Consider the following 55170-nt stretch of genomic DNA (forward strand, 5'->3'; position numbering starts at 1 on the left):
TGCAGGCAATCTTAGCCTTCTCCGTTCACTTCTTCATTGTTCGGTTTTGAAGGTGCAAACCTTCAATTGAATAGTTGGTGCTGATTAGGGCGAGGGTCCACCCGTTCCCATCCCGAACACGGAAGTTAAGCTCGCTTCTGCTGACAATACTTGGCTGGAGACGGCCCGGAAAGATAGGTAGCGCCAACACAAAGAACCACGACATCTGTCGTGGTTCTTTGCTTTTCTTCGACGAGGTCCCGCCGGTGGGAATGCTGCTGGCGGGGGCTTTTCTTGTGTGGGGGCGTTCGGCGTTTTGGATATTCAACGAAGTGAGCAATATCTATTTCTTTACAGTGCATATTTGGGTGTAGTATACTCTTTGTGGGCAATTCGTCCCTACACTTCACCTACGAAAGGGCGGGCATGTATACTATTTATTCCCGTGATTGATCTTATGAATATAATCCTTGCGTTTGATCATTCCTCCACTACTATTTTTGTCCCGGATGGATACGTCTCAGATGTTGAGCATCTTCGCGCATGTTTTTTTGATTGGCTATATGATAATCCTCAATACATGACATGCGATGAAAAGGGGCACGCTGTATGCGCCTATGACGCAATGGCATTTTTAGCTTATATCAATCAGGTCATCCTTCGCTCAAGTAATGAAAAGGCGTATGTGATTCCAGCGACACAAACGCGCGGTAAACTCTATCGTCTGGAATTCTGACATCGAAAATCCGAGCTATAGTCTTGTCCAGCATCCCTCCGCCAGCGCGCCGTATATCACCGGGCAGGGGAGGGTATACACAAGGGGCTGCAGCGCTGCGGTGGGATCCTCCAGCACATCCGCTTGGTTGATGAACAGTATGTCGAAGTTACCCTCCTTCGCCAGCACCCGGGCGGCAATGGCCGGGGTGATGACCGCCTCCGGGGAGACCTCCGCCAATGATGCGTACAGCTCCGGGCGGTGGGCGGCGTCCTGTATGGGCTGTCTCAGCGCGGAGGCACCGAATACGCAGACGGTGCGGTTTCGTTCCGGTGGCAGTACTGGTTCCCAGGCGGCGTGGGCCTTGGCGGGCAGGCGCTTGGAGCCGTCGGCCTCCACCAGCACAAAGTCCGCGGCGTACTGCCAGCCGGGGAAGTCCGGGGCGGTCAGTTTGCCCTCCGGGTTATAGGACCCGGCGCAGACGATGGGGCTGTGGGCAAAGCCATCACACAGCTCCGCTGCGGTGGCGGCGAAGGGACACCAGTCCGGGCGCATGATGTGGGTGGTGGTGGCCAGCAGCACCGTGCCGCGGTGGGATAGCTCCTGCGCCAGCACGCGCAGCAGGGAGGTCTTGCCGCCGCTGCCGATCACCGCGGTCAGGCCGGGACGAATCCCCAGCAGTTCCCATAATTCCATGCCTGTCACCACCTTTCATACCCATTGTACCACAGAAATTTCCCGCCGTAAACCTCTTGACAAGGGTTGCTTGTGGTGTTAAACTGTGAAAAGTAAGAAAAGTTATACCAATCCAACTGAAAGGAGCGAGAATGTGAGCAGAGATGAGCGCTACTTTATGAGCAGCGTCAAGATCGGCCCTAAGGGACAGATCGTTATCCCCAAGGAGGCGCGGGATATGTTCGGCCTGCAGCCGGGAGATACGCTGGTGCTGATGGCGGACAAGAAAAAGGGCCTGGCACTGCAGACCGTGGATAAGCTGAACCCGCTGATGAAGACGGTATTTAACAGTCTGCCCAGCGGGGAAGAGGAGGCGGAGGACGAATGAACGTACTGGAGGTACAGGGCCTGACCAAGCGCTACCCGGCGTTTACGCTGAATGGGGTGTCCTTTGACGTGCCGCAGGGCGCGGTGATGGGGTTTATCGGCCGCAACGGCGCAGGCAAGAGCACCACGCTGAAGTCCATTCTGGGTATGGTACACCCGGACGCGGGTGCGGTCAGGGTATTCGGCATGGACTACGCGGAGAATGAGCGCGCTATCCGGCGTGAGCTGGGCGTGGTGCTGGGGGGGATCGATTTTTACCCCAAAAAGAAGATAAAGACCATCACCGATGTGACCCGCCGATTTTACGATAATTGGGACGAGGAAAAATACCGCCACTATTTGGAGCTGTTCCATATTGATGAGAGCAAGCGGGTGGATCAGCTTTCCAGCGGTATGAAGGTCAAGTACATGATCGCCTTGGCGCTGAGCCACAATGCCCGGCTGCTGATACTGGACGAACCCACCAGCGGCCTTGACCCGGTGAGCCGCGACGAGCTGACGGAGCTGCTGCGCCGGGTGGTGGCGGATGGTACGCGCAGCGTGCTGTTCTCTACGCACATCACCTCCGATCTGGAGAAGTGTGCCAGCCATATCGCTTTTATCAAGGACGGCGAGCTGCAGTATACCGGATCGCTGGAGGATTTCCGCGGCCATTACAGGGACGTGGGCGCTACGCTGGAGGATATCATCGTGCACGTGGAAAGGAGGCCGCTGGATGAAGACGCTATTATATAAGCAGCTGCGGCTGGTGTGCCATCCCATGACGCCGGTATTCTGCCTGTTCGGCTTCATGGTCATCATTCCAAGCTACCCCTACACCGTCATCTTTTTCTATGTGATGCTGGGGCTGTTTTTCACCTTTCTGAATATGCGGGAGCAGAAGGATCTGTACTACACAGCGCTGCTGCCTGTTCCCAAACGGGACGCGGTGAAGGCCGGCTGTCTGTTCACGGCGCTGATCGAGCTGCTGTCGCTGGCGGTGCTGGTGCCCTGCGCCCTGCTGGCGGTCCGCTTGCAGCCGGGGAAGGACAACCTGGTAGGGCTGGATCCCAATCTGGCGCTGTTTGCCGCCGGGTTCCTGCTGTATGCGGTATTCAACGCTGTTTTTCTGCCGTCGTTTTACGCGAACGGCTACAAGGTGGGCGTGGCATTTGTCAAGGCGATCATCCCCACCACGCTGGCGATGATCGTATTTGAGGCGCTGCCCCACTTCCCGGGCCTGACATGGCTGGACGATCTGGACGCGGCCACCCAGGTGCGTCTGCTGCCCGTTCTGATCGGGAGTATCCTGATCTACGTGGGATGCATGGCGCTTACGTTCCGGAGGGCGGCGGCGCAGTATGAAAAAGTTGATCTGTGAAAGCAACGACCGGCTCACGCCGGTCGTTGCTTTATTAGATCATCCAGTAGGGAGGCTGAGGAGTTTGCCCCTCGGGTAGGGGAATGACCACGTCTGTCCGCACGTCGCCGTACAGCGTCTTGTGCTGCGCCATGATATTTTCCAACGGTTCGACAGTGCCACACAGCAGCGCCTGCCAGACCATGCCGCAGGTGGACATGATATAGGCGGGAGTGAACCCATTGCGAATATAAAACTGGATACGCCGCAGACGCAGTGCGTTTTCCGCGTCACTGCCTCCTGGCACAGGAAACTCCGCCTCCGCTACCAGAGGCCGTCCCTGCTGCTCCAGCCGCAAAAGCATATCACTGCCCAGCCCTTCGTTACGACGAGCGCGTGTGGTTCCCAGATAGTCCAGCAGTACCAGAGGTGTTGTCGCATTTTTCCACAGGGCGGCGTAACTCAGCAGCTCATCTTCGTCAAACAGTCCCCATACCTCGTAACGTCCTTCCTCCAGCAGACGGAGAATATCGGGCAGAGGCTTGCGTTCCTGCGGGACAAAAGCCTCGGATAGCTGGTCGTGATACCAGCGGGGGTATTCCTTTGCGGTTAACAGGCGAAAATCCATAGACGTTCCTCCTTCAGAAAATTCATAGACGTTCCTCCTTCAACAGCCGCTGCATATCCTCCGGCAGGGGCGCGGTCACATCGATGACCGCGCCGGTGAGGGGATGCGTCATCCGCAGGTGATAGCTGTGCAGCGCCGGGCGGGCGATCAGTGCCCGGTCCTCTGTGCCGTAGAGCCAATCGCCGGTCAGCGGATGGCCGATGGCGGCCATGTGGACCCGCAGCTGATGCGTGCGTCCGGTGGCAGGCGTCAGGCGCAGCAGCGCACGGCCCTGAGAGGCCGCCAGCACCTCATAGTGGGTGTGGGCGGGTTGACCCAGGGGGTCGGCCTGCCGCTTCAGCAGCGAGCTCTCAGCGCGTCCTATGGGCAGATCAATGTCGCCCTCTGCCGGGGAGGGGATGCCCTCGCACACGGCCCGGTACTCCCGCCGGAAATCGTCCGTGTGCAGCATGGCCATACATCGGGCATGGATGAAGCCGGTCTTTGCCACGGCCATAACGCCGGTAGTGCCGCGGTCCAGCCGGTTCACCGCATGGAAGCTCTCACTATGCAGATAGTGGGCCGCGGCGCCGGCAATGGTGGCTGTTTCCTCTGTCAGCGCCGCCGGATGCACGGCAATGCCGGCGGGCTTGTTGATAAGCAGCAGGTCCTCATCCTCGTACAGGATATCCAGAGGGAAGTCCACCGGCCGGATGTGTGGGTGTTCTCCCGGCAGATCGGATACGTCCGCCGCCAGCACATCTCCGGGGCACGGCACGAAGCGTACGGTAACGGGCGCGCCATTGACGGTGATGGCCTGCCGGAATTTCAACCGGCTGAGAAAGCTGCCGGAGATGCCCCACAGGCCATGCAGCAGCTGTTTTACAGGCTGACCAGCCTCCGCTTCAATGACGGTATGGGTCAGAACACGCATAGACGGCACCTCCTCTTGCTCTTGAATGAAATTAGTATAGCAGAATTTATGGGAATATGGTATACTAACTTCACAAAACGTGAAAGCGAGGGCTTTTTATGGCATCCAAGGTATACTTCGCCGACTTGCGGGCCGACGTGCATGAAAATCTCCAGCAGAAGCTGACCCGTCTGATGAAGACCGCCGGTATGGGCGATATCGACTTTCAGGATAAGTTCGTGGCCATCAAGCTGCACTTTGGCGAGCCGGGAAACCTGGCGTTCCTGCGTCCCAACTGGGCGCGGACCGTGGCGGATTTTGTGAAGATAAGGGGCGGTAAGCCATTCCTCACCGACTGCAACACCCTGTATGTGGGCGGGCGCAAGAACGCCCTGGATCACATGGACAGCGCCATGCTCAACGGCTTCAACCCCATGACCACAGGCTGCCAGATCATCATTGCCGACGGGCTGAAGGGCAGCGATGAGGTAGAGGTTCCCGTGGTCGGCGGCGAGTATGTGAAGAACGCCAAGATCGGCCGCGCCGTTATGGACGCCGATGTGTTTATCTCTCTGACTCATTTTAAGGGACATGAAGAGGCCGGCTTCGGCGGCTGCCTGAAAAATATCGGCATGGGCTGCGGCAGCCGTGCCGGCAAGATGGAACAGCACAATGCCGGCAAGCCCCATGTGGCGCAGAAGCACTGCATCGGCTGCGGCCAGTGCCGGAAGATATGCGCCCACGGCGCGCCCATCATCGAAAACGGCAAGGCCCATATCGACCACGACAAATGCGTGGGCTGCGGCCGCTGTATCGCAGTCTGTCCCAAGGACGCAGTGCGGATCGACTGGGACGAGACCACCACCAATCTGAACTGCAAGATCGCCGAATACACCAAGGCGGTGGTGGACGGACGACCCTGCTTCCACATCTCGCTGGTCATCGACGTGTCGCCCAACTGCGACTGCCATGCGGAGAACGATATGGCCATCGTGCCCAACGTGGGCATGTTTGCCTCCTTCGACCCGGTGGCGCTGGACATGGCCTGCGTGGACGCCGTCAACGCCCAGACACCCCTGCGGGGCTCCGCCGCCGATGACGCGCACGCCAAGGCCCATGTGCATGACCACTTTCAGCGGCTGCACCCGGACACCAACTGGCGCAGCTGTCTGGAGCACGGCGAGAAGATCGGCATCGGCACCCGGGAGTATGAGTTGATCAAGATATAAAAAGCGGAAAGCCACCCGTCAGGGTGGCTTTCCTTATGTATTTATTCCGCATCATCTGCGGACGTTTCCTCTGAGGCGTCCTCGTCCTCCGGGTCGTCGATGTGGGCGAACCACTCCCGGTAGCGGTGCATATCCTTGGCGAACAGCTGCCCGTTGCTGGGCGGTGTGTAGGTGATGGCGTTGGCCCCGGCGGCAATGGTGGACAGGATCGTCTCCTCCGTGGGACCGCCGGTGGCGATAACGGGCAGCTCCGGATAGCGGGCCCGTATCTCTGCCACGATGGCGGGCGTCCTGTCCGCACCAGAGACGTTCACAAAATCGATGCCCGCCGCCAGCTTGCTCTCCAGGTCCACTTTTTCCGACACCACCGTATAGACCACCGGGATCTCCACGGTGGCCTTGATGGCCCGGATGGTATCGTCGTCAATGAACGTGTTGCACACCACGCCGAAGGCGCCCTGGTGCTCAGCAAAAGCGGCGATGTGGGCCGAACGCTGGCCCTTGGTCAGACCGCCGCCTACGCCAACGAACACCGGCACATCGGACACGCCGATAATGGCCTGGGTAATGCCTGCCTGGGGCGTAAAGGGATATACGGCGATGACCGCATCGGCGTTGATGTTCTTAATGATGGCCACGTCGGTGCTGAATACAAGCGACTTGATACGCCGGCCGAATACGCGGATGCCGCTGCATTTGCTGATACAGTGGGGCACGGTCAACGCGTGCTTACGCAGGGTGCCCTCGTAAGTGGGGACATATTTCTTCACAGTTCCTTCCTTTCCAGCAATTAAGCATTTTCTCATTTGAGAACATTATAGCAGAAAAAGGACGCAGTGTAAAGGAAAACCATGCGGTTTTTAACAGATCGTTCACAATGACTATTGCGCGGGAAAGTGCAGAAGGCAGCGAGGGATCATGCCTTGGTGAGATAGGCGCGGCACTTGTCGTTGGCCGCCGCCGCTGTTTTTTCCTCGTCCACGGTGACGAGACGGCCCGCCCGGACAGTGACGCGGCCGTGTACCACCGTATAGTCCACGGCGCCCCGGACGCCCACGGTACCCAGCACAGAGCCGGCGTCCTGATCACAGCCTACCAGCTCCAGCCGGCGGCTGTCGATCATGAACAGATCGGCGCACTTGCCCACGGACAGCTGCCCGATGTCGTCCCGGCCCAGCAGCCGCGCACTGCCCCGGGTGGCCATTTTGAGGATGTCATAGCCGGTGGGAGCCTGACGGCTGGCGTGCAGCCGGTGCAGCAAGAAGGCTACCCGCAGTTCCTCCAGCAGGCTTGAGCCGTCGTTGCTGGCGCTGCCGTCCACCGCCAGTCCTACCGGCACACCCAGGGCCAGCATTTCCGGGATGCGGGCCACGCCGCTGGCGAGCTTCATGTTGCTGATGGGGCAGTGCGCCACGCCGGTGCCGGTCTGCGCCAGCAGCCGCAGCTCCTCGTCGTTGAAGTGGATGCCGTGGGCAAACCACACATCGTCACCCAGCCAGCCCAGCCGCGCCATGTATTCCAAAGGCCGGATGCCCTCACGCTGCAGCATGAAGTTCTCCTCGTCCTTCGTCTCGCACAGGTGGGTGTGCAGCCGAACGTGGTACTGTCGGGCCAGGATAGCGCTCTGACGCAGCAGCTCCGCCGACACGGAGAAAGGAGAGCAGGGGGCCAGTGCCACACGGCACATGGCGCCGTAGCTGTCATCGTGGTATTTCTCGATACAGCGGACGCTGTCTGCCATGATCTCGTCTACCGTCTGCACCACGCTATCCGGCGGCAGGCCGCCGTCCTTGACGCTCAGGTCCATGCTGCCGCGGCTCATGTAGAGGCGGATGCCCAGCTCCCGTGCGGCGCTGCGCTGTGCACCCAGCAGGTCGCCGCTGTGGGCGGGGAACACATAGTGGTGGTCAAAGCAGGTGGTGCAGCCGTGCTTCATCAGTTCGCCCATGCCGGTCAGGCTGGACAGGCGAATTACATCCTCATCCAGGTTTTTCCAGATCTCATACAGGGTCTTCAGCCAGTCAAACAGCTCCATATTCTGTACCTGTGGTAGATTGCGAGAGAATACCTGATAGAGGTGGTGATGGGTATTGACCAGGCCGGGGTAGCACAGCATATGGCTGCCGTCGATGACCTCGTCGGCGCTGATGTCCAGCGCCGTACCGATAGCCTTGATAAAGCCATCCTCACAGTAAAGGTCCGCGTTATGCAGTACGCGGTCTTCGTCGTCGCAGGTGACCAGCTGGTGAATGTTCTTAATGAGCAGGGTGGACACGGTAATTCCTCCTTATGGTGATAGATGGGTAGGAAAAAAGAGCAGGCCGCAAGCGGCCTACTCTTTTCATTATCAGGTCAGCGTTCCTCGCGGAAGTAGGAGAGACCGAGGGACGCAGGGGGCTGATCCTCCCGCTTTTTACGCAGGGACACGATGATCAGCACGATCAGAGTGATGACGTAGGGCAGCATCTTGTACAGCTCCTTGACAGCCATCTGTGCGCCGGTGGGCAGATAGATGTTCAGAATGTACAGACCACCAAACAGGATGGAGGCCAGAATACTGACATTGGGACGCCAGATGGTGAAGATGACCAGCGCGATGGCCAGCCAGCCGCGGTCACCGAAGGCGTTGTTGGACCACACGCCGTTGGCGTAGTCCATGACGTAGTACAGTCCGCCCAGGCCCGCGATCATGGAGCCGATGCAGGTGGCCAGATACTTGTACTTGGTGACGTTGATGCCGGCGGCGTCGGCGGTGGAGGCGCTCTCGCCCACGGCGCGCAGGTGCAGGCCGGGACGGGTGTGGTTCAGGAAGTAGGACGCGCCCAGAGCGATGATGATGGCCACATAGGCCAAAAAGCCGTAGGACAGGAACAGCTCTCCGAACCAGCCGGTGCTGTCGGCGCCGGGCAACGTGGTCTTGAAGTACAGACTGGTGTTGGCCAGGGCGATGGAGGGAACCTCGCTGTTGGTCAGCTTGATGAGGGAGCCGCCGAAGAAGTTGCCCACGCCCACGCCGAAGGTGGTCATGGCCAGACCGGTAACGTTCTGGTTGGCGCGGAGGGTGACGGTCAGGAAGCAGTAGAGCAGACCCATCAGCAGGGAGCCCAGCAGGGAGCACAGGATGGGGATCATGATGGCCAGAAAGCCGTTCAGCTGCCCGCCGGCGGCCTGCTCGTAGAAGAACGAGCCGATAACGCCGCTGATGCCGCCCACGTACATGATGCCGGGAATACCCAGGTTCAGGTTACCGGACTTCTCCGTGAGGATCTCGCCGGTGCTGCCGAACAGCAGGGGGATACCCTGCATGACCGCGCGGGGGAAGAAGGATACAAAGTCGAAGCCCATCCGTTACGCCTCCTTTTTGCTGCTCTTGCGCAGAGTGACCTTGTAGGTGATGAAGAACTCGGTAGCAATGATGAAGAACAGAATGATACCGGTCAGAATATCCGCGAAGGACTGGTTCAGGCTGAAGGCGGTGGAGATCTCGCCGGCACCGCGATCCATGGTCACCAGCAGCAGGGAGGCGGCGATCATGATGAAGGGGTTGAACTTGGACATCCAGGACACCATGACGGCGGTAAAGCCGCGGCTGTCCACGATGGTGGTGGTCAGGGTGTGGCTGATGCCGGCGGTCAGGATATATCCCATCAGGCCGCAGATAGCGCCGGAGAGTACCATGGTGCGGATGATCACGCGATCCACCTTGATACCGGCATAGCTGGCGGTGCGCTGGCTCTCGCCAACGACGGCGATCTCATAACCGTGCTTGCTGTATGTGAGATAGATATACATCATGCCGGTCAGCAGGGCGACCACCAGAATGGGGAGCAGCTGTGCCTGTCCGCCGATGCGGGGCAGCCAGCCGGCCTCGGAAGCCTGGTTGATAATGCCGATCTTACCGGCGCCCTTGGGCACCTCCCAGATAATGATAAAGTAGGAGGCCAGCTGCATGGCGATATAGTTCATCATCAGGGTGAACAGCGTCTCGTTGGTGTTCCATCTGGCCTTGAAGAAGGCGGGCAGGAAGCCCCATACGGCGCCGGCCAGCAGCGCAGCCGCCAGAGAGATGACGATCAGCAGGAAATTGGAGACCTTGCCGCCCAGCAGGATCATGCAGGTGGTGGTGGCCAGGCAGCCGATCAGGGTCTGCCCCTCGGCGCCGATGTTCCAGAAGCGCATCTTGAATGCGGGCGTTACCGCTAAGGAGATACCCAGCAAGACGGCAACATTCTGTCCGGTGACCCAGATTTTACGGGAGGTGCCGAAGGCACCCTTGAGGATCGTGCCATAGACGGCGATGGGATCCTGACCGGTCAGCAGGGTGGTGATCAGTCCGCAGAACACCAGTGCCAGCAGCAGGATACCGCCGCGGATCAGCAGTGCCTTGGGCAGAGGCAGCGCATCGCGCTTGGAAATATGAAAGAGCGAACCTTTTTTATTCATCTGCCTTGCCTCCTTCCACGCGGGTCATCAGCGCGCCCACTTCCAGCTTGTTGGTTTTGCGGCCGTCCACCACGCCGGAAACCTGACCGCCGCACAGCACCACGATCCGGTCGCACAGCTCCAGCAGCACGTCCAGGTCCTCGCCTACATACACAACGGCGACGCCCTTCATCTTCTGCTCGGTCAGCAGGTTGTAGATGGTGTAAGATGTATTGATGTCCAGACCACGGACAGCGTAGGCAGTCATCAGCACGGAGGGCTGCTGGGCGATCTCGCGGCCCACCAGCACCTTCTGCACGTTACCGCCGGACATACGGCGGACGGGGAAGTTGGTGCTGGGCGTGACCACCTCCAGCTCCTGCCAGATGCGCTGTGCCAGCGCCTCAGGATTTTTGCGGTCCAGGAAAATGCTGGCACCCTTGCGCCAGGAGCGGAGCATCATGTTGCCGGTCATGCCCATGGAGCCTACCAGACCCATACCCAGACGATCCTCGGGGACAAAGCTCATGGCCACGCCGCTCTTGCGGATGTCCATGGGATCCATGCCCACCAGATTTTTCTCCTCGTTGGTCTCCGGGGAGATATAGGTCACGGTGCCGGAGCTGACGGGATACAGGCCCGCGATGGACTCCAGCAGTTCACGTTGGCCGGAACCGGCGATACCCGCTACGCCCAGCACCTCGCCGGCGTTAACAGTAAAGCTCACGTTGTCCAAACGCTTGACGCCCAGCTCGTCGAACACGGTCAGCCCCTCGATCTTCAGCCGGGGCTCCACATTCACGGGGGTGGGGCGGTTGATATTCAACGACACGCTGTGGCCCACCATCATGTCGGTCAGGGACTGCTGGTCGGCGTCCTTGGTCAGCACGTCGCCTATGTACTCGCCCTTACGCAGCACGGCCACCCGGTCGGATACGTCCAGCACCTCGTGGAGCTTGTGGGTGATGATGATGAGGGACTTGCCGTCGGCCTTCATGTTGCGCATGACGGCGAACAGCTTGTCCGTCTCCTGCGGGGTCAGCACGGCGGTGGGCTCGTCCAGAATCAGAATATCGGCACCGCGGTACAGCACCTTGACGATCTCCACGGTCTGCTTCTGGGAAACAGACATATCATAGATCTTCATGTCCGGGTCGATATCAAAGCCGTATTTGTCACAGATGTCCTTGACCTTTTGACGTGCATTGTTCAGGTCAAGCTTGCCCTCCAGGCCGAGGATGATATTCTCGGTGGCGGTGAACAGGTCGACCAGCTTGAAGTGCTGGTGGATCATGCCGATACCCAGATCGAAGGCATCCTTGGGAGATGCGATGGTCACAGGCTTGTCGTGGACGTAGATCTGCCCCTCGTCGGGGAAGTAGATGCCGGAGAGCATGTTCATCAGCGTGGTCTTGCCGCTGCCGTTCTCGCCCAGCAGGGACAGGATCTCGCCTTCGTACAGTTCAAGGTTTACATCTTTGTTTGCGATGACCTTGCTGCCGAACCGCTTGGTGATGTTCTCCATTCTGATCGCGCATTTCTTTTCCAAGGCTGTCATCCTTTCTTTCGGCGCAGATGGCTGCAACACCTCGAATACGCCGGGGATAAATTCCATACGACTTATTCTACCATACATGGTGAGCGTTGTAAATCAAAATCAGCAAAAAATTTGTCAGGTATATACAAAGAATGTGAGGTTACACAAGAAAGAGTCATTCTCTTTGTGTAAATCGTCAAAGCCGCGTGCAGGAGGGAAAAAGCAAGAGGTGGGCTGCCTGTGCAGCCCACCTCGTTGTGGTGCAATATGCTGTTGGAAAACCTGGCTATTAGCCGCCGTAGTTGACATCCAGACGGTTGATGCCGTCGATCTCCAGATCGAAGTAAGGAGCGGAACGCTTCTCGGACTCAGCGAAGTAACCGTCATGCACGACCTCGGTGTCGGGGGTGTTATCGCTGTCGGCGTTGACGTCAGCCTGGTAGGAGGTCAGAGTCTCACCCTTCACAGTGAAGGTGGAGCAATCGAACACGTGGATCTCGCCCTTCTCCAGCTTCTCGGTAGCAGCGGCAATGGCCTCGGCAGTGCCTTCGGCGGCCACGGTGGTATTCAGGTCGGTCAGGACCACGGAGTTGGTGGCCAGAGTGCCGGTCCAGTCAGCAGCGATCTCGGTGCCGTCCATGACAGCCTTGATGGCATACTCATAGTAGGGCGCCCAGTTGATGCGGGAGGAGATGATGTAGGTGTTGGGGCAGGCAGCCTGAGTGGAACCGTTGTAGGAAACGTTGGGAACACCGGCGTTCTCGCAGGCGGTAGGAGCACCCAGAGAGTCGGCGTGCTGGCTGATCAGCTTGCAGCCGCCCTGGATCAGCTTCTCGGCGCCTTCCTTCTCCAGAGTCTCATCGTACCAGCTGCCGGTGAAGGTCACGTCCATGGTGACGGTGGGGCAGACGGACTTGGCACCCAGATAGAAGGAGGTGTAACCGGAAACCACTTCGGCGTAGGTGAAGGCACCCACATAGCCCATCTTGGCCTCTTCAGCCTTGATGTCGCCGGCATCGATCATCGCGTTCAGCTTCAGACCGGCAGCGATACCGGCCAGATAGCGGCCCTCATAGATGGAGGCGAAAGCGTTGTGGTAGTTGGCCAGACCCTCGGTGTGAGCGCGGGTACCGGTGCTGTGGCAGAACTGCACCTCGGGGTTCGCCTTGGCGACCTCGATCATGTAAGGCTCATGACCGAAGCTGTCGGCAAAGATGATGTTGCAGCCGGCATCCACCAGATCAGCGGCGACCTCGGCGCACTGCTCGGTCTCACCCACGTTGGTCTTGATGAAGTAATCCTCATTCTCGACCAGACCCAGGTTGGCGCAGGCTTCCTTGGCGGCATCGATGAAGTTCTTGTCATAGGTGGAGTTTTCATCATGCAGGGTGATGAAGCCGACCTTGACCTTGGCAGCGGTAGCATCACCGTCGCCGTTGCCCTGAGTGTCGTCCTTCTTCTCACCGCAGGCCACCAGGCTCAGAGCCATGACCAGGGCGAGGAGCATTGCAAGGAACTTTTTCATTCTTGTTTTCCTCCTTAAAATATGTGACGCACGCCTGAAAGTAAGGCAAATTTTGACGTGCGTCTGAACAACGGGCGTCCGCCCGGTATTCACGCGACTCATAAGAACGTGAGTATTATACAGGATTTCACCGCCGATTTCAACAGAAAATGTGAATTACGGCAAAATTTATTTCTGACGCACAAAAAATCTTTGTAAATCTTGTGCAGTATGCGGCATTTGATAGAAATTTCCCGTTCCGAAATACCCGTTCCATATGGCAGGGATAAGCGCGTTACTGATGAATACGGGTGCCGGTCTTGCCCTCGATACCGTCCTTGGCCTTTTCGAGCAGGGTGATAAGGGCGGTACGGCCGGCCTTGGACTCGGCGAACTTCACCGCGGCCTGGACCTTGGGCAGCATGGAGCCCTTGGCAAACTGGTTCTCCTCCATGTACCTGTAGGCTTCGGCGGGGGTCAGATCGTCCAGACCCTTCTGATCGGGCTTGTTGTAGTTGATGGCCACCTTCTCCACGGCGGTCAGGATGATGAGCATATCGGCGTCCAGCAGCTCGGCCAGCAGCTCGCTGCCGAAGTCCTTGTCAATGACGGCAGGGGTGCCGGAGAGCTTGCTGCCCTCGCGGATGACGGGGATTCCGCCGCCGCCCACGGCGATGACCACGTGACCGGCGTCTACCAGCGCCTTGATGCTGGCCTTTTCCACGATGTCAAAGGGCTTGGGGGAGGGAACGACCTGGCGATAGCCGCGGCCGGCGTCCTCTACCATGGTGTAACCCTTCTCGGCGGCGATGCGGTCCGCCGTCTCCTTGTCATAAAAAGCGCCCACGGGCTTGGTGGGGTTCTGGAAGGCTGGGTCGTCCTTGGACACCACGGTCTGGGTCACGATGGTAGCCACGGGCTTGTCCATGCCGCGGCTGGCCAGCTCATTGCCGATGGCCTGCTGCAGGTGATAGCCGATGTAGCCCTCGGACATGGCGCCGCACTCAGGGAAGGGCATATCGGCCTTGATGGCCTTGGCCTCGGCAGCGGTGGACAGGCCCAGATTGATCATACCCACCTGGGGGCCGTTGCCGTGGGCGACCACGACTTCATTGCCTGCAGCGATCAGGTCCACGATGGACTTGGCGGTCTCGGTGACCAGTTGGAGCTGCTCAGCGGCGGTATTGCCCAGTGCGTTGCCGCCCAGCGCGATAACGATTCTCTTAGACATAATGCTCTACCTCACTGTTTTCATTTTTCCATCTCCGCGTGCCCATTCTGAAGCGCAGGGGAAAGGGCGTTTTCGGGGCGAGGAGGAGACGGTGCTTAGATAGTATAACACAGATTGTATACAGTACACAATATCTATCACCCACAACATTTACACAAAAATGCGGCAGGGGACAGAAAATAGCGGGAGGGGGAGCCCCTCCCGCTATCGGGTCGATTATTTAGAACTTCTTGCGGGTGTCCTTGGTCTCGTCCAGCTCCATCAGGGCCTTGACGGGATCCTTCACCTGGGCCATGAAGATCATGGCGGCGATGATATAGGGCTTGTAGGAGGCCTGCTTGTACAGAGGCACGATGTAGCGGTCGAACACGGAGTTGTCTACCTCGCCCTCGGCGCAGCTCAGACCGGTGATGTCGGCGGGCAGGCAATGCAGGTACAGGGCCTTGCCGTCCTTGGTGAGCTTCATCATCTCTTCGGTGCAGGCCCAATCCTTGTGCTGGGCGTTCTGGGCCAGCAGGCGCTTCTCCAGTGCGTCAATGCCCTCCTTGTCGCCGGCGGCGTACAGCTTGGTGCGCTCTTCCATGGCGGCATAGGAAGCCCAGCTCTTAGGATACACGATATCGGCATCCTTGAAGGCCTCGGCCATGCTGTTGGTCTTGTGGAACTTGGAGCCGTACTTCTCGCAGTTCTTGCGGGCGACCTCTTCCACCTCGGGCATCACGTCATAGCCCTCGGGATGGGCCAGGGTCACGTCCATGCCGAAGCGGGTGAACAGGCCGATCACGCCCTGGGGCACGGACAGGGGCTTGCCGTAGGAGGGAGAATAGGCCCAGGTCATAGCGACCTTCTTGCCCTTCAGGTTCTCCACGCCGCCGAAGTAGTGGATGACGTGCAGCATATCGGCCATGCACTGGGTGGGATGGTCCACGTCGCACTGCAGGTTCACCAGGGTGGGCTGCTGCTCCAGGATACCGTCGCGGTAGCCTTCCTTCACGGCGTCCATAAAGGTCTTCTGATACTTGTGGCCCTCGCCGATGAACATATCATCGCGGATGCCGATGACGTCGGCCATGAAGGACACCATGTTCGCGGTCTCACGGACGGTCTCGCCGTGGGCGATCTGGGACTTCTTCTCATCCAGGTCCTGGACCTCCAGGCCCAGCAGGTTGCAGGCGGAGGCGAAGGAGAAGCGGGTACGGGTGGAGTTGTCGCGGAAGATGGAGATGCCCAGGCCGGAATCGAACACGCGGGTGCTCTTGTTGCGCTCGCGCAGGTCGCGCAGGGCGTCGGCCACGGTGAAGATGGCGTCGATCTCATCATCGGTCTTGTCCCAAGTCCAATAGAAATCAGTCTTGTACATATTGTTGATGTTCAGGGTAGACAGATGGCGTGCCAGTTCAACAGTCTTGCTCATTTTGATCGTTCTCCTTGTATGTTTAATATAGCGTATATGGCGTATGATCGATTACTTGATGTCGTTGCCGGTCAGCTCCTGGCGGAAGCTGGTGGCGGAGCCGTCCTTGTTCTCGGGCTTGTACAGGCCGGGAACGGCGGCGTACAGGGCGGCGCAGGTCACCAGGTCCTGCTTGAAGGTCACCTCGTTGGGAGCGTGCGCCTGGGACTCGGCACCGGGGCCGAAGCCCACGCAGGGGATGCCGTAGCGGCCCTGGATGGACACGCCGTTGGTGGAGAACGTCCACTTGTCGGTCAGGGGACGGCCCTCGCGCTTGGAGGCAGCCAGCTCGGTGGGCATCAAACGCTTGTCGCCCCACAGGTTGTGGTGGGCGTCCACCAGGGCCTGGACGTGAGGAGCAGTCTCCTTGTTGATCCAGGTGGGGAAGAAGCACTCAGTCTCATATACATGGCCGGTCCATGCGGGACGGTCATACATATACATGGACACCTTCACGTCCTTGGCATACTTCTTGCAGGCGGGCAGGTCCTCGATCTCCTTCAGGCAGGACTGATAGGTCTCGCCGGCGGTCATGCGGCGGTCGATGGAGATGGCGCAGCTGTCGGCCACAGCGCAGCGGGAGGGGGAGGTGTAGAAGATCTGGCTGGTGGTGCAGGTGCCGCGGCCCAGGAAGCGGGCGTCCTCATAGTGCTCGGGGTTGAACTTGGGATCCAGCATCTTCACCAGGCCGTTGATCTCGGTGGAGCCGTCGGCGGGGTTCTCGTTCAGGTCACGGACGTTCAGGATGACCTCGGCCATCTTGTGGATGGCGTTGTCGCCGCGCTCGGGGGCGGAACCGTGGCAGGACACGCCGTGCATATCCACGCGGATCTCCATACGGCCGCGGTGGCCGCGGTAGATGCCGCCGTCGGTAGGCTCGGTGGAGATAACGAATTCGATCTTGCTGCGGGCGTCCTCAGGACCGTTGAAGTACTCATTGACGATGGACTGCCAGCACATACCGTCGCAGTCCTCCTCCTGCACGGAGCCCACGACCATCATCTTGTAGCCCTTGGGCAGCAGGTCCAGATCCTTCATGATCTTCACGCCGTAGGCGGCGGCGGCCATGCCGCCCTCCTGGTCGGAACCGCCGCGGCCGTAGATGATGTCATCGGTCTCATAGCCCTTGTAGGGGTCGGCTTCCCAGTTTTCGATATTGCCGATGCCAACAGTATCGATGTGGCTGTCGATGGCGATGATCTTGTCGCCCTCGCCCATCCAGCCGATGACGTTGCCCAGCTTGTCGAACTCCACCTTGTCATAGCCCAGGGCCTTCAGCTCCTCGGCGATGCGCTTGACGACGCCCTCTTCCTCACAAGACTCGGAAGGGATGGCGATCATGTCCCGCAGGAACTTGACCATAGCGGGTTTGTACGCCTCGGCGGCGTTTCTGATGGCAGCAAAATCCATAATGTACCTCCGCAAAAATTTTATCAAATTCTGTGTTAAAAACGGGTAAACGGTTTTTACCATCTCCTATCATAGCACATGGCGGCCGGATGTCAAACAAAAATTTAGGAAATCAAAAAGTTTTTCAGAAAAAACCGTTGCTTTTTGTGGGAGGTGTGGTATTATGTAAGAGGAGAAAAGCGGAAAAGGAGGGTGTTATGGAGGCGAAACGATTAGAATCGCTGAAGCAGATCGCCGCGGGCATCGCGGCGCAGTTCGGCGACAAGTGCGAGGTGGTCATCCACGATGTGGCCAGCAGCCACCCGGAGCACACCATCGTACACATCGAAAACGGGCACGTGTCCGGCCGGAAGATCGGCGACGGTGCATCCAGGGTCGTCATGGAGCAGCTGGAGCATCAGAACGAGCAGCCCCAGGACCATCTGTGCTACCTGACGCGGACGCCGGGCGGGAAGATACTGAAATCCTCGTCCCTGTATATCCGCAACAGCCGCGGCGCGGTCACGGCCATATTTTCCATCAACTATGACATCACCAACATCATGATGATGCACCAGGAGCTGGGCGAGTTCATGCTCACCCGCGACCGGGAGCAGTCCGAGCCGGAGAAGATCATCAACGTCAACGATGTGCTGGACGAGCTGATCCAGCAGTCCGTGGCGCTGGTGGGCAAGCCTGCGGCCCTGATGAACAAGGACGACAAGATCCGGGCCATCCGCTTCCTCAGCGATGCGGGCGCGTTCCTGGTCACCAAGTCCGGCGACAAAGTGGCAAAATACTTCGGTATTTCCAAATACACCTTATATTCCTATATCGATGCGAACAAACAACAGGAGGAAAAGAAACATGGGTAAAATCGATCTGTCCATCAACAAAGTCGGTCTGGCGCATAACATCCAGAAGGCCAAGGAGAACAACGTCATCATCCCCACCATCGCCCAGATGCAGAACCCCGACCTGATCCCCGAGAAGATCAAGGCCAAGCTGAGCCACACCGGTCTGTGGGATGTGGATCCCGTCAACCTGTTCCGCATTTCCTGGCACAACGAGGCCAAGGAGTCCGGCGGTCTGTTCCAGGCGGTCCCCAACTATGTGGAGATCCCCAGCAAGCTCTCCGGCGTGCCCTGCCGCATCGTTGCCATGTCCGGCAAGTGGTTCCCCACCGGCTGCCACAAGGTCGGTGCCTCCTTCGGCTGCCTGGCTCCCCGCCTGGTGACCGGTCAGTTCGATGCCACCTATCACCACGCCGTGTGGCCCTCCACCGGCAACTACTGCCGCGGCGGCGCCTTCAACTCCAAGCTGCTGGCCTGCGAGTCCGTGGCCATCCTGCCCCAGGATATGTCCAAGGAGCGTTTTGACTGGCTGAAGTCCATCGCCGGTCAGATCATCGCCACCCCCGGCTGCGAGTCCAACGTGAAGGAGATCTTCGACAAGACCTGGGAGCTGAAGCAGGATCCCACCATGATGATCTTCAACCAGTTCGCCGAGATGGGCAATCCCCTGTGGCACTACAACGTCACCGGCTACGCCCTGGCCGACCTGTTCGAGGCCATCAAGAAGCCCGGCCAGAACTTCGCCGGCGCCTGCTTTACCTCCGGCTCCGCCGGCACCATGTCCGCCGGTGATCTGCTGAAGGAGCGCTATCCCCACCTGAAGCTGGCCGTGGGCGAGGCCCTGCAGTGCCCCACCATCCTGGATAACGGCTTCGGCGGCCACCGCATCGAGGGTATCGGCGACAAGCACATCCCCTGGATCCACAACGTGAAGAACACCGATATGGCCATCGCCATCGACGACGAGGACAGCCAGCGCCTGCTGCGCCTGTTCAACACCCCCGAGGGCCAGAAGTACATGAAGGACGAGCTGGGTATGTCCGACGAGGAAGTCCAGAAGATGACCTGGCTGGGCATCTCCGGTATCGCCAACGTCCTGTGCTGCATCAAGATGGCCAAGTACTACGAGCTGACCGAGAACGACGTGGTGGGCACCGTGCTGACCGACTCCGCCGTGATGTACCAGTCCCGCGTGGAGGAGCTGAATCAGATGTATGGCGCGTACAACGCACATGAGGCGTCTCTGGACCACAACCTGCACATGCTGGGCCTGAAGACCGACTCCATGCTGGAGCTGACCTACACCGAGCGCAAGCGTGTCCACAACCTGAAGTACTACACCTGGGTGGAGCAGCAGCAGATGAACGTGGAGGACCTGAACGCCCAGTGGTACGATACCAAGAACACCTGGGACGCCGTCCACGCACAGGCCAAGGAGCTGGACGAGCTGATCAATGAGTTCAACGAGGCCACCGGCCTGCTGAAGGCGCTGTAAGAAAACACCGCAACAACGCCTCAGGGCGGGGCGAAAGCCCCGCCCTGTTTGTTTGGAAGGCAGATATGCAGGAACGAAAATCGCTTCGGCTGCCGGCATATGATTATTCGCAGGCCGGCGTGTATTTTATAACGATCTGCACTGCGGGGAAGAAGCACATTCTTGGACGTGTTGTAGGGGGCGGCGTCCTCGACGCCCCACACGTCTGCCTTTCGGATCACGGAATTATCGCGGAGCAGACGCTGCTGAAAATGAATGATTTTTACGGGGATATTTCCATTGATAAATATGTGGTCATGCCCAATCATGTGCATTTTATCATCACCGTGGCTGCACACGGCGGGTCGTCGAGGACGCCGACCCCTACGAATGCAAAATTGCCGGCTTTTGTTTCGACATGGAAACGATTTACCAATAAGAAGGCGGGCGTTTCCCTCTGGCAGCGTTCCTATTATGACCATGTCATCCGCAATGATGCGGACTGCCTCCGTGCATGGCAATACATCGACGACAACCCCGCGAAGTGGGCGGAGGATGAATATTATTCCGATTAAGGAGAACCACCATGAAAAACGTAAAATACGGCAAATGTGTCCGCTGCGGCAAGACCTACGACGCCGTTCCCGACCTGACCAACTGCGAATGCGGCGGTATCCTGGATATCGTCTATGACTACGACTACATCAAGTCTGTGCTGACCAAGGAGAAGCTGGCCAAGCGCGAGAACCGTTCCATGTGGCGCTACCGTGAGCTGCTGCCTGTGGAGGAGACCACGCCCGACACGCCGCTGCGCGTGGGTTGGAGCCCCCTGTACGAGGAGCCGAAGCTGGCGGAGCTGCTGGGCATCAAGCGTCTATGGGTCAAGGACGACGGCCAGAACCCCACCGCATCCCTGAAGGATCGTGCCAGTGCCATGGCCGTGGCCAAGGCCATGGAGGCCGGCGCCAAGACCATCGCCTGCTCCTCTACCGGCAACGCCGCCAGCTCCCTGGCCGGCAACGCCGCCGCCGCGGGTATCAAGACCTATATCTTCGTCCCCGAGCGCGCCCCCAAGGGCAAGGTGGCCCAGCTGATGATCTTCGGCGCCAACGTCATCTCCGTCAAGGGCAACTATGAGGACACCTTCAAGATGTCCGCCGCCGCCATTGACAAGTACGGCTGGTACAACCGCAACGCCGCCATCAACCCCTACCTCTCCGAGGGCAAAAAGACCGTGGCGCTGGAGATCGCCGAGCAGCTGAACTGGGAGATGCCCGACTACCTGGCCATCTCCGTGGGCGACGGCTGCACGATCGCCGGTGTGTGGAAGGGCTTTAAAGACCTGTACGCCATCGGCTTCATCGACAAGCTGCCCCGCCTGATCTCCGCCCAGTCCCTGGGCTGCTACCCCATCAACCGCGCCATCCAGGAGGACAAGCCCTGGGAGCCCATGGAGGAGAACACCATCGCCGACTCCATCTCCGTAGGCGTGCCCCGCAATGCCGATAAGGCCCTCATGGCCATCCGCGAGTCCAACGGCATCGCCGTCAACGTCTCCGACGAGGAGATCCTGGCCGCCCAGCGCCTGCTGGGCCGTACCTGCGGCGTGTTCGGCGAACCCGCCGGTGTCACCGGTGCCGCGGCGCTGAAGAAGGCCTGCGATGAGGGCCTGATTCCCCACGACGCCACCGTGGTGTCCGTGGTCACCGGCAACGGCCTGAAGGACGTGGCCAACGCCATCAAGTCCGCCGGCGAGCCCATTCACATCGAGCCCGACCTGGATCTGATGGTCGAGGAGTTCAAGAAGCGCGGCGTCACCGTGGAGTAAGATGCAGCATCCCCCGGCAAATGCCCTGCATTTGCCGGGGGATTTTCTCTTGCCAATCCATCAGGAATGTGGTACAATAGCTTCCATAATACAGCTCATATAGCCCCGCGAGAATGGCGCGGGCGTTTCTACGGAGCCGCCGACGGCTCTGCTATGGGTGTTTCGATGCACGACATCGGAGCATCCATTTTTATTTTGCTTGCAGGAGGTATCTCACCATGACACAGGTCTTACGCGGCAATATCGTCCATGCGCCCGCCATGGGCCGCCTGGACATTCTCGAGCACGGCTGCCTGGTGCTGGAGGACGGCGTCATTACCGGCCTTTATCCCGATCTGCCCGCCCATCTGGAGGGCGCGGAGGTCCGCGACTTCGGCGACCGCATCATCATGCAGTCCTTCGCGGATATGCATCTCCATGCGCCCCAGTACCCCATGCTGGGCATGGGGATGGACCTGCCGCTGCTGGACTGGCTCAACACCTACACGTTCCCCACCGAGGCGCGGTTCGCTGATTTGGACTACGCCCGCCGTGTCTACCGTCGGCTGGCTACAGACCTGATCACCAACGGCACTACCCGCGTCTGTATGTTCTCTTCCCTCCACACCGACGCTACCCTCGTCCTCATGGACGAGCTGGAGCGCGCCGGCGTCACCGGCTATGTGGGCAAGGTCAACATGGACCGCAACGGCCTGCCCGGCAAGCTGCAGGAGACCACGGAGGAGTCCGTGGCCGAGACTCTGCGCTGGCTGGAGAACTGCCGTTTTGAGCACATCAAGCCCATCCTCACGCCCCGCTTTACTCCCAGCTGCACCGACGGGCTGATGACCCAGCTGGGAAAGCTGGCCAACGAGCGGGGGCTGTACGTCCAGTCCCACCTGTCCGAGAGCACCAACGAGATCGCCTGGGTGAAGGAGCTGCACCCCGAGTGCAGCCAGTATTGGGAGACATACGACAAGTACGGCCTTTGGAAGGACCACACACTCATGGCCCACTGCGTCTGGTCCGACGAGCGCGAGCGCGCCGCCATTCGTGACGCCGGTGTGGTGGTGGTCCACTGCGGCGACTCCAACGTGAATATCTGCTCCGGTATTTGCCCCGTCCGCCGCATGGTCAACGAGGGCCTGTGGGTCACCCTGGGCAGCGATATCGCCGGCGGCGCCCAACTGCCCATGTACAAGGTCATCACCATGTCCATCCGTACCTCCAAGGCCCGCCGTGTCACCGACGAGCAGCACCCCGAATTCCTGACCGTGGCCGAGGGCTATTACCTGGGCACCACCTCTGGCCACAAGTATTTCGGGGCAGGGGAGGGCTTCGCCGTGGGAGATAAGCTCCACGCCGTGGTCATCGACGACGGCGACTTCCCCGAGGCCGCCCATCCCCTGAATGTGGAGGAGCGCTTCGAGCGCGCCATCTACATGACCCACCGCCACAACATCGTCTCCGTCTGGTCCGACGGCCGCGAGGTCGTCCGCAGATAAAGTGAAAAATGACCGGGTATCCCGGTCATTTTTCATTTTCCATGCCAGAATTATTGCAAAAAACCCTTGTCAAATAGGAAATCTTTGTTATAATGAAACCAACCGACAGGGTGGCAGAGGTACCTTGACGCGTTCCGGTTATACGTTTAAGGGCTGGAAAATGAATGGTTCCACCGAAGTATACTCCAGCCAGCAGATCAAGAATTGGAATGGACCGTTGGGTGACACAAATCGTCTCACCGCGGTCTGGTCCGCCAACTCCTATTACTACTACTCCCCCACTACGACCGACACCAAGACCGACTCGCCCAAGACCTTTGACGCGGGCGTGGGCATCTATGCCGTGACGGCTCTGCTGTCCGTGACCGGCATGGCGTGGGCCGGCAAAAAGCGGCACTAAGTCAACAAAAAAGAAAGCCCGTAAGGGCTTTCTTTTTTGCTCCGCCGGCAGACAGAAAAGCGGCCGCCATCAGGCGGTCGCTTTCTTGATAATGATCTCGTTCTCCATCAGGTCGATCTTCTCGATCTGCCCATTTACCACCGTGGGGATACCCATGATATCGGTGAACACCAGCTGCCCGTCCTTCTGTGTCACGGACGCCACGTTTTTGCACACCGGCTGCCGTTCCGCCGTCCATACTGTGGAAAGACACATCGTTTATTCCTCTCCTTTCAGGATCCGCAGGGCCTCCGCCAGCTTCTCGTTGCCCACGGTCAGGTCCACCACTGCCTCGTGCAGCAGCTGCGCGGCCTCGCCCTCTACGCTGTGGGCCAGCTCGTGCAGTTCCTCGGCGTGGTGCTGGTTATGCGTCACCATGTACGCCAGCAGCGCCACCGTCTCCTCCGGCGAGTGGTGCTCATGCGTATGCCCGTGATCGTGCCCGTGCTGATGGGTATGGGCGTGTGTGTGCGGCGCGTCTGCACCGGCATGATCGGCCGAATGTACGGCCGCTTTCTCGTCAATCGTACACATATCCGCACCTCCGTTTTTTTCTGTGCTCATTCTACCACGGCGGCACTGAAAAGTCAATTTTCCTCCCCAAATCGTCAAAAAACCGACGATAACAGACATATCTCCTGAAAGTGTCCGAAATCTGTGCAAACAACACAATTTCATTGACAAATTTTCTGCAATTATGTATAATTTTACTGGATAATACTGCGCGTTCCGCGCAGCAAGGAGGACGAGAGATGAGGGACCTTAAACATCTGATTTACTTTGAGAACCTGCTGCAAGAGGCCAATAACGACCTGGTGAAGCAGGCGAAAAGTGACGGAAAACTGGCTTTAGGCTACACCTGCTATTTCATGCCGGAGGTGCTGCTGGACCTGCCCGGCTGCTTCTCTGTGCGCCTGCGCGCCCCCCGCTGCACATCCCCTGATATGGCGACCTATTATATGTCTTCCCGCACCTGTCACTACGGCCGCAGCCTTCTTGAGCGTGCCCTGGAGGGCGGCTTCAATTTCCTGGATGCCCAGCTGGCTACCGAGACCTGCACCGTGACCTGCCGTTTTCAGGAGCACCTCCAGCGTATGGATATCATCCAGAATGAGCGCTTCAAGTGCGAGTTCATGGATGTCCCGTTCAAAAAGACGGAAAACAGTATTGACCATTACGAGGCACAGATCAAGGCCCACGTCCTGGATTTCCTCCATGACAATTACGGCGTGGACACCTCTGACGAGGCCCTGCGCCAGACCATCGAGAGCCACAACGAGCTCTGCCGTATTATGCAGGCTATCGGCGATCACCGCAAGCTGGACGTGCCCACCATCACCGGCTATGAGTACCATGTCATCAACCTGGTGACCCTGGCCTGTCCCAAGTACCTGATCATCGACAAGCTCCGCGAGACGCTGGAGGAGCTGAAGACCCGTGAGCCGGACGCCAGACCCCAGTACCGCTGCAAGGTCCTGCTGGCCGGCAGCGAGAACGACGACCCGGACTTTACCAAGCTTATCGAAAGCTGTGGCGCCCTGGTGGTGGCGGACCGCTACTGCTACGGCGGCATGGAGTCCCGTCTGCCCATCGAGATCCGGGAAGGGGAGACGCCGCTGCGTGCCATCGCCCGCCACTATCTGCTCACCAGCCAGTGCACCCGCTTTATGGAGCAGCATGAGATGCGCCAGCGCAAGCAGCACATCGCCGACCTGGCAAAGGCGTACAAGGCGGACGGCATCATCGTGGCCTCCAACAAGTTCTGCGAGTACTGGAGCTATGAGCGTGTCATCGATACCGTCGTTCTCCAGCGCGACTTCGGCTATCCTGTCTGTTCCATCGAGAAGGAGTATATCAACGCGGCCAGCGGCCAGCTGCGTACCCGGTTCCAGGCGTTCATTGAGAGCGTGGAGATCAAGAAGATCCAGGAGGGCGTGAAGAGATGAAGAAATTTGATCTGAAAAACGTGGTGGAGAAGGTCAAGACCACGGATTATAAAAAGCTGGCTAAGGATTTCTGGTACGGCAAACCCCACGGCGAGCGCCGCCTGGGCGACCTGTACTGCGACAAGACCGGATTGTACAAGCACCGCGAGTGGCGCGGTGTGAAGGACACCTTCTACTATTTCAACAAGGTGTGGCTGTACAACTACGGTATGCTGGTCTACGATGTGATGCGCTACGGCGGCATCTGGACCTTTGCCAAGGGCTGCTGGCGCTATCGCTGGATGGGCCAGACCTATCTGCCCGTGCTCCACTGGTTCGACCGCGGCATGGAGGGCCTGCGGGGTGAGGCGCTGCGCGCCTGTCCGCTGCACTATCGGGCCATGACCAACGCCACTATCTACCAGTTCATGCAGATGTTCCGCAACGACCTGAACACCAACAAGGGGAATAAGAAGGTCCAGGCGCGGCACGACAAGACCATCGCCCACGACGAGACGGTGTGGGGCGGCATTTTCTATCCCTTCAGCAAGGAAGTGGAGAACGTCCCCCTGCAGATGATCCCCTATTTCGTCACCTGCCATGTGAACAACCACACGGTCCTCAACTACATCGACGCGGTGCAGTCCCTGGGCCTGCCCGGCGACCCCTGCCCCATGTGTCAGGCCGAGGCCGGACTGTTCGTGCTGGATGATGTGCCCGACTACTACAAGGCGGTCATCACCTCCAACGAGGCCTGCGACGGCTCCGTGGCCACGTCCATCATTCAGGACTGGCTCATCGACAAGCCCCTGTTCGCCATGCCCCAGCCCATGCAGTTCGACGATCCGCTGGTCCACAAGCACTGCATGAAGGAGATCGAGGAGGCGTGGAAGTTCATCGAGGAGCAGACCGGCGTTCCCTTCGACTACCAGCAGCTGTGTAAGAAGCTGGAGAGCCAGAACGAGCTCCAGCGCTTCGAGTGGGAGAAGTGGGATGTGGCGGCCAACACCAATTATTATCCCATCAACGGCGTGTCCCAGGCGCTGTACCGTATTTACCAGTCTCAGTACGGCGATCTGCCCATCTGGCACGAGACGGACAAGAAGGTCCGCAAGATCATGGAGAAGTGCGTGGAGCAGCGCATCAACAACTTCCCGCTGACCCGCCACCGCGTCATTGCCTGGTCCTGTGCGCCGCTGTACTATTCCAACTGGTGCACCTGGGCCTATAACTGCTGGGGCCTGAACACCATCATGAACATGGACTCCCTGATGTTCGACATGACCCTCCGCACCGACGGCTACGAGCACACCCTGGAGGACATGGCGACCTACCACGAGTGGGCGCCGATGCGCCGCATGGCTGTGGGTGGTATGCACCACATCTTCGAGCTGTGGGAGAACATGGAGCGCTTCCACTGCGACATGGTCATGATGTACGACCAGCTGCTGTGCAAGGGTATGCAGGGCGTCCACGGCCTGTTCGAGGATGAGTTCCGCGCCCGCAATATCCACGCCATCTGGATGCCCCATGCCCTGCCCGACAAGCGTAATGTCTCCCGGGCCGAGATCCGCAGCATCATCAACGACTACATGACCACCGTCATGCAGGAGGAGCCGCTGGATCCGTCTTTGCTGGAGTTCGACGATTCTATGAGCTGGTAAGAGGAGGAAGAGAACATGAAAACTGTATTCAAGATTTTGAAAAAGGTCGTCCTGATCGGATTGGGCGTCTACGCCGCACTGTTCGCCGTGTTCTTCTTCGACCTGGACGGCAAGGCGCTGTTCTACGGTGTGGAGCCGTTCCTGTGCCGCCATTACGACCGCATGGAGCGCCGCGATCCGCTGAAGCAGAAGTACGATATGGACAAGCCCCGATACGAGTATAACAAGTGAGGCGATACCCTTGAGCGAACACAACCATACCCACACCCATGTGGACGAGAACGGCCGGGTCTATGAGCACAGCCACGGCCACCACCATTCCCATGCCCAGACCAAAGCCGTGCTGAACCGGCTCAGCCGGGCACAGGGCCATCTGGATGCCGTGCGGAAGATGGTGGAGCGCGGTGAGGACTGCGCCGAGGTGCTGGTGCAGCTCAGCGCGGTGATCTCCGCGCTGAACGGCACGGGCCGCGCCATTCTCAAGGATCACATCAGCCACTGCATCGTGGATGCGGTGGAGGCCGGTGACCAGGAGGCCATCCAGGCGCTGAACGATGCCATCGACCGCTTTATGCGGTAGCGCTCCGGACACCGGCGGCAGAATGTCTGAATACCGCCCTGCGGCATTGACAGCGGCAGGGCGGGGGACTATACTAAACGTGAGTGACAGAGAGGGAGGAAGACTATGATTTCCGGCATCGTCTACACATCCAATTCCGGCTACACGGCGCAGTACGCCCGCCTGCTGGGTGCCGCGCTGGATCTGCCCGTGACCGACGCCAAGTGGGGCGCCGATCCCCATCCGGGCAGGGCGGTCATTTACCTGGGCTGGCTCATGGCCGGCAAGGTCCAGGGATATGCGAAAGCGGCCAAAGAATTTGATATCCGCGCCGTCTGCGCCGTGGGCATGGGTCCCGCCAGCCAGGCCGGGGCCGAGAAGGTCCGGGCCAAGATGGGCATTCCGGCGGAGGTGCCGGTATTCACCCTGCAGGGCGGCTTCGATATCAACAAGCTGCACGGACCCTATAAGTGGATCATGCAGCTGAAGTGCAAAGAGATCCGCAAAACGCTGGCGGGGAAGGCCAGTCTCAGCCCCGCCCAGCAGCTGACCTACGACATGGCGACCAAGGGTGCCAGCGCCGTCAGCGCGGAGAACCTGACACCGATCATCGACTGGTATAAAACGAAGGAGGGCTGACCATGAGGAAGTTTTTACACATGGCGGGCGGTATCGCCAAAAAGACGCTGGCCACTGCTGCAAAGCTGGCGAAGAAGCTGGCGCACATCGTATTGCAGGCTGCCGGCGCGGCGGTGTCCGCCGTGGGCAGGGCTGTGAAGGACCTGCTGGGCAAGGCGGCCTGCGGCGTGGGCAAAAAGGTGCAGAAGTTCATTCCACCGGTGTGCAAGGTCGTGATGATCGTGTCCGGCGCGGTGGCGCTGCTGTCCTGCGTGGGCTGGCTCATCAGCCGCAAAAAATTCGCGTAAGCGAAACGCGTATACCACAGGGAGATGCGCCGGGGCGCATCTCCCTTAAACAAAGCCCCGCGTTTCCACGCACCGCGCAGGGAAGGGCGGGGGAGAGCAAAGGAGATCTGAGCAAGTATGAAGAAAAAGGCATTCAAAGCGGAGAGCAAACGCCTGCTGGACCTGATGATCAATTCCATCTATACCCACAAGGAGATATTCCTGCGGGAGATCATCTCTAACGCCTCCGACGCTATCGACAAGCTGTGCTACCTGAGCCTGACGGACGACAAGGTGGGCTTGAACCGGGATCAGTTTGAGATCAAGCTGTCCATTGATAAGGAGCGCCGCCTGCTGACCGTCAGCGACAACGGCATCGGCATGAGTCAGGAGGAGCTGGAGAACAACCTGGGCGTCATCGCCTCATCCGGCAGTCTGAAGTTCCGCCAGGAGGTGGAGGGTGACGAGAGCGCCGATACCGACATCATCGGCCAGTTCGGCGTGGGCTTCTACTCCGCTTTCATGGTGGCCGACGAGATCACCGTCATCACGAAGAAATACGGCGAGGACCAGGCCTGGAAGTGGCAGTCCACTGGCGTGGATGGCTATACCATTGAGCCCTGCGAGAAGGATACGGTGGGCACCGATATCATCATGCACATCAAGCCCGACACCGAGGAGGAAAAGGACGAATACAGCCAGTACCTGCGGGAGTATCCCCTGTACAAGCTGGTGAAGAAGTATTCCGACTATATCCGTTTCCCCATCCGTATGCGCATGCCCCATCCGGAGCTGAAGGAGGGCAGCACCCAGGAGAACCCCGAGTACGAGGAGAAGTTCGAGTGGGAGACGCTGAACAGCATGGTGCCCCTGTGGCAGCGGAAGAAGGCCGACGTCAAGAAGGAGGAGTACGACGAGTTCTATCAGCAGCGCTTTGCGGACAGCCAGCCGCCGTTGAGTGTCATCACCGTCTCAGCCGAGGGCGCCGTGACCTATAAGGCTCTGCTGTTTATACCAGAGAAGGCGCCCCTGCGCTACTACTCCGAGGAGTTCGAGGGCGGGCTGCAGCTGTACTCCGCCGGCGTGATGATCATGGACAAGTGCAAGGAGCTGCTGCCCGAGTGCTTCAACTTTGTCCGCGGTGTGGTGGAGTCCCCGGATCTGAACCTGAACATCTCCCGTGAGCTTTTGCAGCACGACCGCCAGCTGAAGCTCATCGGCGCCAACCTGGAAAAAAAGGTCAAGGCCGAGCTGGAGCGTCTGCTGCGGGACGAACGCGAGAAATATGAGTCCTTCTGGCAGTCCTTCGGCCGCCAGATCAAGCTCAGTGCCATGGACAACTACGGCGAGAAGAAGGATATGCTTCAGGATCTGATGCTGTTCTATTCCTCCACCGAGAAAAAGCTGGTGACGCTGGACGAGTACGTCTCCCGTATGCAGGAGGGCCAGAAGTACATCTACTTTGCCTCCGGCGACACGGTGGACGCTGTGGACCACATTCCCCAGACGGAACTGCTGAAGGACCGGGGCATGGAGATACTCTACTTTACCGACAAAGCCGACGAGTTTCTGTCCGATATCCTGAGATCCTATAAGGATAAGCCCTTCCGTTCCGCCACCGACGGCGATCTGGACCTGCCCGGCGAGGCCGAGAAGCAGGAACAGGACGAGCAGCAGTACAAGGAGGCCTTTGCCTTTATCAAGGAGGCCCTGGGCGGTCAGGTGAGTGAGGTCAAGGCCTCCGCTCGCCTGAAGACCCACCCGGTCTGCCTTTCCAGTGGTGAGGGCGTTACCTTCGAGATGGAAAAGTACTTCACGGCTGCCCAGCCGGAGTTGGGGCTCAAGGCCAAGCGTATTCTGGAGATCAACGTGGATCACCCCGCCTTCCTGACCTTCGAAAAGACCCGGCTCACCGACCCGGAGAAAGCCAAAAAGTTCGCCCAGGTCTTCTACAACCAGGCACAGCTGATCGCCGGTCTGCCCATCGACGATCCCACCGCCTACACCGACCTGCTCTGCTCCCTGTGGCAGTAGATCATCAGAAAAAGAATGACCGCCGTGAGGCGGTCATTCTTTTTCCAAAACGACAAAAAATACGGCGCAAATAGTTGCAAAAATAGTTGAAAAATGCTAAACTATAAATAGTGTGTGAACCAGCAAGACCCACGACCCAAATCCGGGGAGAAGTCCCCATTGAGAAGGAGTTTTGCCCATGAAAGACTTGAAGCACCTGATCTGGTTTGAGGACCTTTTGCAGCAGGCCAACAACGAGTTGGTCCAGCGCGCCGCGGCGGAGGGCCAGCTGGCTCTGGGATATAACTGCTACTATATACCCGAAGTGCTGCTGAATTTGCCAGGCTGCTTTTCCAGCCGCCTTCGGGCCCCCAACAGCGGCACCGCAGAGATCGCGTCCTACTACATGACAAACCGCAACTGTCCCTATGTCCGCTGTATCCTGGAACGGGCCATCGAGGGCGGCTTCAACTATCTGAACGCTCTGTTCGGTGCGGAGGGCTGCGCCGCCATGGAGCGCATGGAGGAGCATTTTACCCTGCTGAAGCCGGTGAAGAACGACCGCTTCATCACCACCATCATCGACCCACCCATGAAAGGTGACAGGACCAGCCTGGATTACTACAAAGCCCAGCTGAAAGCAAAGGTGCTGGATGCCCTGCGCGACAGCTTCGGCGTGGACACCTCCGACGATGCGATTCGTGCCGCCATTGAAAAGCACAACCGTCTCTGTCGGGTCATCACGGAGATCGGCGACCTCCGTAAGGCGGAAAACCCGGTCATCACCGGCTATGAATACCACGTCATCGTCCTGGTGAGTCAGGTCTGTCCCCATGACCTGATTTTGCCGTATCTGGAGGAGACGCTGGCGGAGCTGAAAACACGCCGGCCGGAGGCGGAATTCCCCTTCCGTGCCCGTGTCGTGCTGGCCGGAAGCGAGATCGACGACCCGGAATTTACCAAGCTGCTGGAGAGCTGCGGTGCCATGGTGGTGGCAGATCGCTATTGCTTCGGCACCTTCCCAGGCCGAGAGGAGATCGAGATCCACGGCGGCGAGACGGCCTTCGACGCGGTGTGTCGGCACTATCTGCACCACAACCAGTGCGTCCGGTTTATGGACGGCGCCAAGATCGACCAGCGGCACAGTGAGCTGCGCCGTCTGGCGGAGGACTACGGCGCCGACGGGATCATCTACGAGAGCATGAAGTTCTGCGAGTTCTGGAGCTATGAAAAGGTGCTGGCCAGCCACGTGCTTCAGCAGGAGATGGGCATCCCCTGCTGCACCATCGAGAAGGAGTACACCCTGGGCAGCGTCGGTCAGCTGCGTACCCGCTTCCAGGCCTTTGTCGAGAGTCTGGAGATCAAAAAACTGGGCCATAAGGAGGTGTGACCATGGTACTGAAGCAGTGGACCAATGCCGTCATCGGCGTGATCGATAAAAAGCTGGAACGCTTTGACCCCAAGTGGCAGGCAGCTAACGGCAAGGGCGGTCTTCGCAGCCGCTATGAGGATAAGACCGGTATCGCCCGCCACCGGGAGTGGCGCGGTGTGAAGGATACCTTTGTGGACTACACCGCCTGGCTGAACAACCTGCTGGCCATGGGCAAAATGGTGGCCTCCGCCCCGGTGCCGATCCTCAAGGGCTTCTGGGAGTACCGTTGGATGGGCTCCTATCTGGGCACCTTCGCCTTTATTGACCGGCTGTTTGAGGGCTACCGGGAGGACGAGCTGAAGATCGCCCACATGAATATGCACTGTATCGTCAGCAGCCTCACGAAAAAGATCGCCCTGGTCCTGGCCAACGACAAGCGTCTGGGCGGCGGAAGGGACAGCGACAACATCGTTCCCATGGACGAGGTCATGCCGCCCCTGTTTATGACCGGCTTCCCCGGCCTGATTCCCATCCCCATCCAAACACTGCCGGAGTTCATCATCTGTGACATCGACCAACACCTGGAGCCCTACTACATCGATGTGGCCGAGTCCTTCGGCCTGGCCGCCGACGTCTGCTCCCGCTGCTCGGCGGAGACCGGCGTTGCCATCGACGACGATTTCCCCATTGTGGGCCGCGCTGTTCTGACCACCAATATGCCCTGCAACGCCAGCGAGGCCACCTCCATGTTCCAGCGCCGCCGCTTTGGTCTGCCGGATTTCCCCGTTACCATGGCCATGATCCACAACGAGCCCGGCGCGCACCCCTACTCCACCCAGATCCTGCGGGATGCCATCGCCTTTATTCAGGAGAACTACGGCGTCAAGTACGACTGGGAGGCCCTGTTCACCCGCGCTGAGCACATGAACGAGCAGAACCGCATCGAGTTGGAGAAATGGGAGCTGTTCAAGACGCCTTACTCCGCCCTCTGCGGCATTGCCGAGAGTCTGTATCGGTTATACTCCTGGGCCTCTGTCAACGGCCAGGAGGACCAGTTCACTAAAAACGACCGCAAGGTGCTGAAGCTCATGCTGGAGGCTTACGAACGGAAGCATGAGCCTTTCGACGGAACTACCCGCCACCGGGCGTTCCTGTGGGGCCCCTCCGCGGTGTATTACACCGATTTCCCCACCTGGGTCCAGAACTGCTGGGGCATCAATATCGTGCTGAATATGGACTCTACCATGGGCCACAACATGATCTCCACCACCGACCCGGAACAGGCCATTCAGGACCTGGCCCTGTTCTCCGAGAAGGGCGTCATGCGGCATCATGCCGTTGGCGGCTGGGACAATGTCAACGCTGTGTGGGAGTGGGCCAGCAAGTTCAACTGCGACATGGTCATCTTCAATGACAATGTGGCCTGTAAGGGCATGAACGGCGTCCACGCTCTCATGGAGGAGCAGGCCCGTGACCTGGGCTTCCACTTCATATTCCTGGAGCACGACCTGGAGGACTGCCGTACCATCTCCCGCCGGGATATGCGGAACACCGTCAACAAATACATGACCGTCGTACTGAACGAGGCACCGCTGGACCCCACGCTGGTGGACTTTGACGACAGTCTGGCCTGGTAAGGAGGGAACCATATGAAATTCGCAGCTAAATTGCTGAAAAGACTGCTCATCACGGCAGCACTGCTGTTTGCGGGCACCTTCACCATCTACTATCTCAATCTGGAGAACAAGCTGATCTACAAGGTCATTTATCCTTTCCTGCAAAAGCACTACAACAGCCAGCAGCGTGACCGCCGCATTTGAAAAGAAGAAAAGGATACCCGCCCTCCGGCGGGTATCCTTTTGTGCAAAAGGCCGTCCTTCGATGGACGGCCTTTCGGCACACGAACAAAAAAGAACGGCCCTGGGGGCCGTTCTTTTGCCTGTGGATAGGGGAGAGGGCTCACTCCGTGGTGTGATGCTCCTTGCCGAAGTGCAGCTCGCGCATGCCCTCTACCTCGTCGCAGATGGCCTTCAGGTTGCAGGAACCGCAGTCGGTGGGCATTCCCTCCAGGATCTTCGTCAGGCTCATGGTGATGTCCTTGACCGTCTTGGCGTCCCTGGTCAGCGCCGCGTAGTCCGCCTCCGGCGCGGTGATAAACAGCAGCTTCACCGCCAGAATGTTGCGGTTCTGCTTATACTGCCGGATAAAGTCCGCGCCGATGCGGCGGAACGTCATGCCCTTCTGCACCGCCTCCCGGCTGATACGCACCTGTTCCCGGCTGGATTCCGAGCTGGTGCGGATCATATAGCCCTTGGGGAACACATGGTACTTCACAAAGTCCATGTCCTGGATGGCCCGGAAGGCCTGCTCCGTGTCGTCCTCGTCATCGGACTCGATATCGCCCACCCGCAGCAGAGCGATGCGGGCATAGTGGCTGTCGCCGTTCAACTCGTCCAGGTCCGGACCACAGACCACGATCTCGTCCCCGGGCACCAGCTCCGCAGAGGAGGTCACACAGGTGAAATTCACCGCGCTTTTGCCGCTGCCGCCCAGCTCATAGGCGGCGTCCCGCAGCATGACCAACTCAAAGGCCCCGGTGTCCTCCCAGGCCTCCGCCGGGTCATAGGCATACCGCTTGGGCGTGGAGGCGCCGGCAAGCGCCTCCACCTCCCGTATGATCGGATTATACAGCTCCATCAGAACTTGATATCCACTTTCTTGCGGTCAAAGATCTTGTTGACCTGCACATAGGCCCAGCCCAGCAGCTTCTGGTCCAGGTTCCAGAAGTACACGACGAACAGTGCGCCCACGGCCACCGCCAGAATACGGATGAGCTTAAAGAGAAATTTGAAAACCTTACACATATCGTAGCCTCCTTAAATGGCAAGAGGTATTCAGGCGCGGGCCATGCCCTTCTGCCGCGCGTACTCGGCGGCGCCCAGCGCGCCCATCAGCTGGGGATCGGTCTTCAGGTCGATGACCTTCAGCTTCAGCACGTGCTCGATGGCCTGCTTCAAACCGGCATTTTTGGCGCAGCCGCCGGTCAGAGTGATGGCGTCGGTGGCGCCGGCCTTCTTGCTCATGACGAAGCAGCGCTTGGCCACGGCCATCTGGATACCGGCGGCGATCTCGTCCATGGGCTTGCCTTCGCCCACCAGGGTGATGACCTCGCTCTCGGCGAACACGGTGCACTGCGCGGTGATGGGGATGACGTTCTTGGCCGTCAGGGACAGGTTGGAGAACTCGGGCAGCGTCATCTCGAAGCTGCGGGCCATGGCCTCATAGAACCGGCCGGTGCCGGCGGCGCATTTGTCGTTCATGGCAAAGTTCTTCACGGTGCCGTCGGTGTCGATGGAGATGCCCTTCACGTCCTGGCCGCCGATATCGATGATGGCCTTGACACTGGGGTCGGTGACGTGCACGCCCATGGCGTGACAGGAGATCTCGGAGATATTCTCGTCGGCGAAGGGGACCTTGTTGCGCCCGTAGCCGGTGCCGATCAGATAGCCCAGCTCCTCGGAGGAGTTCAAGCCCACCTTGTTCAGCACTTCCTCCATCGCCAGCTTGGCGGAGACCTCGGAATTGATCTTGCTGCGGATGGTGGTGTCGGCGCAGATCTTGCCGTTCTCATCCAGAATGACCGCCTTGGTATAAGTGGAACCCACATCACAGCCGCCGTAGTATTTCATAGTCGTAAACTCCTTTATATATGTAGTAGTTGAGAATATTACATGCAGTTTTCGTCGTCGAAATCGCAGAGGGAGGGATCGATCGGCTCGGCGCGCATGACCGTGCGCATGTACTCGTTGACCTTGTCGCGCATGGTCTTGCGGGAGACGGTGCGGGGATCCATCAGGTCATGCTCGATCCAGATCATGTGATAGCCGCGCTCGCGGCCCTGCTCGTCCAGGATGCCCTGTACGGTGGCCATGTTCTTGCAGGCCACGTTCTGGTACATGATGATGATGTTGGTGTTCCACGCCTCGCACTGGCGCCACAGCTCGTCCACCACGTTCTGGTAGCCGCCGTTGGTGTGCCGGCGCATGACCATACGCTCGTACAGCCGCGCCAGATCGCGCAGGGCCTCCTCCTTGTCCTCTGTCTCCAGGGGCTTGGTGAAGTTCAGGGATTCCATCTCCACCAGGATGTTGATGCCCCAGCAGTTGGCCAGCCAGTTGGAGAAGTTGGCGTAGTAGTGGGCGGGGCAGCTCCACACGATGCCGCGGTAGCGCATCTTGCCCACCCACGCCTCGTCGCGGCGCTGGTAGGACTGCATCAGCAGGTCGTTGACCTTGCGGCAGGTCTTCATGACGCGCGGGTCGATACCGCCGTCCATTTCGTAGTTCCACTTGCGGAACAGCTCGTAGCTGGGGCCGATGATCTGGGGATAGGCGGTCTTGTTGACCTCCCATTTCTCCAGCTCATACCGCGTCTCCTCGTTAAAGCGCTTCATGGCGGAGAAATAGGCGTCCCAGCTCCACTTGGCGCCGGTCTGCTCCTCAATGAACTTGATGCACGCCCGGATATCCTCGGCGCCCATCTGCACCGTCTCCTCGTCCTCATACCGAACCGGGAAGCACAGGTGGAACACGGGCAGGTCGGGGAAGCGGCGGGACATATAGCTGGAGGCCATAGTGGAGCCGTCGCAGGGCATGGAGGAGGAGATAAAGCACTTGCCCATGTGGGGCAAGGCATCGATGACCAGCGCGCCGCACTCGGAGGACGGCACCGGGCAGCAGTCCGCCGGCAGGCCGAAGGACTCCACGGCGTCGATGTAGGGCACGCAGGTGAGCTGGTCGATCTCGGACACCAGGAACACCGGCATCAGCTGATAGGGGATACCCAGCAGGTCGGGGAAGCCGGCCATGATCTGGCCCATGGTCATCTCATCGAACAGAACGACCTTCTTGTTCAGCTCGGAGCTGTTGCCGTTCTTCTTATCGCACTTGGCCAGGAACACCAGATTTTCCGCCACATAGCGGAAAATGTCGTAGGTCATCAGGTGGCTCATTTTCAGGGCGTTGCCCCGTTGACCCATGGTGTTCTTATCCATGAAGCTCACGCAGCACATATAGGAGATCATCCAGCGATACCAGAACGTGGTGTTCAGGGCGGGTATCAGATCCTTGGAGAAGGTGGCCAACAGCATGCCCCAGACCTTCAGCCAGCCGGAGAAGTCGACGAGGGTGCTCTCCACGCCGCGCCACTCCCGGCGGACAGTGGCCATGTCACCCTTACGGTACAGGGCACCCAGATGCTTTTCGCCGTTGAGCAGCAGGTCCTTGCGCTCCGCGCAGGTCATGGCGGCAACGGTCTTGGCCTCCCGTGCTACACGGTTCATATTGTCAAGGAAATGCTCCTTCTGTTTCCTGCCAAAGGCTTTCCAGTCCGTCTCCTTGATGAGATCGAGAGCGATGGAGCCAAACTCCTTCAGGTTGGCGGCCTGCGCCTTCCAGTCCATCTCAGTCTTGGCGCGGAAGAATTCGGGATTGGGAAATTTCTTCTTGTCAGCCATCAGTTGGCACCTCCGTTCTGCTTGTGGAGCTTCTTGATCTCCAGCGACTCCACAAAGGCCTGCACGCGGGTCCGCAGCTGGCCGGAGTTGCCGTTGTTGTACAGACGGTCGATGCTCAGCACCGGCCAGTCATACTCCTCATGCATGATGTGGCTCACCAGCGCGCGCTCAAAGCCCCAGTAGTCGCAGTATTTCATCTGCTCATAGATGATGCCGTCAGCGTGATACTCCCGTGCCAGGCGGTCCGCCGTCTCGCGGCGCTGCTGCACCTTCTCATCGGCGATGTAGCGGGCGCATTCGGAGTGCTGCATGATGTGCATGCAGATCTGGGGCAGGGCGTCCTCATCGTCCTTCAGCTCAATGATCTCCCGCCCGGGAGTGGAGCCGAAGCAGTACCGGTCGGACACTACCAGTGCGCCGCAGCCCTCGATAAGCTTCGTCAGCTGAGGGTCGTCGATCTCGCTGCCCACGATGGCCACGCGGGCACGGAAGGCGGGCTTGGGATCCGGCTTGCGTTTTTTCAGCTCCGTCAGCGTCTCTCGCAGGTAAGGCAGGATCAGGTACTTGGGACAGGTAAAGCTCACCAGGTTCAGCACGTGGAACTCATAGCCGGTGATGACCGGGTTTTCCTCCTTGCGCAGCTCGCCGATCTCGCTGATGATGGAACAGACCTCGTTGTGCTCCTTCACCGCCTGACGGATAGCGGCATCTGAGGTATCCACGCCGTACTTTTCCGTCAGGGGATCCAGCACCCGGCGGCGCATCTGCTTGACGTAAGAGTCCAGCGTGTAGTCGGTGATCTTGTAGGGGATGTCGCAGTGGGTGACAAAGAAGTTGGGCTTGTCATTCATCTGCAGAATTTCAAAGTGCTCCATGGCGCGGTTCATCATGGAACAGGCGTCCACGCCGGCCAGCGCGTCCAGGAACTGGTAGCCGCCCTCCATGCCGCGCTCCACCAGGGCGCGCGCATATTCACAGGTGTAGTTGGACATATAGTAGGTAGCGATGTCCAGTGAACCGGTGCGGGGGGCGCGGAGCCGGACGGAGAAGCAGCCGGGCAGGTTCAGCAGCGGCTCAGGCATATGGTAGCAGGTATAGCCGATGGCCAGCTTCCCCTCCGCCTGTGCCTGTTTTACCAGATCATTGTCGGCATTCTCCAGCAGGCTCTCGAAGTAGATCAGATGCTTCAGGTCTCTCAAGAATTACACCTCTCTCCTAATGTATTTCAATTATAAGATCTCCAGCTTGGTCAGGGCTTCGCGTGCGCCGCGGATGACAGGGGCATCCTCCGGCAGATCAAAAACACTAAGACCCTGGATATCATTGGCGGCGTGCTGTGGGTCGCTGCCGATGGTGGCCAGTATCTCCGTGCCGTTGATATGGATGTAGGGAATCAGCGCCGGGTCCGTGACCCGATTGACGATAGCGCCGCAGCGGTCGTACATCACCAGCTCGTCGGCCACCCGCTTGATGGTGTCGATGACCTGTGTACCCTTGCGGCTGGGATCGGTGATGAGCACCAGATGCGTCACCTTCTCCATCACCCGGCGGTTGATCTGCTCGATGCCGGCCTCACCGTCGATGACCACGTAGTCAAAGTCGTTGGCCAGCAGGTTGATGACCTCCTTCAGATAGGCGTTCACCTTGCAGTAGCAGCCCGCTGTCTCCGGCCGACCGATGGCGAGAAACGAGAACCGCTGCTGCTCCACCATGGTGTCGAAAATGCGGTATCGTGCCTCGCTCAGCAGCTCGATGGCCTCCCGGGGCGCACCGTCCTCCACCGAGGCCACGATGCTCTTGCGGATGTCGTCCAGCGTCTCTTTCACCTCAACGCCCAGCGCGGTGGACAGTCCCACCGCCGGGTCGGCGTCGATGGCCAGAATACGCTTGTCGGGGTACGCCTCGGTCAGCAGCCGCACAAAGGCGGCGGAGATGGAGGTCTTGCCCACGCCGCCCTTACCGGCGACGGCGATGATCTTGGGGGAGTGCTCCAACAAGTCTCACGTCCTTTCGTGTTACCCGCCGCCGTCATTTCTGACCGAAATGGCGGCTATGCCACAGAAGTACGCGGGTTTGTGCAGTATTGTTAAATTCCTAACATCATACTACCACAAATACCGGCAAATTGCAATGAAAGTTTCGGCATTTTGCTGCATTTTTTGGCAGTATTGCGCCACTGGCCGGGGGAAAGGGGCGTGTATATTTTGCGGCGTTTTTACGCCTTTGCCCCTTTGACGCGGCGGCCATACCGTGCTATAATACGGGATAAAGTATTATCCCCCTCTTGAAAGGAGAGGCTTTATGCGTATCATCGATCTGGAGACCATTAACCAGGCCATGAACAACGAGACGCAGTTCGTCCTGCGCTGCGAGGAAGTATTCCACGACAAGGTATCCTCCGCCGCGGCGGCTGTCCTGTCCGCCGGGCGTGAGCGCCGCATCGTGGCGCTGACCGGCCCCTCCGGCAGCGGCAAGACCACCACCGCCATGCGCCTGCGCGACTACCTGGAAAATCTGGGCGTCAAGGTCTGCCTGCTGAGCATGGACAACTTTTTCCTGCCCCTGGACCAGCGTCCGCTGGAGGCTACCGACTGGGAGTCCCCTTACTGCGTCAACGTGGACCTGCTGGTCAGCTGCATCGGCCGCCTGCTGGACGGCGAGCAGGTGGATATTCCCTGGTACGATTTCAAGACTGGCACTACCGGCGGCTATAAGCCCATGCAGGGCGACAAGGAGTGCATTGTCATTGCCGAGGGGATCCATATGCTCAACCCCCTGATTTTCGATAAGATCCGCGGCGCGGCCACCGGCATCTATGTGGCGCCCCGCACCCGTATCCTCACCAATAAGGACCGCGTGGTTCGTCCCGAGCAGCTGCGCGTGGCCCGCCGGCTCATCCGGGACTACAACACCCGGGGCCACTCCCTGCGGGAGACGGTCGAGCGTGCCGAGAGCGTCAACGCCGGCGAGGTCAACTATATCCGGCCCTTTAAGAGCAACGCCGCCATTCACATCGACTCCTTCCACGACTATGAGCCCTGTATCCTGGCCAAGTGCCTGGCCAACATCCCCAATTTCCGGCAGGAACTGACGCCGGAGTATATGCAGGAGCACGACCTCACCGACCTGGTAGAGGTGGTGGAGAGCGTCCCGCCTTTGCACACGCCTTATGTGCCGCTGAATTCCATCGTCCGCGAGTTCGTGGGCGGCAGCAGCTATGAATATTGAGCAATAAGGGAGGTATCCTAACTATGAGCAGAATCATTACCATCAGCCGTGAGTTCGGTTCCGGCGGCCGTGAGCTGGGCAAGCGTCTGGCCAAGGCCCTGGGCATTCCGTGCTACGACCACGAGATCATCGAGATGATCGCCAAGGAAAACGGCTTCAACGAGGACTATGTGGCCAACGTGGGCGAAAAGAGCATCGAAGCCGCCTATCCGCTGACCATCGGGCACCGCTTTGGTATGCAGCCCTTCCAGATCATGGAGCAGCCCATCCGCGTGGCAGTGGCCCAGCGCCAGATCATCGAGAACTTCGCTAAGCAAGGCGACTGCGTCATCGTGGGCCGGGCCGCCGATGTTATCCTCAAGGACTACGACCCGCTGAACATCTTTGTCTATGCGGATAAGGACTCCAAGATCGAGCGCTGCCAGCGCCGTGCCCCGCAGGGTGAGCATCTGACGCCCCGGGAGATCGAGTCTCGTATGAAGCAGATCGACCGCAACCGTGCCCAGCACCACCAGATGTACAGCGACAGCAAGTGGGGCGACAAGGGCTCCTACGACCTGTGTATCAACACCACCAAGCGCTTTGTCAAGGATATCGTTCCGTCCATCGCCAAGTTCTGCGAGGACTGGTTCAATTCCCACGGTTAATACATAAAAGACCCGCGCTGCGGGCCTTTTACCGCAGAGAGGAAGGAGGCTGTTCTGTGAAAGTCCGTCTCAATGACGATCCCGAGATCGTGAAAACCATCCGCGAGGGCCTGAAACGCACCGGCGGCTACTGTCCCTGCCGTCTGGCCCGCACCGAGGAGAACAGGTGTATGTGCAAGGAGTTCAAGGACCAGATCGCCGACCCGAACTTCGAGGGCTACTGCCACTGCCGTTTGTACTACAAGGAGAAATAAAAAACCGGGCCGATGGCCCGGTTTTTTATTTCTTGATAAGCTCCTTCACCAGTCCGGCCACGGTCAGCACCACGCCGCCGATAAGCATGAAGTCCGCCAGGTTCCACACCAGCGCCCGTTTTTTGGCCTTTCGGTGGGGGAATTGCAGATAGTCCGTCACGCTGCCCCGCCGCAGCCGGTCCCATTGGTTGCTGATGCCGCCCAGCAGCACCGACAGAATGCCCAGCTGTGCCGCGAAGGCCCGCTTGCCCAGCTCCGGCAGCAGACACGCTGCCGCCGCCAGCCATACGCCCAGCGGCAGCCAGCGCAGCAGCTTCTCGTGCTTCTGTCCCAGCCCCAGAAAGAACCCCCGGTTCTCCAGATGGGTCAGGCGCACATACCGACGCTCCCATTTCAGCTTCCCCGTCCGGGACAGATATTTCAATATCCGGTCGGCGGCAAACAGCGCCGCCGCAATACCGATGGCTATGTACATCCGTTACCTCCGTCCCCGCCGCACGGTAAAGCCGAACACCAGGCCGCACAGGCCGCCTACGATGTGGGCGATCTGGGAGACGTTGTCCTGCTTGAACAGTCCGTCCATGATCTCGCCGCCCAGGTAGAAGATGACCACCAGGATCAGCGTCACGGGGATCTCGCCCTTCCGCGCCGCCGTAAAGGAGGACAGCACGATCATCATGAACACTACGCCGCTGGCACCCAGCAGCGCCGTGTGGGGAAAGAAGATAAAATTCACCAGGCCGGTGACCAGCGCCGTCAGCGCGATCATCCACACCATGGTGCCGCTGCCGTATTTCTCCTCCAGACCGGGGCCCACCAGCAGCAGGAGCAGCATATTGCCCATGTAGTGGTCATAGCCGGAGTGCCCCAGCACATGGCCGAAAAAGCGTACGTATGTCAGAGGGTCGGCCAGAGAGGACCGGTACACGGAGAAATACTGCGTCGTGGCGGCACCGTTGGTCCAGTTGCCCAGCAGCAGGGCGATCAGGCTCAGCAGGGCAAAGGATAATATCACCGGCGCGTTGAAGCGAATAATGATCTTTTTCAAGCAGGATACCTCTTTTCAAATACGTTTGAAAAGAGTATACTATACATTCAGAAAAAAGTAAACCAAGGAGGGCCTGTGCCGTGAAAAAATGGGTGAAGATCATTCTCTGTGTTCTGCTGGCGTTGTTGCTGCTGGCGGGCGGTTATGTGGCCTATGTGTTTATCGACTATCACCGTATCGGCGACCAGATGCTGACGCCGGTGCAGTCCACCGATGCCGCCCGGTCCGTCGATACGAATACGGCCTATACGGTCGTTTCCTGGAACATCGGTTTCGGCGCTTACGAGGACGACTACGGCTTTTTCATGGACGGCGGCACGGAATCCCGCGCCTGGTCAAAAGAGCGCCTGACGGCCAACATGGACGCTATCGCCGGGTACCTGAAGCAGCAGAACGCCGACTTCTGCCTGCTGCAGGAGGTGGATATCGGCTCCACCCGTACCTACCATGTGGACGAACGCGAGCCGCTGTATGCCGCCCTCTTCAACAAGAGCAGCGTTTTCTGCCAGAATTACGACTCGCCCTATCTTCTGTATCCCCTGACCGCTCCCCACGGAGCCTCCCGGTCCGGCCTGCTGACCTTCTCTCCGGCGAATATCACCGCAGCCGACCGCGTGGAGCTGCCGGTGGAGTCCGGCTTTATGAAGCTTCTGGACCTGGACCGCTGCTACTCTGTCAGCCGTGTCCCCGTCTCCGGCGGCGGTGAGCTGGTGCTCTACGACCTGCACCTCTCTGCCTACACCAGTGACGGTACCATCGCCACGGAGCAGCTGGCGCTGTTGCTGGCGGATATGCAGGCGGAGTACGAAAAGGGCAGCTGGTGCGTGGCCGGCGGCGACTTCAACAAGGACCTGCTGGGGGACTCCTCCGCCTATTTCGGCGCGGCGGAGCAGGAATATTCCTGGGCGCAGCCCATACCGGAGGGCGTGTTCGACAGTTATGACGTGCAGATGGTGGCGCCACTGGACGAGAACGATCCGGTGCCATCCTGCCGCAACGCCGACGGTCCATACCACGACGGCCAGTATGTCCTCACCGTGGATGGCTTCCTGGTCACCCCCAATGTTGCCGTGGACAGTGCCGCTGTTTTGGATACAGGCTTTGCCTACTCCGATCACAACCCGGTACAGATGACGTTTACCCTGCAAAAGTAAGCAAAAGCACCCCGTCACGGGGTGCTTTTTTTCACCGTAAAGCAGGAAGGCGCGCGTCTATTCATAAAAATTTCGAAAAGGGGGTTGCAAAGATGTCCGTTATGTGGTAACATACGTCCATCAATTAGATACAGCCCGATGAACCGCCCGGAATGGAAAGACCGGACGGGGAGGGAACTCTGGAGAATCCCATTCAGTTGGGTGCCGAAGGTGCAAGGCGCGCGAGCGCCGAATCTCTCAGGCAAAAGGACGGAGCAGACGAGTTTTTCGCTTGACCAGACTTCTCCAGAGTTGCCGTTTTCCGGCAGCTCTATTTTTTATGCAAGGAGAGAAATTGTATGTTAGAAAGTGTATTGTTCCCCATCGTATCCAAGATCAACGAGTACCTCAGCAACTATATCCTCATCTTCCTGCTGGTGGGTGTGGGCCTGTGGTACTCTATCAAGACCCGCTTTGTCCAGGTCCGCTGCTTCGGCGAGGGCATGAAAAAGTTTTTCGGTGAGATGAACCTCCGCGGCGGCGCCCAGAAAAGCGGCATGACCTCCTTCCAGGCGCTGGCCACCGCCATCGCCGCCCAGGTGGGCACCGGCAATATCGTGGGTGCCTCCGGCGCCATCCTCACCGGCGGCCCTGGCGCCATCTTCTGGATGTGGATCATCGCCTTCTTCGGCATGGCCACCATCTATGCCGAGGCTACCCTGGCCCAGAAGACCCGTATCGTTGAGCCTGACGGCAATATCAAGGGCGGCCCGGTCTATTACATCACCACCGCGTTCAAGGGCGGATTCGGCAAATTCCTGGCGGGATTCTTCGCTGTCTCCATCATCCTAGCCCTTGGCTTCATGGGCTGCATGGTCCAGTCCAACTCCATCGGCTCCACCATGCAGACGGCCTTCGGCATCCCCTCCTGGATCGTGGGTATCGTCCTGGTCATCATCTGCGCCATCATCTTCCTGGGCGGTGTGCAGCGTCTTGCCGCCGTCACCGAGAAGCTGGTGCCTATTATGGCGGCGATCTTCCTGCTGGGCGGTCTGGTGATCCTCTGCGCCCGCATCAAGTACGTCCCTTCCACCTTCGGCATGATCTTCAAGTATGCCTTCCAGCCCCAGGCCATCATCGGCGGCGGTATCGGCTACGCCCTCAAGACCGCGATCTCCCAGGGCGCCAAGCGCGGCCTCTTCTCCAATGAGGCCGGTATGGGCTCTACGCCCCACGCCCACGCCCAAGCCAATGTGGCCCACGCCCACGATCAGGGTGTCGTGGCCATGATCGGTGTGTTCATCGACACCTTCATCGTCCTGACCCTGAATGCCCTGGTCATTATCTGCACCCTGTACACCGCTGACGGCCCTCTGGCCAACGGCTACTTCGGCGACATCACCGCCACCCTGGGCAAGACCAACCTGGCCCAGACGGCTTTCGGCTCCGTATTCGGCGCCAGCCTGGGCGCCAAGTTCGTGGCCATCTGCCTGCTGTTCTTTGCCTTCTCTACCATCCTCAGCTGGAACCTGTTCGGTAAGATCAACGCCAACTACCTTTTCGGCCGCAAGAACAGCAAGCTCTGCAACGTGATCTACACCGTTATCGCCTTGGTATTCATCTTCCTGGGCACTGTCTCCGGCAGTGACTTCGTCTGGGAAGTCACCGATATGTTTAACAACTTCATCGTCCTGCCCAACGTTATTGCTCTCTTCGCCCTCACCGGCATGGTCATGGCCAGCCTCAACGAGGTCAACAAGGGCAAGCAGCTGAAGGTCTGAATAAGCAGGGGAGAGGCGTAAGCCTCTCCCCGTAATTCTCCCTTTTGCAAACCGCGAAAAAAACAAAAATTAGGGGTTGACATTTTCGAAAATCCCTGCTATATTATACAAGTCGGCAGCGCCGACCACCCGATGTGGGGGTATAGCTCAGCTGGGAGAGCAAGTCACCGGCAAAGCAACCCGCAATCTCATCCTCGCATCTCAAAAGTAAATATCTTGGAAACCCGGTAAAATCAAGGGTTTCGGCTCCATGGGGGTATAGCTCAGCTGGGAGAGCGCTTGAATGGCATTCAAGAGGTCAGCGGTTCGATCCCGCTTATCTCCACCACAAAAAGGAAACCACGACATCCGTCGTGGTTTTCTTTTTGCCTCTATCCGGAAACCCGTCTCAATTTGAGACGGGTTTCGGCAGCTTATTCACTTTCCTCTGTTTCCTCCGGGAGAGCCTCTGTACCCTCCGGCAGTTCCGCTGCGCGCTCCTCCTCGGTAATGGTGGGGATAAACGCCTTCGCCAGCTTGCCCTTGCCGCGCTGCTTGATATAGAAGTACCCTATGGTACTGAACACCACCGCGCCGATGAAGTTCACGAACAGATCCCCCATGGTGTCGTACAGCCCGATGTCCAGGTATCCGCCGAGCCCCAGATCCTGCCCGTTTATCGTCACCGAGGTGATGCCGTCGATGGTCACGGGGATGTTGCTGTTGGTGGGATCCAGCATCACCGAGGTGATGGCGTTCACCACCGTGTCCTTCTGCATATCCATCATGAACAGCCTGTCCATGCCGAACTCGAAGAACTCCCACAGTACGCCCACGGTCATGGAGAAGCAGAACGCCGCCACAGCCACATAGATAGGGGACAGCTGAAACTTGATCTTGCTGTTGCGGTTGAGAATGTCGATGAGCGCGAACCCCGTGGCGGCGCACAGAAATCCCGTGGTGGTGTGCAGCATGGAGTCCCAGTGCGGATAGGTGATGAAGTAGCACTTCAGCTCGCCCAGTATCTCCGATGCGAAAATAAACAGCAGTATGATGATCTCCAGCGTGGACGGCAGCTCAATGCCGAAGTTCTGCTGGATAAAAAACGGCAGGACAAACAGTCCCAGTACCAGCAGGCAGATAAACGCGCTCTCATATTCGCCGCGGATGATGGAGGACACCAGCGTAGCCAGTACGATCAGCCGCAGTACGGTGTATACGGCGAACACGGTGGGCTGCCGCCTGATGACGGCCTTCAGCTGCGGGCCCAGGTGCCGCGGGGCCTTTTTCTTACGTTCCATAGTGTATCCCTTTCTGCGTGTCATTTCCATTTTCCGGTATTATACCGCAAAATACGAAGAAATACAATAAAAATGACAGCGCGGCCGGGCCGAGCCGACCTTCGTCAAGCGTCTCGTGCGCCCAGTAGGATAGAAACAGCGCCCCGCCATCTGGCGGGGCGCTACTGTATGCGTTTGTTACTTTGTGCCGAAAATACGGTCGCCGGCATCGCCCAGACCGGGCACGATGTAGCCGTGCTCATTCAGGTGATCGTCCAGCGCACCGGCGTAGATGTCCACATCCGGGTACAGCTTCTGGATGTGCTCAATGCCCTCCGGGGCCGCCACCAGCACCATCAGCTTGATGTGCTTGCAGCCGCGCTTCTTCATCTCGCCGATGGCCTCCGCGGCGCTGCCGCCGGTGGCCAGCATGGGGTCCACGATCAGCACATCGCGCTCGGCCACGTCCTTGGGCATCTTGCAGAAGTAGGGGTGCGGCTCCAGCGTCTCCTCGTCGCGGTACATACCGATGTGCCCCACACGGGCGGAGGGCACCATCCGCAGCACACCGTCCACCAGACCCAGGCCCGCACGGAGGATAGGCACCACCACGAACTTACGGCCCGCCAGCGTGGGCGCGTCCATCCCGCAGATGGGGGTCTCGATGTGCTTGGTGGTCAGGGGCAGGTCACGGGTGGCCTCATAGGTGATGAGCATACCGATCTCGGATACCAGCTCCCGGAAATCCTTGACGCTGGTGTTCTTGTCCCGCATGATGGTCAGCTTGTGCGCCACCAGGGGATGGTTCATGATGTGGACCTTCTCGCTGTACATGATGTTATCCTCCGTGTATATGAAATTTTAAGGGTATACGTTTTATTCCGCCGTCAGGGACAGCCCCTTGGCCAGCCGTTCGCGCTCCGCCTGGCTCAGCCGCAGATACACCGGCTGCAATTCCTGCGCGGAACACGTCAGCCCCTGCGCGGCAAGATGCTCCGCCGCCAGCGCCACGCCCGCGGCGCTCTGCTGCCGGTGCAGGGGAGAGGCCAGCCGGCACCCGATCCCCGCTTTCTGCAAAAAGTCGTACAGCAGCACCGCGCCGTCGCCCACGATGAGCTTTGGCTCCGGCATGGCGGCCAATTCCTCCGCCACCAGCTCCATAGCCACGGCCCTGTCCGCGCAGAGCCTTGTAACGCAGCCGTTTTCTGTCCGGAACAGTGCGTTGTATATCTGCTGCCGCCGTGCGTCCATAGCGCCCACGACGACGCCCTCGAAGTCTGTGACGCCATAGGCCATTGCCTCCAGCGTGGATACGCCGCAGCAGGGCAGCGCCTTGGCCCACGCCAGCCCCTTGGCCGCCGACACGCCGATGCGTATCCCGGTAAAGCTCCCCGGACCCTGTGCCACGGCGATGATGTCTATATCGTCCATCGTCAGCCCCGCGGTCTTCAGCATCCCGTCCAGCAGCGGCATCAGCGTCACGCTGTGGGTCAGCCCCCGGTCCTGATACGCCTGGGCCAGCAGTGTGCCGTTTTCCGTCACGGCCACGGATACACTCTTGGCGGAGGTCTCCAATGCCAGTATTCTCACTGTCACTCGCCTCCCGTGATGGTGATGATGCGGTCACTCTCGTCTGTACCCCGGGCGATGTCCACCCACAGGGTGTCAGCCGGCATAGCGTCGTCCACGCGCTCGGACCACTCCACGGCGCACACGCCGCCTCGTGTCAGATAGTCCTCCCAGCCGATGTCGAACAGCTCGTCAGAGCTGCCCAGCCGGTACATATCAAAGTGAAACAGCGACGTTGCGCCGTCGTATTCGTTGACAATGGTAAACGTGGGGCTGGTGACCCGTCCGGCGCAGCCCAGACCTCGGGCCAGCCCACGGGTAAAGGCGGTCTTGCCCATGCCCAGTCCGCCGCGGTAGGCCACCACTGTACCGGGGCGCAGCCGCCTGCCCAGCATTTCGCCGATATGCTCTGTCTCCTCCGGACTGTGGGACAAATATTCCATCGGCGCGGCCTCCTTTACCTCAAATCGACTTATTATAGCACACCGCCGCCGAAAAGGAAAGAGCGAAACCACCCAAGTCGAATAAAATGTTCCGCCGCGGGGCGGTCATGTTGGCACAGCAAGAGTGCCGCGCACAAAAAGAAGAGGCACACGTTTGTGTACCTCTTCTTTTTGTGAATGGGCTATAAAAAGATGTTCTTTCAAATTTACGTTATGGTTTTGATCTCTCACATTCTTATTTTCCTTATCGGATCAGCTACTCCTTTATATTGGTTAGTACTATTCCAAGTTGCGTTGCTAAAGTTTCAAGGTAATCGATATGGCAGCGATTCGCACAATAAGTAACAACATATCCGTCTTTGTCTGCTATGATTGTTTCGGTTTTTCCTGTTTTTGTGTTACGGTAGACCATTCTCTCACCCTTATGCAAATAAGTCTCTTTGCCGTTTTCAAGATCCACTTTATATTTGCTAAGTACATTTTGGTAGTATTTGTTAAACAACTCGCTTGCCTTTTCAATATCACCGCTTCTACCATAAATTATTGCTTCTTCAAGAGTGATTAAGTGATTTCCGAGTTGATCAAAGGACGGATAGTTTGCTCGATACAGCAAGATAGATTTGCGGCTATTTAGAACATCAAAAACAGGGATTACATATTTTTTAATTCGCTCAATAATGTCTGCCGCTATCATTTTTGGATTTTTTCGCAAGTCATAAAATGTATCTTCGCCATCTATTAAAGAACCAAGGCGAGTTCGTATATTACACTCGTATTCGTGATAATACTTTTTCATCGGTTCTGAAATTTTAAATTTCTTTTCTGCACATTCAGGAACACGAATACCTATATTGATCCACAGTTTTTCACGAATGCCTTTCTGCGGGCACCCATTCTGGAAATGAATTACTTGCGAAATATCTTCCTCAACAAATCGATGTATCGTTCTGCCGAATTTGTGAAAGCCTAAAGGTTTTAGATATTCGTATACGACCTCTTGAATTGTATCTACGCACTCTGTTGAGGATATCTTTTTTCTCCTTAAGGGATGTAACATTAAATCACTGCCTTTCAGCATATTATAACACGAAACCAAAGGTCGAAAAGCTTTGGGGTACATCCACCGTCATCGGTCTAAGATTATAAATAAAAACACCATTGAACTTGAACTTAAGGGTTCAGATATCAATGGTGTCTTTATATGCAAAGGACGGTTAAAATCGATATTTTTGTTTTTGGTGCAGAAGGTGCCGCAGCTTATAAAACAGGGCCGGTCTGCTCAATGCCAGCTTCCTGTGCTGGGGCAATATTCAACTCAGGCAGATCGTTCAGATAGCGTTCCACATTCCGGTAATGCACTCCATTTTCCAATGCGACATCCTCGCCGCGGTACAGAACATATCGCCCTCGGATCGGGCCAAACCGCTGTTCGGTCTTATCACATTTTTCCTGGTCAAGCAGATGCCGGTATTGTGCCGGGACCTGTTTGCCACTGTGCTTGATCTCGAAAATCTCGCAGCAGTTTTCCTTCTCGTCATAGATCACCATGTCAAACTCGCCAACCGCAAACTGCAGCTTGAACACCCGGTGTTCTCTGTCAGCCGACTTCATGGTTTCCAGCAGGACAATATCCTCCAGCATCCGTCCCCGTACTTCTTCGAGGATCCTGCCCGCAGCCTGGGTCTTCTCCAATTCGCTGAGAGCTGAAAAGGTCTCGTCCTTCATCAGCGAGTGGACAAGAGCCTGTGCCTGACAGTATCGCATCCCCGGCTGGGTAAACAGGATGTGTTCCACAGGTTTTGCTCCTGGGTCAGCGGTTTCAATGGGACAGTTTACGATCAGTTCCAATGCGGAGAGATACTCTTTGATCTCCCGGATATGGGTATCTGTGATACCGATGGACTGTTCCTCTTTGTTGCGGATGTCCAGCAGCTCCATCAGGCGCTGGGTGACCGCTTCCGTATCGATATGATCCAGAATTTCGGTACGCTTTTCGGGGTCACGCTCTTTCCGAAGATTCGAGGCGGTCAGCCGTAGATCGTGAGATTGGAAGTCATCGGTCAGAACCGAGAGCAGGAACCGGTGGTTCATGTCCTCGATAATCCGGTTGATGGCGCTGGTCAGCTCACCGGCCTCATACAGAGAGTACAGGTGGCGGAAATGTCCGCCTGCCTCATAGCAGGCCAGGGAATGCTGAATGTTTTTGCAGATCGCTGTATCGATGTATCGCCGTGTGGACTCATCATCCCGGAAGGAGGCGTCCTGGGCGTTGACATCTTCATCATCAAAAGCAAGCTCACCGGCCCGCAGCGTCCCGCCATAGCGGATATATTCATCAATGCTGTCGATCCCCAGCAGGCGGCTGTATTCCCGGTATGGGATGAAGGTGGTGTGGATGGGCTTTGCCCGGTCGTAGAGCTCCTGATCCATCGCCAGCCAAAAACCGAGGGAGTCCGTACCGGAGAGGATGATCTTCATTCCCATCGCCGCAAACACATCGGAGAAGAGAGCCGCAGAATCGATGAAATCCCGCATCAGAGTGACCTCATCAATGAATACATAGCGGAAGCCCGCATCGAACAGTTTTTTCAGATCCCGGTTCATCATGGCCATGGTATCGCTTCTGCGGGCTTTGATATAGGCCGTGCGGCTGAGATCCTCTTTGCTCATTCGGGCGATGGCCTGCCGGAGCATGGTAGTCTTTCCGGTCCTGCGCAGGCCAAAAACCAGGCAGACCCTGTCGCTTTCATTGCTGTAGAGATAATCCTCCAATTGCCCGAAGCAGTCACGGAGGCCCCAGCCCTTTACGCCCTGCGACATGGCGGCCAATCCTTTACCAACAATTACACTGGTTTCAAAGTCCAACTTTGGCTGGCGCACTTTGGGCATCTTGGCTTGCAGCTCTTTCAGCTGTGCCTGCAATACTTTGCGCTGCTCTATTTGCTCCCGCAGCGGCTCCAGTTCGCCATCCCGCAGATATTGGCTGTGCTTCTTCCCATTTTCTGTCCACTGATGATAGTAGCGCGTCTTTCCGTTGATCGTCTTCTTGGAAATATAGCCGATGGGAAGGGCGGCGATCTGCCGCTCCAGTTCCTGAATCTTTTCTTTCATACCGCACCTCCATTCTGCTAAATTTATTATACCCCATTCCTCTTATATATTCAAGGGGTTATAAGGGGTTATATTGTTGTAAGCAGTGCCGCACAGAGCAATTTCTGTGCGGCACTGTTATGATTTTCTCGTTTACTCAAATTTCTAATCCGGAAATCTGCTCCCACTGGAGGATATATCTGTCATTGATGATCCGGTTGTCGTGGTAATGCCCGAAGAACCAGTATGTAAACTGGCACCGCTGATTGACCGTTTCCAGAAAATCGGTGAGCTGGTCACTTCCATAGGAGGGGTCGATTTTCCGCACGACACTGCTGGGACCGCAGTGGGACAGGATGCAGTCTACCTTCCAGTTTACCTGCTCCAGATTTTTCAGTGCCTCTACATATTCACGGGCATTTGGCATTTCTTCCGCCCACCAGGAGCGTCCTTTGACCCGGAACATTCCTCGCATTCGGCGCAGCAGCCAATACTTTTGTTCGAAGTCGGGGGCCTCCGGATCAAGGACGCCATCCTGAATGTCGTGGGAAGAGGCTCCTCCCATCGTGAACCAGGTAAGACCACCGAAGGTGAAGATCTGGCCCCTCATCAGGTGGAGGATATTTTCCCTCACCTCATGTACTCTGCCGCCGTGCCATTCTTTTTCCGGCAGGGCGTTCAGCAGGTCGAAGTTCTCATGGTTTCCGTCCACGAACAAGGTGGTGAAGGGTTTCTCAGCCAGCCAGTCCAGCCAATGCTGGTCTTTCTGGCCGCCGTCCCACAGCCCTCCAAAATCACCACAGATGATCATGTAGTCATTTCGGCCCATCTGCGTTTGCTGGGGGAAGTATTTGCTTCCGAACCGCTGGAAGCCGCCGTGGGTGTCACCAGTGATATAAATCATGCGGATCTCCTCCTTTGTATGGTTTGGGTGATCTCTGTTCCATCCTTAAAGCAGATGAGCAGGCTATCCTTGTCCAGCACCTTGATGTTGCTGACCAGTTGTCTGACCGTGAGTTCATCGAAATCCGTGAGGGCGCCGCTGGCCTGTTCCAATGCCATATCAAGTTCTGCCAGCCTGCTGTCGAAGGCCGCCGCGCCTCGATGCTCCTTTTCCAGCTCAGCTTTTTGGGCCATGAGCTTGGTTTTGGCCATGTAGACCTGTTGAAGTTCTTCATCATAGTCGGTACAGTCAGCGCCGGCACTGACGATCAGTTGGAACAGCTCCAGCTGGCGTTCCTGCAGGTTCCGGATCTGATGTTCCACGGCAGGTAGGCTCAGCGTCTGTTCTTCTCCGGCCAGGACTGCCGCAATACCGGCTTTTACTGCATCCTTGGCTGCCTGCATCCGGAACAGCTCGTTCATGGCGGAGATGACGGCGTCGTGGATGTCGCCCTCATCCAGAGTAGGAGATTGCTTGCAGATCTTCCTGCCATGTTCCAGCCGGTTCTGACACCGCCAGACGACCCGTTTGGCTCCTTTCTGCGTCCAGATCACCCGGCGGTAAGGGCTGCCGCACTCCCCGCAGACCAGCAGTTCGCTGAGCACATACTTTCCGCAGTATTTCCCAAGCTGCGTCTTCGCCTTGGAGGATGTTTTCTTGAGGCTGGACCGGCGGGCAATCTCCTCCTGTACCTTTTGAAAGGTTTCCCGGTCAATGATGGCCGGGTGACAATCATGGACATAGTATTTGGGCAGCTCGCCGTTGTTCACCCGCTTTTCTCTGGTGAACAGATCCGCAATGTAGGTCTTTTGGAGGAGGGCATCACCAATGTATTTTTCATTGCAGAGCATCTTCTGGACCACACTATCATGCCATACTGTTTTCCCTGTGGCTGTTTTGATCCCATCCGCCATCAGATCGGTTGTGATCTGCCGGACACTGTGTCCCAGCAGGAACCGGGAGAAGATGCGCCGGACAATGGCCGCCTGCTCCGGATCGATCTCCGGCTGGCCATCCGCACCCCAGCGGTAGCCGAGGAAGTTTTTACAGTGGTAATAGACCTTTCCGTCCTTGAAGTTCTTCCGGTGGCCCCACCTTACATTGCCGCTGAGGGATTCGCTTTCCGCCTGGGCCTGGCTCATCATGAAGGTGAGTATCATCTCGTTGTCCATGAATAGGGTGTTCACATTCTCTTTCTCGAAGTAGACGCCCACGCCATGTCGTTTCAGGCGACGGACATAGTTCAGGCCATCCAGCGTGTTTCGGCAGAACCGGGACACCGATTTGGTGATGACCAGGTCGATTTTGCCGCGCTCACAATCACGGATCATCTGGAGAAAAGCCTTTCGCTTTTTAGCCGAGGTACCAGTGATGCCCTCATCCGCATAAAGTCGGACCAGCGTCCAATCTGGATTGGCGTTGATTTTTTCCGTGTAGTATTCGATTTGGGCCTCGTAACTGGAGAGCTGCTCCTTTTTGTCTGTGGATACCCGGCAGTAAGGCGCGATCCGCAGGTGCTTGTTTCGAATATCCCGTTCTGTCATCTGAGGGTCAGCCGGGATCATGGTGACCAGTTTGGGGGTGGAGGCAGTTTGCTGTATGTTCATAAGGCACACTCCTTTTGATCTTTTTGGTGTAGACTGATCTCTCCGCCTTTTCCAATGCGTACCTGGGCTACTGCCGACTCAAAAACTTCCCACAGGGTTTCTTCGCTCTCTGGCTCCAGCTCCAGCTTCTGCCGCAGCAGTTCCAGCTTGTGTGTCGGTGTTGGATCGTTCAGTCCGGCATACCGCTCGGCAGCGGCGGCCATGATCAATGTTTTCATATATTCCGGATTGATGTCGGCCCGGTTAAAGCAGAGGGCCAGTTCATTTTCGATGCGCAAGGCATCTGTTGAAACAGGGGCGGCTTTGGGAAGCTGGATATGCTCAGGAGAATGAGCCAGCACTTTGAGTTTCTGCATCACTCGTTCCAAAATGATGCTGTCATCAAGATACACACTTCCGCCGCACTCTGGATTTTTACATCGCCAGCGTGGGCGGCCATGGGATTTGGTATCCCGTGTCATCTTTTCTCCGCAGAGAGCGCAGACTGCTTTGTTCCGTATGGGGATGATCTCGCTTGGGCATGGAGCGTAGGTATTCTGTTCTCTCCGCCGCAGGCGAACAGCGAGAAATTCCTCATCTGTCACCAGTCGGGGATAGCCGTCCATCCCGAGATACCGCTCGTTCTCCAAAATCCGCTTGACCATATGTTTGTTCCACTGGGCAGTATGTTGATGATAGCGCACACCTTGCCGGGCCATCTCGTCAGCGATCTGACTGTAGGAGCTGCCCAGCAGGTAGTGGGAGAAGATAGACCTT

The 55170-nt window shown here is 58.2% G+C and carries 56 protein-coding genes, 1 tRNA gene, 1 rRNA gene and 2 riboswitches (1 of these 60 only partly in view); of the genes, 27 read left to right on the plus strand and 31 right to left on the minus strand.

Annotated elements, in window-relative coordinates:
• Window positions 1-73: 73 nt before the first annotated feature.
• Window positions 74-189: ribosomal RNA gene (gene rrf / locus ACOMDU_RS11735) — 5S ribosomal RNA — on the plus strand.
• A gap of 541 nt (window positions 190-730) precedes the next feature.
• On the opposite strand, the gene yqeC is transcribed toward rrf, so the two are convergent.
• On the minus strand, window positions 731-1390 hold the full coding sequence (yqeC, locus tag ACOMDU_RS11740; protein ID WP_421130484.1) for a selenium cofactor biosynthesis protein YqeC: 660 nt from the start codon (window positions 1388-1390) through the stop codon (window positions 731-733).
• Between the two features lie 133 nt (window positions 1391-1523).
• On the opposite strand from yqeC, the gene ACOMDU_RS11745 reads away from it, so the two are divergent.
• The 3 genes from ACOMDU_RS11745 to ACOMDU_RS11755 are packed head-to-tail and all read left to right on the plus strand — an operon-like array spanning window position 1524 to window position 3116.
• The gene (locus ACOMDU_RS11745) at window positions 1524-1757 is read left to right on the plus strand and encodes an AbrB/MazE/SpoVT family DNA-binding domain-containing protein (RefSeq protein WP_421130485.1); all 234 of its coding nucleotides are present in this window, start codon (window positions 1524-1526) and stop codon (window positions 1755-1757) included.
• Window positions 1754-2491, plus strand: a complete 738-nt coding sequence (locus tag ACOMDU_RS11750; protein ID WP_421130486.1) for an ABC transporter ATP-binding protein — start codon at window positions 1754-1756, stop codon at window positions 2489-2491. Before ACOMDU_RS11745 ends, ACOMDU_RS11750 begins: the two co-directional genes overlap by 4 nt.
• Window positions 2472-3116: an ABC-2 transporter permease gene (locus ACOMDU_RS11755; RefSeq protein WP_421130487.1), complete on the plus strand. Its 645-nt coding sequence runs from the start codon at window positions 2472-2474 to the stop codon at window positions 3114-3116. Before ACOMDU_RS11750 ends, ACOMDU_RS11755 begins: the two co-directional genes overlap by 20 nt.
• Before the next feature lie 34 nt (window positions 3117-3150).
• On the opposite strand, the gene ACOMDU_RS11760 is transcribed toward ACOMDU_RS11755, so the two are convergent.
• Entirely contained in the window at window positions 3151-3723 is a 573-nt protein-coding gene (locus tag ACOMDU_RS11760; RefSeq protein WP_421130488.1) for a GNAT family N-acetyltransferase, read from the minus strand.
• 22 nt (window positions 3724-3745) lie between these two features.
• Window positions 3746-4636, minus strand: a complete 891-nt coding sequence (locus tag ACOMDU_RS11765) for an RluA family pseudouridine synthase (RefSeq protein ID WP_421130489.1) — start codon at window positions 4634-4636, stop codon at window positions 3746-3748.
• Window positions 4637-4734: 98 nt separating this feature from the next.
• Between ACOMDU_RS11765 and ACOMDU_RS11770 the strand changes: the two genes are divergently transcribed.
• A complete protein-coding gene (locus ACOMDU_RS11770) occupies window positions 4735-5844 on the plus strand; it encodes a DUF362 domain-containing protein (protein ID WP_421130490.1) in 1110 nt (369 codons plus the stop codon).
• Between the two features lie 41 nt (window positions 5845-5885).
• Here the strand turns inward: ACOMDU_RS11770 and ACOMDU_RS11775 are convergent, their stop codons facing one another.
• The 9 genes from ACOMDU_RS11775 to ACOMDU_RS11815 all read right to left on the minus strand — a co-directional run bounded on the left by ACOMDU_RS11775 (window position 5886) and on the right by ACOMDU_RS11815 (window position 17401).
• Window positions 5886-6650, minus strand: a complete 765-nt coding sequence (locus ACOMDU_RS11775; protein ID WP_421130491.1) for a hydrolase — start codon at window positions 6648-6650, stop codon at window positions 5886-5888.
• A gap of 110 nt (window positions 6651-6760) precedes the next feature.
• Window positions 6761-8119, minus strand: a complete 1359-nt coding sequence (locus ACOMDU_RS11780; protein ID WP_421130492.1) for an 8-oxoguanine deaminase — start codon at window positions 8117-8119, stop codon at window positions 6761-6763.
• Window positions 8120-8196: 77 nt separating this feature from the next.
• Entirely contained in the window at window positions 8197-9189 is a 993-nt protein-coding gene (locus tag ACOMDU_RS11785) for an ABC transporter permease (protein WP_421130493.1), read from the minus strand.
• Between the two features lie 3 nt (window positions 9190-9192).
• The gene (locus ACOMDU_RS11790) at window positions 9193-10287 is read right to left on the minus strand and encodes an ABC transporter permease (protein WP_421130494.1); all 1095 of its coding nucleotides are present in this window, start codon (window positions 10285-10287) and stop codon (window positions 9193-9195) included.
• Window positions 10280-11824 carry an ABC transporter ATP-binding protein gene (locus tag ACOMDU_RS11795; RefSeq protein ID WP_421130534.1) on the minus strand — a complete coding sequence of 515 codons (1545 nt, stop codon included), beginning with the start codon at window positions 11822-11824 and terminating at the stop codon, window positions 10280-10282. The genes ACOMDU_RS11790 and ACOMDU_RS11795 overlap by 8 nt, the downstream gene beginning before the upstream one ends.
• A 268-nt stretch (window positions 11825-12092) precedes the next feature.
• Entirely contained in the window at window positions 12093-13328 is a 1236-nt protein-coding gene (locus ACOMDU_RS11800; protein ID WP_421130495.1) for a BMP family ABC transporter substrate-binding protein, read from the minus strand.
• A 274-nt stretch (window positions 13329-13602) separates the two neighbouring features.
• Window positions 13603-14538 (minus strand): carbamate kinase, encoded by a 936-nt coding sequence (gene arcC / locus ACOMDU_RS11805; RefSeq protein WP_421130496.1) that lies wholly within the window; start codon window positions 14536-14538, stop codon window positions 13603-13605.
• A gap of 220 nt (window positions 14539-14758) precedes the next feature.
• Window positions 14759-15952 (minus strand): knotted carbamoyltransferase YgeW, encoded by a 1194-nt coding sequence (ygeW, locus tag ACOMDU_RS11810; RefSeq protein WP_321045596.1) that lies wholly within the window; start codon window positions 15950-15952, stop codon window positions 14759-14761.
• Between the two features lie 51 nt (window positions 15953-16003).
• Window positions 16004-17401, minus strand: a complete 1398-nt coding sequence (locus tag ACOMDU_RS11815; protein ID WP_321045597.1) for a YgeY family selenium metabolism-linked hydrolase — start codon at window positions 17399-17401, stop codon at window positions 16004-16006.
• A gap of 197 nt (window positions 17402-17598) precedes the next feature.
• On the opposite strand from ACOMDU_RS11815, the gene ACOMDU_RS11820 reads away from it, so the two are divergent.
• The 6 genes from ACOMDU_RS11820 to ACOMDU_RS11845 all read left to right on the plus strand — a co-directional run bounded on the left by ACOMDU_RS11820 (window position 17599) and on the right by ACOMDU_RS11845 (window position 23420).
• Entirely contained in the window at window positions 17599-18255 is a 657-nt protein-coding gene (locus ACOMDU_RS11820) for a helix-turn-helix transcriptional regulator (RefSeq protein ID WP_421130497.1), read from the plus strand.
• Complete coding sequence (locus ACOMDU_RS11825; protein WP_421130498.1) at window positions 18248-19729, plus strand: pyridoxal-5-phosphate-dependent protein subunit beta; 1482 nt, start codon at window positions 18248-18250, stop codon at window positions 19727-19729. The genes ACOMDU_RS11820 and ACOMDU_RS11825 overlap by 8 nt, the downstream gene beginning before the upstream one ends.
• Window positions 19730-19794: 65 nt before the next feature.
• Window positions 19795-20283, plus strand: a complete 489-nt coding sequence (locus ACOMDU_RS11830) for a transposase (RefSeq protein WP_421130499.1) — start codon at window positions 19795-19797, stop codon at window positions 20281-20283.
• 11 nt (window positions 20284-20294) lie between these two features.
• Window positions 20295-21536: a threonine synthase gene (locus ACOMDU_RS11835; protein WP_421130500.1), complete on the plus strand. Its 1242-nt coding sequence runs from the start codon at window positions 20295-20297 to the stop codon at window positions 21534-21536.
• A 75-nt stretch (window positions 21537-21611) separates the two neighbouring features.
• A riboswitch (purine riboswitch) is annotated at window positions 21612-21710 on the plus strand.
• A gap of 44 nt (window positions 21711-21754) precedes the next feature.
• Entirely contained in the window at window positions 21755-23020 is a 1266-nt protein-coding gene (locus tag ACOMDU_RS11840) for an amidohydrolase family protein (RefSeq protein WP_421130501.1), read from the plus strand.
• Between the two features lie 124 nt (window positions 23021-23144).
• Window positions 23145-23420, plus strand: a complete 276-nt coding sequence (locus ACOMDU_RS11845; protein WP_421130502.1) for a hypothetical protein — start codon at window positions 23145-23147, stop codon at window positions 23418-23420.
• 69 nt (window positions 23421-23489) lie between these two features.
• Here ACOMDU_RS11845 and ACOMDU_RS11850 read toward each other — a convergent pair whose 3' ends face one another.
• Both ACOMDU_RS11850 and ACOMDU_RS11855 read right to left on the minus strand, forming a co-directional pair.
• Window positions 23490-23675, minus strand: a complete 186-nt coding sequence (locus ACOMDU_RS11850) for a CooT family nickel-binding protein (RefSeq protein ID WP_421130503.1) — start codon at window positions 23673-23675, stop codon at window positions 23490-23492.
• A 3-nt stretch (window positions 23676-23678) separates the two neighbouring features.
• Window positions 23679-23993 (minus strand): DUF8180 domain-containing protein, encoded by a 315-nt coding sequence (locus ACOMDU_RS11855; protein ID WP_421130504.1) that lies wholly within the window; start codon window positions 23991-23993, stop codon window positions 23679-23681.
• A 218-nt stretch (window positions 23994-24211) separates the two neighbouring features.
• On the opposite strand from ACOMDU_RS11855, the gene ACOMDU_RS11860 reads away from it, so the two are divergent.
• From ACOMDU_RS11860 to ACOMDU_RS11905, 10 genes are all read left to right on the plus strand, one after another.
• The gene (locus ACOMDU_RS11860; protein WP_421130505.1) at window positions 24212-25405 is read left to right on the plus strand and encodes a 2-hydroxyacyl-CoA dehydratase family protein; all 1194 of its coding nucleotides are present in this window, start codon (window positions 24212-24214) and stop codon (window positions 25403-25405) included.
• The gene (locus ACOMDU_RS11865; protein WP_421130506.1) at window positions 25402-27048 is read left to right on the plus strand and encodes a 2-hydroxyacyl-CoA dehydratase family protein; all 1647 of its coding nucleotides are present in this window, start codon (window positions 25402-25404) and stop codon (window positions 27046-27048) included. Before ACOMDU_RS11860 ends, ACOMDU_RS11865 begins: the two co-directional genes overlap by 4 nt.
• A gap of 15 nt (window positions 27049-27063) precedes the next feature.
• Window positions 27064-27279 (plus strand): hypothetical protein, encoded by a 216-nt coding sequence (locus ACOMDU_RS11870; RefSeq protein WP_421130507.1) that lies wholly within the window; start codon window positions 27064-27066, stop codon window positions 27277-27279.
• Window positions 27280-27289: 10 nt separating this feature from the next.
• Window positions 27290-27628, plus strand: coding sequence for a metal-sensing transcriptional repressor (locus tag ACOMDU_RS11875; protein ID WP_421130508.1), 339 nt, complete (start codon window positions 27290-27292; stop codon window positions 27626-27628).
• Window positions 27629-27733: 105 nt separating this feature from the next.
• Window positions 27734-28246: a hypothetical protein gene (locus ACOMDU_RS11880; RefSeq protein WP_421130509.1), complete on the plus strand. Its 513-nt coding sequence runs from the start codon at window positions 27734-27736 to the stop codon at window positions 28244-28246.
• A gap of 2 nt (window positions 28247-28248) precedes the next feature.
• A complete protein-coding gene (locus ACOMDU_RS11885; protein WP_421130510.1) occupies window positions 28249-28533 on the plus strand; it encodes a hypothetical protein in 285 nt (94 codons plus the stop codon).
• A 117-nt stretch (window positions 28534-28650) separates the two neighbouring features.
• On the plus strand, window positions 28651-30546 hold the full coding sequence (gene htpG, locus ACOMDU_RS11890; protein ID WP_421130511.1) for a molecular chaperone HtpG: 1896 nt from the start codon (window positions 28651-28653) through the stop codon (window positions 30544-30546).
• Between the two features lie 178 nt (window positions 30547-30724).
• A complete protein-coding gene (locus ACOMDU_RS11895) occupies window positions 30725-31915 on the plus strand; it encodes a 2-hydroxyacyl-CoA dehydratase family protein (protein ID WP_421130512.1) in 1191 nt (396 codons plus the stop codon).
• 2 nt (window positions 31916-31917) lie between these two features.
• The gene (locus tag ACOMDU_RS11900; RefSeq protein WP_421130513.1) at window positions 31918-33534 is read left to right on the plus strand and encodes a 2-hydroxyacyl-CoA dehydratase family protein; all 1617 of its coding nucleotides are present in this window, start codon (window positions 31918-31920) and stop codon (window positions 33532-33534) included.
• A gap of 12 nt (window positions 33535-33546) precedes the next feature.
• Window positions 33547-33717 carry a hypothetical protein gene (locus ACOMDU_RS11905; RefSeq protein ID WP_421130514.1) on the plus strand — a complete coding sequence of 57 codons (171 nt, stop codon included), beginning with the start codon at window positions 33547-33549 and terminating at the stop codon, window positions 33715-33717.
• Between the two features lie 139 nt (window positions 33718-33856).
• Here ACOMDU_RS11905 and ACOMDU_RS11910 read toward each other — a convergent pair whose 3' ends face one another.
• The 6 genes from ACOMDU_RS11910 to ACOMDU_RS11935 are packed head-to-tail and all read right to left on the minus strand — an operon-like array spanning window position 33857 to window position 39406.
• Window positions 33857-34594: a hypothetical protein gene (locus ACOMDU_RS11910; RefSeq protein ID WP_421130515.1), complete on the minus strand. Its 738-nt coding sequence runs from the start codon at window positions 34592-34594 to the stop codon at window positions 33857-33859.
• Window positions 34594-34761 (minus strand): hypothetical protein, encoded by a 168-nt coding sequence (locus ACOMDU_RS11915; protein WP_022135555.1) that lies wholly within the window; start codon window positions 34759-34761, stop codon window positions 34594-34596. The genes ACOMDU_RS11910 and ACOMDU_RS11915 overlap by 1 nt, the downstream gene beginning before the upstream one ends.
• Window positions 34762-34791: 30 nt before the next feature.
• Window positions 34792-35586, minus strand: a complete 795-nt coding sequence (locus ACOMDU_RS11920; protein ID WP_022135554.1) for an acyl-CoA dehydratase activase — start codon at window positions 35584-35586, stop codon at window positions 34792-34794.
• Between the two features lie 38 nt (window positions 35587-35624).
• Window positions 35625-37412: a 2-hydroxyacyl-CoA dehydratase family protein gene (locus ACOMDU_RS11925; protein WP_022135553.1), complete on the minus strand. Its 1788-nt coding sequence runs from the start codon at window positions 37410-37412 to the stop codon at window positions 35625-35627.
• Window positions 37412-38611, minus strand: a complete 1200-nt coding sequence (locus ACOMDU_RS11930) for a 2-hydroxyacyl-CoA dehydratase family protein (protein WP_421130516.1) — start codon at window positions 38609-38611, stop codon at window positions 37412-37414. The genes ACOMDU_RS11925 and ACOMDU_RS11930 overlap by 1 nt, the downstream gene beginning before the upstream one ends.
• Before the next feature lie 30 nt (window positions 38612-38641).
• Window positions 38642-39406 carry an ATP-binding protein gene (locus ACOMDU_RS11935; RefSeq protein WP_421130517.1) on the minus strand — a complete coding sequence of 255 codons (765 nt, stop codon included), beginning with the start codon at window positions 39404-39406 and terminating at the stop codon, window positions 38642-38644.
• 307 nt (window positions 39407-39713) lie between these two features.
• Between ACOMDU_RS11935 and ACOMDU_RS11940 the strand changes: the two genes are divergently transcribed.
• Genes ACOMDU_RS11940 through ACOMDU_RS11950 form a run of 3 tightly spaced genes read left to right on the plus strand, consistent with a single transcriptional unit; the run spans window position 39714 to window position 41541 of the window.
• Window positions 39714-40640, plus strand: a complete 927-nt coding sequence (locus tag ACOMDU_RS11940; RefSeq protein ID WP_421130518.1) for a uridine kinase family protein — start codon at window positions 39714-39716, stop codon at window positions 40638-40640.
• Between the two features lie 23 nt (window positions 40641-40663).
• On the plus strand, window positions 40664-41287 hold the full coding sequence (locus tag ACOMDU_RS11945; protein ID WP_421130519.1) for a cytidylate kinase-like family protein: 624 nt from the start codon (window positions 40664-40666) through the stop codon (window positions 41285-41287).
• 56 nt (window positions 41288-41343) lie between these two features.
• Window positions 41344-41541: a ferredoxin-thioredoxin reductase catalytic domain-containing protein gene (locus ACOMDU_RS11950; RefSeq protein ID WP_022135548.1), complete on the plus strand. Its 198-nt coding sequence runs from the start codon at window positions 41344-41346 to the stop codon at window positions 41539-41541.
• Window positions 41542-41566: 25 nt separating this feature from the next.
• Here the strand turns inward: ACOMDU_RS11950 and ACOMDU_RS11955 are convergent, their stop codons facing one another.
• Both ACOMDU_RS11955 and ACOMDU_RS11960 read right to left on the minus strand, forming a co-directional pair.
• Window positions 41567-42016: a signal peptidase II gene (locus tag ACOMDU_RS11955; RefSeq protein ID WP_022135547.1), complete on the minus strand. Its 450-nt coding sequence runs from the start codon at window positions 42014-42016 to the stop codon at window positions 41567-41569.
• Window positions 42017-42019: 3 nt separating this feature from the next.
• Complete coding sequence (locus tag ACOMDU_RS11960) at window positions 42020-42589, minus strand: rhomboid family intramembrane serine protease (RefSeq protein WP_022135546.1); 570 nt, start codon at window positions 42587-42589, stop codon at window positions 42020-42022.
• Window positions 42590-42669: 80 nt separating this feature from the next.
• Between ACOMDU_RS11960 and ACOMDU_RS11965 the strand changes: the two genes are divergently transcribed.
• The 3 genes from ACOMDU_RS11965 to ACOMDU_RS11975 all read left to right on the plus strand — a co-directional run bounded on the left by ACOMDU_RS11965 (window position 42670) and on the right by ACOMDU_RS11975 (window position 45831).
• A complete protein-coding gene (locus ACOMDU_RS11965) occupies window positions 42670-43743 on the plus strand; it encodes an endonuclease/exonuclease/phosphatase family protein (RefSeq protein WP_421130520.1) in 1074 nt (357 codons plus the stop codon).
• A 169-nt stretch (window positions 43744-43912) separates the two neighbouring features.
• Window positions 43913-44006: riboswitch (glycine riboswitch) on the plus strand.
• 75 nt (window positions 44007-44081) lie between these two features.
• A complete protein-coding gene (locus ACOMDU_RS11970; RefSeq protein ID WP_421130521.1) occupies window positions 44082-45503 on the plus strand; it encodes an alanine/glycine:cation symporter family protein in 1422 nt (473 codons plus the stop codon).
• Between the two features lie 252 nt (window positions 45504-45755).
• Window positions 45756-45831 (plus strand) — tRNA-Ala (locus ACOMDU_RS11975).
• Window positions 45832-45916: 85 nt separating this feature from the next.
• On the opposite strand, the gene ACOMDU_RS11980 is transcribed toward ACOMDU_RS11975, so the two are convergent.
• The 9 genes from ACOMDU_RS11980 to ACOMDU_RS12020 all read right to left on the minus strand — a co-directional run.
• Window positions 45917-46783 carry a DUF2238 domain-containing protein gene (locus tag ACOMDU_RS11980; RefSeq protein WP_421130522.1) on the minus strand — a complete coding sequence of 289 codons (867 nt, stop codon included), beginning with the start codon at window positions 46781-46783 and terminating at the stop codon, window positions 45917-45919.
• 177 nt (window positions 46784-46960) lie between these two features.
• Entirely contained in the window at window positions 46961-47596 is a 636-nt protein-coding gene (gene upp / locus ACOMDU_RS11985; RefSeq protein ID WP_022135542.1) for a uracil phosphoribosyltransferase, read from the minus strand.
• Between the two features lie 42 nt (window positions 47597-47638).
• Window positions 47639-48352 (minus strand): tRNA (adenosine(37)-N6)-threonylcarbamoyltransferase complex dimerization subunit type 1 TsaB, encoded by a 714-nt coding sequence (gene tsaB / locus ACOMDU_RS11990; protein WP_421130523.1) that lies wholly within the window; start codon window positions 48350-48352, stop codon window positions 47639-47641.
• A 2-nt stretch (window positions 48353-48354) separates the two neighbouring features.
• A complete protein-coding gene (gene tsaE, locus ACOMDU_RS11995; RefSeq protein WP_421130524.1) occupies window positions 48355-48774 on the minus strand; it encodes a tRNA (adenosine(37)-N6)-threonylcarbamoyltransferase complex ATPase subunit type 1 TsaE in 420 nt (139 codons plus the stop codon).
• 256 nt (window positions 48775-49030) lie between these two features.
• A complete protein-coding gene (locus tag ACOMDU_RS12000) occupies window positions 49031-49831 on the minus strand; it encodes a DUF4304 domain-containing protein (protein WP_421130525.1) in 801 nt (266 codons plus the stop codon).
• Window positions 49832-50031: 200 nt separating this feature from the next.
• On the minus strand, window positions 50032-51885 hold the full coding sequence (locus ACOMDU_RS12005) for a DUF6788 family protein (protein ID WP_243126159.1): 1854 nt from the start codon (window positions 51883-51885) through the stop codon (window positions 50032-50034).
• A 136-nt stretch (window positions 51886-52021) separates the two neighbouring features.
• Window positions 52022-52768 carry a metallophosphoesterase family protein gene (locus ACOMDU_RS12010; protein ID WP_119979931.1) on the minus strand — a complete coding sequence of 249 codons (747 nt, stop codon included), beginning with the start codon at window positions 52766-52768 and terminating at the stop codon, window positions 52022-52024.
• The gene (locus ACOMDU_RS12015; protein WP_119979930.1) at window positions 52765-54414 is read right to left on the minus strand and encodes a recombinase family protein; all 1650 of its coding nucleotides are present in this window, start codon (window positions 54412-54414) and stop codon (window positions 52765-52767) included. The genes ACOMDU_RS12010 and ACOMDU_RS12015 overlap by 4 nt, the downstream gene beginning before the upstream one ends.
• A protein-coding gene (locus ACOMDU_RS12020; RefSeq protein WP_119979929.1) for a recombinase family protein crosses the window boundary here: on the minus strand, window positions 54411-55170 show its 3' portion. Its footprint extends 83 nt past the window's final position; the window shows 760 of its 843 coding nt (coding positions 84-843); the start codon falls outside the window, past its right edge; its stop codon occupies window positions 54411-54413. Before ACOMDU_RS12020 ends, ACOMDU_RS12015 begins: the two co-directional genes overlap by 4 nt.

The organism is Vescimonas sanitatis (assembly GCF_049060325.1).
GTDB classification, from domain to species: Bacteria; Bacillota; Clostridia; order Oscillospirales; family Oscillospiraceae; genus Vescimonas; species Vescimonas sanitatis.

What these genes read in the sequence shown, in the direction of transcription:
- ACOMDU_RS12005 (WP_243126159.1), bottom strand. Translation starts at nt 51,885, where the DNA reads ATGAAAGAAAAGATTCAGGAACTGGAGCGGCAGATCGCCGCCCTTCCC.
- ACOMDU_RS11885 (WP_421130510.1), top strand. Translation starts at nt 28,249, where the DNA reads ATGAGGAAGTTTTTACACATGGCGGGCGGTATCGCCAAAAAGACGCTG.
- ACOMDU_RS11755 (WP_421130487.1), top strand. Translation starts at nt 2,472, where the DNA reads ATGAAGACGCTATTATATAAGCAGCTGCGGCTGGTGTGCCATCCCATG.
- ACOMDU_RS11905 (WP_421130514.1), top strand. Translation starts at nt 33,547, where the DNA reads ATGAAATTCGCAGCTAAATTGCTGAAAAGACTGCTCATCACGGCAGCA.
- ACOMDU_RS11945 (WP_421130519.1), top strand. Translation starts at nt 40,664, where the DNA reads ATGAGCAGAATCATTACCATCAGCCGTGAGTTCGGTTCCGGCGGCCGT.
- ACOMDU_RS11815 (WP_321045597.1), bottom strand. Translation starts at nt 17,401, where the DNA reads ATGGATTTTGCTGCCATCAGAAACGCCGCCGAGGCGTACAAACCCGCT.
- ACOMDU_RS11830 (WP_421130499.1), top strand. Translation starts at nt 19,795, where the DNA reads ATGCAGGAACGAAAATCGCTTCGGCTGCCGGCATATGATTATTCGCAG.
- ACOMDU_RS11865 (WP_421130506.1), top strand. Translation starts at nt 25,402, where the DNA reads ATGAAGAAATTTGATCTGAAAAACGTGGTGGAGAAGGTCAAGACCACG.
- ACOMDU_RS11850 (WP_421130503.1), bottom strand. Translation starts at nt 23,675, where the DNA reads ATGTGTCTTTCCACAGTATGGACGGCGGAACGGCAGCCGGTGTGCAAA.
- ACOMDU_RS11940 (WP_421130518.1), top strand. Translation starts at nt 39,714, where the DNA reads ATGCGTATCATCGATCTGGAGACCATTAACCAGGCCATGAACAACGAG.
- ACOMDU_RS11800 (WP_421130495.1), bottom strand. Translation starts at nt 13,328, where the DNA reads ATGAAAAAGTTCCTTGCAATGCTCCTCGCCCTGGTCATGGCTCTGAGC.
- ygeW (WP_321045596.1), bottom strand. Translation starts at nt 15,952, where the DNA reads ATGAGCAAGACTGTTGAACTGGCACGCCATCTGTCTACCCTGAACATC.
- ACOMDU_RS11915 (WP_022135555.1), bottom strand. Translation starts at nt 34,761, where the DNA reads ATGTGTAAGGTTTTCAAATTTCTCTTTAAGCTCATCCGTATTCTGGCG.
- ACOMDU_RS11925 (WP_022135553.1), bottom strand. Translation starts at nt 37,412, where the DNA reads ATGGCTGACAAGAAGAAATTTCCCAATCCCGAATTCTTCCGCGCCAAG.
- ACOMDU_RS11955 (WP_022135547.1), bottom strand. Translation starts at nt 42,016, where the DNA reads ATGTACATAGCCATCGGTATTGCGGCGGCGCTGTTTGCCGCCGACCGG.
- ACOMDU_RS11880 (WP_421130509.1), top strand. Translation starts at nt 27,734, where the DNA reads ATGATTTCCGGCATCGTCTACACATCCAATTCCGGCTACACGGCGCAG.
- yqeC (WP_421130484.1), bottom strand. Translation starts at nt 1,390, where the DNA reads ATGGAATTATGGGAACTGCTGGGGATTCGTCCCGGCCTGACCGCGGTG.
- ACOMDU_RS11820 (WP_421130497.1), top strand. Translation starts at nt 17,599, where the DNA reads ATGGAGGCGAAACGATTAGAATCGCTGAAGCAGATCGCCGCGGGCATC.
- ACOMDU_RS11840 (WP_421130501.1), top strand. Translation starts at nt 21,755, where the DNA reads ATGACACAGGTCTTACGCGGCAATATCGTCCATGCGCCCGCCATGGGC.
- ACOMDU_RS11910 (WP_421130515.1), bottom strand. Translation starts at nt 34,594, where the DNA reads ATGGAGCTGTATAATCCGATCATACGGGAGGTGGAGGCGCTTGCCGGC.
- ACOMDU_RS11900 (WP_421130513.1), top strand. Translation starts at nt 31,918, where the DNA reads ATGGTACTGAAGCAGTGGACCAATGCCGTCATCGGCGTGATCGATAAA.
- htpG (WP_421130511.1), top strand. Translation starts at nt 28,651, where the DNA reads ATGAAGAAAAAGGCATTCAAAGCGGAGAGCAAACGCCTGCTGGACCTG.
- ACOMDU_RS11980 (WP_421130522.1), bottom strand. Translation starts at nt 46,783, where the DNA reads ATGGAACGTAAGAAAAAGGCCCCGCGGCACCTGGGCCCGCAGCTGAAG.
- ACOMDU_RS11870 (WP_421130507.1), top strand. Translation starts at nt 27,064, where the DNA reads ATGAAAACTGTATTCAAGATTTTGAAAAAGGTCGTCCTGATCGGATTG.
- tsaE (WP_421130524.1), bottom strand. Translation starts at nt 48,774, where the DNA reads ATGGAATATTTGTCCCACAGTCCGGAGGAGACAGAGCATATCGGCGAA.
- ACOMDU_RS11860 (WP_421130505.1), top strand. Translation starts at nt 24,212, where the DNA reads ATGAGGGACCTTAAACATCTGATTTACTTTGAGAACCTGCTGCAAGAG.
- upp (WP_022135542.1), bottom strand. Translation starts at nt 47,596, where the DNA reads ATGTACAGCGAGAAGGTCCACATCATGAACCATCCCCTGGTGGCGCAC.
- ACOMDU_RS11970 (WP_421130521.1), top strand. Translation starts at nt 44,082, where the DNA reads ATGTTAGAAAGTGTATTGTTCCCCATCGTATCCAAGATCAACGAGTAC.
- ACOMDU_RS12010 (WP_119979931.1), bottom strand. Translation starts at nt 52,768, where the DNA reads ATGATTTATATCACTGGTGACACCCACGGCGGCTTCCAGCGGTTCGGA.
- arcC (WP_421130496.1), bottom strand. Translation starts at nt 14,538, where the DNA reads ATGTCTAAGAGAATCGTTATCGCGCTGGGCGGCAACGCACTGGGCAAT.
- ACOMDU_RS11855 (WP_421130504.1), bottom strand. Translation starts at nt 23,993, where the DNA reads ATGTGTACGATTGACGAGAAAGCGGCCGTACATTCGGCCGATCATGCC.
- ACOMDU_RS11775 (WP_421130491.1), bottom strand. Translation starts at nt 6,650, where the DNA reads ATGAGAAAATGCTTAATTGCTGGAAAGGAAGGAACTGTGAAGAAATAT.
- ACOMDU_RS11825 (WP_421130498.1), top strand. Translation starts at nt 18,248, where the DNA reads ATGGGTAAAATCGATCTGTCCATCAACAAAGTCGGTCTGGCGCATAAC.
- ACOMDU_RS11895 (WP_421130512.1), top strand. Translation starts at nt 30,725, where the DNA reads ATGAAAGACTTGAAGCACCTGATCTGGTTTGAGGACCTTTTGCAGCAG.
- ACOMDU_RS11770 (WP_421130490.1), top strand. Translation starts at nt 4,735, where the DNA reads ATGGCATCCAAGGTATACTTCGCCGACTTGCGGGCCGACGTGCATGAA.
- ACOMDU_RS11765 (WP_421130489.1), bottom strand. Translation starts at nt 4,636, where the DNA reads ATGCGTGTTCTGACCCATACCGTCATTGAAGCGGAGGCTGGTCAGCCT.
- ACOMDU_RS12015 (WP_119979930.1), bottom strand. Translation starts at nt 54,414, where the DNA reads ATGAACATACAGCAAACTGCCTCCACCCCCAAACTGGTCACCATGATC.
- ACOMDU_RS11750 (WP_421130486.1), top strand. Translation starts at nt 1,754, where the DNA reads ATGAACGTACTGGAGGTACAGGGCCTGACCAAGCGCTACCCGGCGTTT.
- ACOMDU_RS11795 (WP_421130534.1), bottom strand. Translation starts at nt 11,824, where the DNA reads ATGACAGCCTTGGAAAAGAAATGCGCGATCAGAATGGAGAACATCACC.
- ACOMDU_RS12000 (WP_421130525.1), bottom strand. Translation starts at nt 49,831, where the DNA reads ATGTTACATCCCTTAAGGAGAAAAAAGATATCCTCAACAGAGTGCGTA.
- ACOMDU_RS11920 (WP_022135554.1), bottom strand. Translation starts at nt 35,586, where the DNA reads ATGAAATACTACGGCGGCTGTGATGTGGGTTCCACTTATACCAAGGCG.
- ACOMDU_RS11785 (WP_421130493.1), bottom strand. Translation starts at nt 9,189, where the DNA reads ATGGGCTTCGACTTTGTATCCTTCTTCCCCCGCGCGGTCATGCAGGGT.
- ACOMDU_RS11760 (WP_421130488.1), bottom strand. Translation starts at nt 3,723, where the DNA reads ATGGATTTTCGCCTGTTAACCGCAAAGGAATACCCCCGCTGGTATCAC.
- ACOMDU_RS11835 (WP_421130500.1), top strand. Translation starts at nt 20,295, where the DNA reads ATGAAAAACGTAAAATACGGCAAATGTGTCCGCTGCGGCAAGACCTAC.
- ACOMDU_RS11790 (WP_421130494.1), bottom strand. Translation starts at nt 10,287, where the DNA reads ATGAATAAAAAAGGTTCGCTCTTTCATATTTCCAAGCGCGATGCGCTG.